This is a genomic window from Kitasatospora sp. DSM 101779 (genome assembly GCF_025655475.1).
Classification (GTDB): Bacteria; Actinomycetota; Actinomycetes; order Streptomycetales; family Streptomycetaceae; genus Kitasatospora.
In genome coordinates this window covers 7,069,513-7,124,814 of sequence record NZ_JAHTIK010000001.1, presented here as the reverse complement: position 1 = coordinate 7,124,814, position 55,302 = coordinate 7,069,513, and the positions used below count along the sequence as shown (strand labels likewise).

The following is a 55,302-nucleotide window of genomic DNA, read 5'->3' as shown; positions in this document are numbered from 1 at the left end:
GGACGTACTGGACGCGGTAGCCCACGTGGCCGGCGGGCGTCGTGCCGGGGATGTCGAGCACCATGCGGTCCCAGCACGGATGCTGGCCGGTGCGGATGTTGGTCAGCGGGTGCTGCCCGGTGGCGGGGTTCGCTGCCTTCGGCAGGCTGCCCCAACCGGTCGGGCATGTGGTCACCGTCGCCGCAGGTGTTGTCGCGGATGCCGCGGCCGGTACCACCACGGCACCGGTGCCGGCGAGAACGAGTGCCATCGGGATCGTGATCCACCGTCGCATGATGCGCCTCCTCGGGCCGCGCCTGGATCCCTCACCCGAAGAGACGTGGGCCGCGGCCGGGCAGTTGCAGCACCCGGCCCCGAGTTCCGGGGGCGGGCGGCGCGACCGGCAGAATGGGACGCATGTCGAAGCGCCGCCGCCACCCCCGATTCTCCCCCGCCGACCCCTGCCCGTGCGGCCTGGGCGGGCCCTACGGCGGCTGCTGCGGACGGCTACACCGCGGCGAGGCGGCGGCGGGCACCGCGGAGCAGCTGATGCGCTCGCGCTACAGCGCCTTCGCCGTCCAGGACGGGCTCTACCTGCTGCGCACCTGGCACCCGGACACCAGGCCGCCCCGGATCGGGTTCGACCCGGGGCTGCACTGGACGGGGCTGGAGGTCCTGGGGACGACGGAGGGCGGGCCGTTCCACACCGCCGGGACGGTGCGGTTCCGGGCGCACTTCACGGACGGCGGCGAGCCGGGGGCCATGGAGGAGCACAGCACCTTCGTCCGGCTGGACGGCGCCTGGGTGTACGTGGCGGCGCTCCCGGAGGACTGATCACCGCTGCTTCGTCCTGGACGGGCCGGATCAGTCGTGGAAGGCGGCGACCAGGTCGTCCAGCGGGTCGTCGTCCACGATCGGGACGGTGCGGTCCAGGCCGCTGGTGAAGGCGGAGGCGGCCGCGACGTGCGCCCGGGCGACCTCCAGGGTCTCGGCGGCCCGTGCCAGCTCTTCGGAGACCCGGGCCTGCCGGGCGGCCGAGGTGTCCCCCTCGCCGTCGGGCAGCGCCACCTTGATCTCCCCCGCGGGGATCGCGGCGAGCCCGGCGGCGGCCTGCGCCAGCGCCTGCGGCAGGTGGAAGAGGATCGCGTGCAGCGCCGTCACCACGTCGTGCACGCTGGTCGGGTCGGGGAAGGCCCCGATTCCCACGGCGGTCCGGTGGTTGAGGACGCGGATCTCCTCGCCCACGGCATTGGCGATCTCGTACGGGGTCCGGGCCGGGCCCGGTGCGCGGTCAGGGCTCATAGCGGCCATGGTCACCTCGATGCGGTGCGGGCACGCACGGCGGGGCCGCGCCGGGCCCCGACGACCACCCGTTGTGCGTAGCGGCCGGGCCGGTCGGCCCGGCGGGGCACACGGCTCAGTCGTTGTGGCGGCCGCGCGGCTCGGGCCGGAACACCGGCAGCCGGCCGGAGACCTGTGGGAAGACCGGGGGCCGCCCGTCGCCGACGATCATCTGGTGGGCGGCGGCCCAGCTGTCGGCGATCGCCACGGGCTGCCAGGTGCGGCCGTCCCACTCGACGACCAGGCGGGGTGCGTCCCGGTGGTGCGGGTGGCCCGCGCCGCCGGCCGGCTCACCGATCGGGAACACGTCCCGGGTGCCGACCGCGTGCCGCAGGTCGGCGGGGCGGGCACAGCGGTCGGACAGGGGCTCACTCTCGTCGGGCACGAACACCGCGGGCGTCCTTTCGGCGGTTGGACCACCGGTGCGGCGGTCCTCCCGTCAGGCTAACCTGCCGTGCCGGACCGGGCACGTTGTGCAACGACCGGCCGGTGTGCGGGGCCACCGCGGTGCCGGGGTTTCGGCGCGGGTCGGGACGGCGTCTAGGCTCGGGGTATGGCGGAGGACGAGGGCCCGGTACGGGTGGACAGCTGGATCTGGTCGGTCCGGCTGCTGAAGACGCGTTCGATGGCCTCGGCGGCCTGCCGGGCCGGACACGTGCGGGTGAACGACGAACGGGCCAAGCCCGCGCAGACGGTGAAGCCCGGGGACGAGGTCCGGCTGCGGTACGACGGCCGGGAGCGGGTCGTCGTGGTCTCCCGGCTGATCCGCAAGCGGGTCGGCGCCGAGATCGCGGCGCAGTGCTACGTCGACCACTCGCCGCCCCCGCCGCCGCGCGAGTTCGCCGCGCCGACGGCCCTGCGCGACCGCGGCACCGGCCGACCGACCAAGCGCGACCGCCGGGAGATCGAGCGTCTGCGCGGTTCCTGATGCCCGGGCCCTCTCTTCCGGATCCTGCCGGGCGCGATCCGAAAGAGAGGGCCCAGCCGTTGACGTGCACCCGGCACCTGTCGCAGGCTTCCCCTCACATCGCCGAATGTGAGCGGGCGTCAGGAGCGTGGCCGTCGCCCGGGAGGGAGGGGCGTGCCGTGAGGCTGACGCTGTTCGGATACTGGTGCTCGCCCGAGAGCCCGGACCTGCCCGACCCCGCGGCGCTGGTGGACCCGGACTGGGAGATGTGGGAACGCTCCGAGGTCGCCGACTACTTGGAGCAGGGACACGTCGCACGCCAGTTCCTCGGCGTCTCCCGGTGCCGCATCTGCGGCGAGGTCAACGGATCCGCCGAGTTCACCGACGGCGAGTACCTGTGGCCCTCCGGCCTCGCGCACTACGTGCGCGAGCACGCCGTCCGGCTGCCGGAGCGGATCACCGCGCACATCCTGCGCCGCACCGCGGAATGGGAGCAGGTCGAGGTCGACGGCTCCTGGTGGCACGAACGGGCCTACCGCCCGACCCCGCAGGATGGCCCGCTGGCCGCGGCCGGGCCCGGCGGACGCCGGACGTGAGGAGTGCGGGCCGCTGGGCGGCGTGAGCGTTCAGGGCTGCTCACGCCGCGCCCCAGCGGTTCCGCGGCCGCACCCGTGCGTGGGCACGGCCGATCGGGGGCCCGGCCGCGGCCGGGTCGGGGGCGTGGCCCGGCAGGTCAGTCCCGGGCCGCGGGCGCCGGGGCGAGGCCGGTGCAGGTGCGCAGCCGGTCGCGGCGCTGCTGGGCGGCGGTCGCGGCGGCACCGGACTGCGGCACCGGGACACCGCGCTTGTCGATGTGCGCGGGGGTGAACCGTTCGCCGACGGTGCGGCCGTCCCCGCTCAGGGTGAGGGTGGTGACGCCGGTCTCGTCGGAGTCGGTGTAGTTCGAGGTGCCGTACCAGAGGAAGTTGCCGAAGCCGTACGCCACGTAGGTGTCGCCGAGCATGCCGGAGCCCAGCATGGTGTGGGCGTGGGTGCCGACCACCGCGGTGGCGCCCGCCGCGGAGAGCTTGCGGGCGAGGTCGGTCTGGGCGCCGGTCGGACAGGTGTGCCCCTCCTCGCCCCAGTGCAGGTAGACCAGGACGACCGGGGCCTGGCGCTTGGCCTCGCCGACGGCCCGGACGAGCGCGGCCGGGTCGAGGGCGGAGGCGATCCCGGCCTTGGCCGAACCGGCCCGCCACTTCTGGTTGGTGAGGTCCTGGACCTGGCTGGCGGCGAGCACCGCGACCTTCACGCCCTTGACGGTCGTCACGTACGGGGCGTACGCCTCCTGCGCGTTGCGGCCGAAGCCGACCACCGGGATCGGCGAGGAGGCCTTGGCGGCGAGCGTGTCGGCGAGGCCGTCGGCACCGAAGTCGACGGCGTGGTTGTTGGCCAACGAGACCACGTCCACCCCGGCGTCGCGCAGCGTCTGCAGCGCCTTGGGGCTGGTGCGGAAGGTGTAGGTCTTGGGCTCGGGCGCGCCGCGGCCGGTGATCGCCGTCTCCAGGTTGAGCACCGCCAGGTCGGCGGCCGCGAGCGTGCGGGAGATCGGGCCGAGTGCGGTGTCGGGGCCGCCGGCGAGGCGGGCCTCCGTCCGGCCCTCGAAGTGCACGTCCCCGGCGAAGGCGACGGTGATGGTGCCGCCCGCCGCAGCGGAGTCGGAGGGGGCGGCCGGGTCGGACGGGGCGCCGGACGCGGCAGGGCCGGCAGAGCCCGAGGCGGCGGGCGCGGCCGCCGTGGCTCCGGCGGGGGTGACGCGGTCGGCGGCCGGGCCGGACGGACTGCCGCAGGACGTCAGGCAGGCCAGGCCCAGCACGAGCACAGCAGCAGGCGCGGCACGGCGCACGACAATCCCCCCGGTCATCGAACTGTACGCGCCAACTCTACGACATGATCCGCACAACCATCCGCATGATCCCCATAACTCGCGCACAAATGTGGAGGACTTGATTCCACATGAGCCTGACAGTGGATCAGGACGACCGGCGCACGACCAGCTCCGGCTCGGAGATTACCGAGGTGGCGCCCCGGCCGGGGCGGGCCAGCACGTCCAGCAGGATGCGGTCCATCTCGGCCGCCATCTCCTCCACCGGCTGCCGGACGGTGGTGAGCGGCGGCCGACCGGCGGTGGCCGCACCGCTGTCGTCGGAGCCGACCACCGCGACGTCCTCCGGCACCCGCAGGCCGTGGTCGCGCAGCACCGCCACGGCGCCCTGCGCCATCAGGTCGTTGGCGGCGAACACCCCGTCGAGGTCCGGGTGTTCGACGAGCAGGCGGGCCATCGCCCGCTCGCCGCCGGCCTGGGTGAAGTCGGCCTCGGCGTGCGGCAGGTAGGGCATGCCGTGGCGGGCCATCGCCTCGTGGAAGCCGTCCGGCCGGTCGCGGGCGGCGCGCACGGCGGGCGGGCCGGCGATGGTGACCACCCGGCGGCGGCCGCGGCGTGCAGGTGGTCGGCGGCGAGACGGGCCCCACCTCGGACGGGCCGATCGGCGTCCGCGGCGAGCACTGGAACGAGACCGACACCGCGCTCGCCCTGCCCTCCCCCACCGCGATGGGCGCCAGCTGGGACGAGCAACTCGTCGAGGAGCTCGGCGCGGTGCTGGCCGCCGAGGCCCGCCGCAAGGGCGTCGACATGCGGCTCGCACCGACCCTCAACCTGCACCGTTCCCCGTACGCCGGCCGGAACTTCGAGTGCTTCGCCGAGGACCCGCTGCTCACCGGCCGGATCAGAGCCGCGTACATCCGCGGGGCGCAGGGCGGCGGGGTCTCCGCGACGGCCAGGCACTACATCGGCAACGAGTCCGAGACGGAGCGGCTCACCCTGGATGCCGCGATCGACGCACCGGCCGGCGGGTCTCGCGCGAGGTGGTGCAGGTGTACCTGGCGCGGCCCGGCAGTGCGGCGGAGCGGCCGGTGCGCCGGCTGGCCGGGTTCGCGGCCGTCCGGGCCGAGCCCGGGCGGCGGGCGGCGGCCCGGATCGAGGTCGCACCGCGGGCACTGGCCCACTGGCCGGTGGAGGAGCGGCGCTGGCCGGCCGAAAGGGGCGTGTTCACGGTGCTGGTCGGGCCGTCCTGCGGCGAGGTGCCGATGGCCGCGGCCGTCGAGGTGGTCCGGGCTCCAGCGCCGGACCCGGGCGCGGCGGCCCGTTGAGTGCTCCGGCGGTGACCGGTGGGCGGACGGGGGGCCCGGCCGCCGGTCACCGCCGGTTAGGCTGACCGCCGATCGGAGAGCGTTTGCCGTGGCGACCGCCGCGTGTGCCCCACGGCCCGTGCCCGCGCCTCCCGAGCCGTGCCGCCGACCCAGGGAGCAGCCGTATGGAGCCCGCCGCCGACCGTCCGATCCGTTGGGGCGTCCTCGCGACCGGCGGTATCGCCGCCTCGTTCACGGAGGACCTGCTGCAGGTGGAGGGCGCCGAGCTGCTGGCGGTGGCCTCCCGCTCCGAGCAGGGCGCCCGCGGCTTCGCCGGCCGCTTCGGCGTGCCCCGCGCGTACGGCGGCTGGCGGGAGCTGGCGGCCGACCCGGACGTGGAGGTGGTGTACGTGGCGACCCCGCACGCCCACCACCACAGCGCGACGGCCCTGCTGCTGGACGCCGGCAAGGCGGTGCTCTGCGAGAAGCCGTTCACGCTGAGCGCTCCGCAGACGGAGGAGCTGGTCGCCACCGCGCGCAAGCGCGGGCTCTTCCTGATGGAAGCGATGTGGACCTACCTGGACCCGACGGTCCGCCGGATCACCGAGCTCGTCGCGGACGGTGCGATCGGCGAGATCCGGTCGGTGCACGCGGACTTCGCCTTCCCGGCCGAGTTCGACCCGGCGCACCGGCTGTGGGACCCGGCCCTCGGCGGCGGCGCACTGCTCGACCTCGGCGTCTACCCGGTGGCCTTCGCCCAGCTGCTGCTCGGCGCGCCCGAGTCGGTGCACGCCTGGGCGCAGCTCACCCCGCAGGGCGTGGACGCCAACACCGCGATCGTGCTCGGCCACGCGAGCGGGGCCACCGCGCTGCTGGGCTGCTCGCTCACGGCGCAGAGCGGGCAGCGGGCGACCGTCCAGGGCTCGGCCGGCCGGATCGAGATCGAGCGCGACTTCTTCCACCCGGACGGCTTCGTGCTGCACCGGGACGGCCGCGAGCCCGAGGAGTTCCGGGCGGCGCCGCGGCAGGGCCACGGGTACGGGTGGGAGGCGGCGGAGGTCGTCCGCTGCCTGCGGGCCGGGCTGACCGAGTCGCCCTTGGTGCCACTGGACGGTTCGATCGCGGTGATGCGTACATTGGACGCGGTCCGGGACCGGATCGGGGTGCGTTACCCCGGCGAGTGAGCCCCGGCCAGGAGGGGGCTGCTGTGGAACTGCTGCCGACCGCGGAGTTCGTCCGGACGCTTCCGCACGGCACGGTGTTCGCCGCCGCCCATCTCACCGACGCGGACGGGAATCCGCTGATGCTGCGCTCGGTCTACGACCCCGAGCTGTGGCAGTTGCCCGGCGGGAACCTGGACTTCGGCGAGGACCCGTGGGGCTGTGCGCGGCGCGAGACCTGGGAGGAGACCGGGCTGGTACTGCCCGAGGAGCCGGGCCGGCTGCTCACGGTGATGTTCGCGCCGCCGGTCGGCGAGCTGCCGTTCAAGATCGGTTTCGTCTTCGACGGCGGGGCGCTGGATGCCGACCGGCTCGCGGCCGTCCGCACCGACCCGGCCGAGCACACCGGCTTCAAAGTGCTGCCGATGGCGGACTGGGCGGCCGAACTCACCCCGCGGCGGATGCGCTTCCTGGAGTCGGTGGACCGGGCCCGGCGCACCGGGCAGGCGGACTACCTCTACCTGGGGCCGACGGGCGGCCCGAAGTGAGGCTGCCGATCCAGGTGCACCGGGCGCGGGGCGGTGGCCGGGAGTACCGGGTGATCCGGCCGCGCGGGGCGGTGGAGCGAGCGGTGCTGGTCGACGACGACCACGTCCTGAACGGCTGGTTCGACCGCGGGGCGGCGCGGACGATCGGCGGGTTGTGGCTGCTGGCGGCGCGCTCGCCGCGGTCGCTCGTCCACGTGCCGATCCGGGGCAACGAGCTGCCGTGGGCGCCGCCCGCACCGTGCGGTGAACGGCTGGACCTGGTGCTGCTCCACCACTCGCTGCAGTTCCCGCCCTCGCGGTGGAAGGAGCTGCGGGCACGCCTCGGCGCCGGTGCGCCCGGAACGGCGCACCTGCCGGAGGCGGAGAGGACCGCGGCAGGGGCGGCGACGGGCGCCGCGCCGGAGCAGCGCCACTACCGGGAGTTCCGCGACCGCTTCCACCAGCAGGTCGCGGCCGGCACGCTGTTCATGACCGGCAGCGCCCGGGCCTTCCGCGAGACCGCGGACCGGTTCCTCGACGTGGCCCGCAACGGCCCCGCCCATCCACAGGCGCACCCCGCGTACCGGCACTACTGCGTCGAGATCCACTACCTGGAGGGGATCCTCGCCGACGGCCGCGGCCTGCACCTGGAGTACTGCGAGAACTGGGCGGCCTGACCGGCCGTCGGCGGCCCGGAAAGCGCGGGCGCGGGCGGACACCCAATGGGCAGGATGGGCCGATCATCCCTTCGGACGCCGCTCGTGACTCCCTGGAGGGCCTGGCCCTCGGTGACGCCTTCGGAGAGCGGTGGTTCCCGCTGTTCCGGCCGGCGCGGTTCGCGTTCGACTCGATCCGGGCCCGTCGTGCGCCCGAGGAGTCGCCCTGGCACTGGACGGACGACACCGCGGGACGGTTGGAGGCCTGGCTGCACATCGGGCACCGCACACTGCTGCTGCCGGAGCAGCACGGACTGACGATCCACCACCAGGGCCGTCTGGGCGGTGCTCCGACGGGGGCGGAGTCGCTGTTCGTCCGGGCGCTGCACGGTGCGGCGGTTGGAGCCCGGGCAGGGCGGCGGGTCCGGGGCGGGGGCCGCGAGACGGACTGGCGGCTGGAGTGGGACGGGGTGGAGCCGGCTGCGAGTGCGGCGGAGCGGTTGCGGGCGGCGGTGCGGCGGGATCCGGCTGCGGGGTGGCGGCTGTCGTCGGCGGCGGTCGAACTGCGGCTGTCGCCGCGGACGCTGCAGCGCGAACTGACGCGCGGCGGGAGCACCTTCCAGGCGGAGCTGCTGGGCGTCCGGCTGGAGGCGGCCGGGCAGTTGGTCCGCCGGACGGCCCTGCCGCTGGCCCAGGTCGCGGCCATGGCGGGCTTCGCCGACCACGCCCATCTGACCCATCGCTTCACCGCCCGTTACGGCTGTGCCCCGTCCGCCCTCCGCCTCGGACCGGAGCCGGACCTGACGGCCTTCGGGTGAGCGCCTGCCGGTCGCGGACGAGCAGGCGTTGGCGCGCCGGGCCCAGCGGGCCGCCTGCTGTCCCGGGCGGCCGTCCCGAGGGGATCCGGTGGCGCTGACGGCGGCCGTCAGCTCGACGGCGCCGTACGCGGCGGTCCGCGGGGGTGCTCTCTTGGCCGGTCACCCGCCAGGCCGGTCACGGCTGCCTGTTCAGCTCGGCGCGCCGCCGGGCCGTTCCGCTCGGAGCATGGAGAACATCACCTGATCGTGCCACCGGCCGCCGCGCCACTGCGCGGAGCGCAGCACGCCTTCCCTGACGAAGCCCGCCTTCTCCAACGCGCGCTGCTCGGCGAGGTTGGCGCAGTCCGTCCAGGCCTGGAGCCGTTCGGCCCTGGTGTGGTCGAAGAGGTACTCGGCCAGCAGTCGCTGGGCCCGGGTGCCTGTGCCGCGGCCGTGTGCGGCGGGCACCAGTCCGATCGCCAGGGTCCAGCAGGTGGAGGTGGCGGGCCGCCCCCACGCACTGGCGAACCACTCGACCCGGCCCACCGTGAGGCCCGCCTCGGCGACGCAGAGCATGCCGCCGTCGGGGCCGAGCAGGCCGGTCTCCGCCAACTGCCGGCGCAGGCCGGCCGGTGAAGCGTAGCCGAACCACTGGTACTCACCGGTCCCCTCCGGACCGCTGAACTCGCGCTCGAACAGGTCGAGATCGTCGGCGGTCACCGGGCGCAGGGTGATCTCGTCGGACATGGAACGGCTCCTGATCCTCTCGACCACGGGGGTTCGCCCCCGGGTGGCCGGCACGGGCAACGGCCCGGACTCTTCCATACGCCGGTCCGAGCGTCTCGTGACCATCCCTCACAAGTCGTTCCGTGGGCGGTCTTTACGGGACCTGTCCTGGACATGTAAAACAACGTATTCCGGCGGCACCCCTTCGCCGTGACCCTCTCTCAGGTTCAGCGCCAACGCTCCCCGGGCGCCGTGCACACCCCTCGCGGTGCCCGTACCTCCCCACACACCGAGGAGCACGATGCGCATTCCCCGCAGCACCGCCGTGGCCACCGCCGTCACCGTCGTGGCGGGTGCGCTGGTGTCCGCCGTCTCGCCGACCGCGGGTGCGGCCGACCGTCCGACACCGGCGCCGCAAGCGGCCGCGGTGGCGAGGGCCGAGGCCGCGATGACCGCGCACGCCGCCCAACTCGGCGTCACCGACCGCCAGTCCAGCTCTGTCCGGGACGTCGTCACGGATGCCGACGGCAGCCGGCACGTCCGGTTCGACCGCAGCTACGCCGGTCTGCCGGTGCTCGGCGGCGACCTGGTCGTACACTTGGGTCCGGACGGTTCCTACCGCGGTGCGGACCGGGCCGCGACCTCCGACCTGGCGGTGCCGTCGACCACTCCGTCCGTCCCGCAGGAGGCCGCCGCCTCGCAGGCGAACGCCGAGCTGGTCCGCGCCGTGCCCGGCCGGACGACCGTCCAGCAGGGCGCTCAGCCGCAGTTGGTGGTGGACGCCCGCTCCGGGAAGCCGCGGCTGGCCTGGCAGACCACCGCCTCGGGCACCGACTACCTGGGCAACCCGGTGGCGCGGACGGTGCTGACCGACGCCCGGACGGGTGCCCGGATCGACGCCTGGGACGGCCTGGAGACGGCAGCCGGGGACGGCGCCTCGCTGTACAGCGGGACGGTGCCGCTGGAGACCACCGCCTCCGGCGGCAGCTTCCAGCTGAAGGACCCGACCCGCGGCAACACCTTCACCGGCGACGCGGCCAACAAGACCGACCTGTGCTTCGGTTCGATCTGCTTCAGCCGGGCGCCCGCCACGCTGTTCACCGACGCGGACAACCACTGGGGCACCGGCACGAACGCCGACCGGGCCACCGCCGCCGTCGACGCGCAGTACGGCACCAACACGACCTGGGACTACTACAAGAACGTGCACGGCCGCTCCGGCATCGCCGGCGACGGCAAGGGCTCGTACAACCGGGTCCACTACGGCAACAGCTACAACAACGCCTTCTGGCAGGACACCTGCTTCTGCATGACGTACGGCGACGGCGACGGCTCGACCTTCGGGCCGCTGGTGTCGCTGGACGTGGCCGGGCACGAGATGTCGCACGGCGTGACCTCGCGCAGTGCGAAGCTCAACTACTCGGGTGAGTCCGGCGGTCTGAACGAGGCGACCTCGGACATCATGGGCACGCTGGTCGAGTGGTACGCGGCCAACCCGGCCGACCCGGGCGACTACCTGATCGGCGAGGAGATCGTGCAGTCCGGCTTCGGCAAGCCCGCGCTGCGCTTCATGGACCAGCCCTCCAAGGACACCAAGTCGGCGGACTGCTGGAGTTCGGGCGTCGGCAATCTCGACGTGCACTACTCCTCGGGCGTCGCCAACCACTTCGCGTACCTGCTGGCCGAAGGCAGCGGCGCCAAGGTGGTCAACGGGGTGTCCTACAACAGCCCGACCTGCAACGGCTCGACGGTCGGCGGGATCGGCCGGGACGCGCTGGGCAAGATCTGGTACCGGGCGCTGACCGTCTACATGACCTCCACCACCAACTACTCCGGCGCCCGGACGGCCACCCTCAAGGCCGCGACCGACCTGTACGGCGCGGGCAGCACCGAGTACGCGGCCGTCGCCGCCGCCTGGTCGGCGGTCAACGTGAGCTGACCCTCCGAGCAGCTCCGCGCCCCGCTCTCCCGGTTCGCCGGGCGGGCGGGGCGCGGCGCGTTGCCGGAGGAGAGACGCTCAGGCGCGGCCGAGGGCGCGGTCGACCCGGATCTCGATCACCACGCGGTCCGGGTTCACCCGCGGCGGGCGGTAGCGCTCGGTGTAGCGGGCAACCCCTTCGGCCACCCTCTCCGGGTCCTGGCTGACCGTCGCCACACCCTCCAGCGTCGCCCAGCGGGCCCGGTCGACCTGGCAGAGCGCCACCCGGGCGCCGTCCGGCCCGGCCTCGACCACGTTGCGGACCTTGCGGCTCGTCCGGCTGCTGATCACCCGGGCGGTGAGCGTCTCCGGGTCGAAGGTGGCACCGACCGGCACCACGTGCGGCGTGCCGTCCGGTCGCAGCGTGGTGAAGGTGCACAGCTGGTACTCGCGCCAGAAGGCGAGGTAGGCGTCGTCGAGCGCGCGCAGGTCATGGGCCATGACCTGCATGTTACGGACCCGGGACATCCCCGCTGCCTGCCGGGGAGCCTCCGGCGGTAGCGTGCTGGGCTGCAGTAGCGTGATCAGCCAGAGGAGACGGAGTGCCGGTGGCAGGGTTGGCCGAACAGACGGCGGGTGGGGCGATCTTGGGACAGGCGGTACCGGGCTTCGCGCCGTGGCCCCCGCAGGTGGACGGCAAGCAGCGCGGCAGGGCGCTGCGCGAGCGGGCTCCGCGGGCGGCGCACGCCCGCTTCGAGGTGTCGGCCGACCGGCCGACCGTGGCCGAGGCGGTGGACGAGGCCAACGTCGGGCGTCTGGCGCACCTGGTGCCGATAAGAGTGGGGCGGATGGCGGCCTCGCCGTTCGCCTTCCTGCGCGGTTCGGCCGGGCTGATGGCCCACGATCTGGCGGACACCCCGGTGTCGGGCGTGGTCGCGCAGCTCTGCGGTGACGCGCACGCGGCGAATTTCGGCCTCTACGGCGACGCCCGCGGCCGGCTGGTGATCGACATCAACGACTTCGACGAGACCGCGCCCGGTCCGTGGGAATGGGACCTGAAGCGGCTCGCGGCGAGCCTGGTGCTGGCCGGCCGCCAGGCGGGCGCCTCGGAGGACGTCTGCCGGCAGGCGGCGTTCCACGCCTCGTCCTCGTACCGCAAGACGGTGCGCAAGCTGACGAAGCTGCCCGCGCTGGACGCCTGGAACGCGATCGCCGACGAGCACCTCGTCGCCTTCGCCGAGGCGCACGACCTGGCCGGGGTGCTGGAATCGGTGGCGGAGAAGGCGCTGCGCAACACCAGTGCCCGCTTCGCCGCGAAGTCGACGGTCCGTCAGGAGGACGGCGGCTGGCGGTTCACCCCCGCGCCGCCGGTGCTCAGCCGGGTGCCGGAGGCCGAGACCGCCGCGGTGGCGGGCTCGCTGGCGGCCTACCTGTCGACCGTGGCGCCGGAGATGCAGCCGCTGCTGAGCCGGTACAGCGTCCAGGACGTGGCGTTCCGGATCGTCGGCACCGGCAGTGTCGGCACCCGGGCGTACGTGGTGCTGCTGGTCGACCAGCGCGAGCAGCCGCTGGTGCTGCAGGTGAAGGAGGCACGGCCCTCGGTGCTGCTGCCGCACCTGGCCCGGGCCGGCTTCGCGGTCTCCGGCATGCCGGTCCACGAGGGCCAGCGGGTGGTGCTCGGCCAGCGCCGCATCCAGGTGGTCAGCGACGTGCTGATGGGCTGGACGACCGTCGACGGACTCCCCTACCAGGTGCGGCAGTTCCGCAACCGCAAGGGCAGCGTCGACCCGGCGGCACTGCGCCCCGACCAGCTGGACGACTACGGCCGGCTGACCGGCGCGCTGCTCGCCCGGGCGCACACCCACACCGCGGACGCCGCGGTCCTCGCCGGGTACTGCGGCAAGAGCGAGGAACTGGACGTGGCGATGGCGGGCTTCGCCGTCGCCTACGCGGACCGCAGCGAGGCCGACCACGCCGAGCTGCTGACCGCCGTCCGGTCCGGCCGGCTGCCCGCGGAGACCGGCATCTGAGACACCGTCGGCCATCGGCGGACTCCGGTCCTCCGATGGCCGATTCGTGTCCTTCCGGCGCGTCCGTCGTACCCGTACGGTCGGGTGTCGGGACGGGTGCCGCGGCCGCGGCGCCCGCACGCCCGCCGACCGCACACCTGCACGAGTGAACGCCCGGACCCACGCGTCCGCCTGCGGTGCGCGCAGACGGACGCCCGGGCGCCGACGCCTGGAGGACCGGATGACCACCGCGCACCCCGCGGCCCCCGACATGCCCGCCCTCGTCCCGCTGCACTGCCTGCGCCACGCCGAACCCGGCCCGCCCCGGCTGGCCGCCCTGCCCACCGGCACGCCCGTCTGGGTGGTGACCCGGCACGCCGACGTCCGCAGGCTGCTCGCCGACCCGCGCTTCGACCGGGCCTCGCTGTTCTCCCCCGACGCCCCCGCCACCACCCTGGTGCCGAACCTGCTGGACGACCCGCAGGCCATGCTCAACCTCGACGGCGAGGAGCACCAGCGGCTGCGCCGCACCGTGCAGCGCGCCTTCACCCCGCGGTCGATCGCCCGCTGGCGCCCCTGGGTGGGCTCGGTGGTGGAGGACCTGCTGGACGGCCTGGAGGCGGCCGGCTCCCCCGCCGACGTGGTCGGCGCGTTCAGCCGTTCGCTACCGATCGCGGTGATCAGCCGGCTGATGGGCCTGGACGGCCTGGACCACGAGCGGCTCGGCCGCTGGAGCGACCACGCGCTGTCGGCCACCGCGTACACCGCGGAGGAGATCCAGCAGGCCATGCAGGAGTTCGGCCGGTTCGGGCAGCAGCTCGTCGACGAGCGGCGCAAGGACCCGGGCGAGGACCTGGTGAGCAGCCTGGTCGAGGCCGCCGACCGCACCGAGGGCGTCACCGAGGCCCAACTGGTCTCCCTGGTCTGCGGCCTGGTCGTGGCAGGGCACGAGACCACCATGACCTCGCTCGGCAACGCCCTGGTCTACCTGCTCTCCGACGGCGCCGACGGCTGGGCCCGGATCGGCGGCAGCGAGGCGGACGCGGCCGCGGCGGCCGAGCAGCTGCTGCGCGCGGTGCCGCTCGGCGACCAGGAGACGGCGCCCGGCCTGCTGCGCCGCGCGGTCGAGGACGTGGAGATCGGCGGGGTGCTGATCCCGGCCGGCAGTGTGGTCGCCGCGGACGCCCGCACGGCCAACCACGACCCGGCGGTCTACCCCGACGGCATCCCGCTGTTCGATCCGCTCGACACGCCCAGCCTGACCTTCGGCGCCGGCCCGCACCACTGCCTCGGTGCCTGGCTCGCCCGGATGGAGCTGGAACTCGCCCTGCACGGGCTGGCCCGCCGCTTCCCGGCCCTGCGCCTGGTCGATGCGCCGGACGCGATCGAGTGGCGGCGCGGCCTGCTCACCCGCAGCCCGCTGCGGCTGACGGTCGCCTGGTGAGCGCCGGGGCGGGGGACGGAACCGCGGGCGGTCTCGAGGTGCGGGTGGACCGGATCCGCTGCGTCGGCACCGGGCTGTGCGCGGCGGCGGCCCCGGCGGACGTCCTGCTCGGTCCGGACGGCCGGGCGGTGCCCCGGCACGCCCGGGCCGAGGCCTCCGAGCGGCTGACCGAGGCCGCCGAGATGTGCCCGACCGAGGCACTGACGGTGCACCTCGCGGCAACCGGCGAACTGGTCGCGCCGCTCGACTGAACGGGCGGAGGCAGGTGAGCGGTACTGCCGGGCCCCGGCACGTCCGGGCCCCGGCGGGCCGTCAGTTCGGTACCGGCTGCGGCGCCTCGACCACCGCACCGGCGACCGCCGCAGCCGGTCCGCCGGCGCGGCGGTCCACCGCCCAGGAGACCGTGGCGATCGCACAACCGGCCAGCGCGAGCGCCGCGCCGACCAGGGTGGGCGAGGTCCAGCCCCAGCCCACGCTCAACGCCAGGCCGCCGAGCCAGGCGCCCTGGGCGTTGCCGAGGTTGAAGGCGCCCTGCACGGTGGCGGAGGCGAGCGTGGGCGCGTTCCTGGCCTTCTGCAGCACCAGGGTCTGCACGGTCGGCACCACCGCGAACCCGAAGACGCCGATCAGCACCACCGTGACGGCCGCCGACCACCGGGCGTGCGCGGTCACCGCGAAGACGCCCAGGGCCAGCGCCATCAGCAGGAAGGCCGCGCAGATGCTCGGCCGCAGCGCCCGGTCCGCGGCCCACCCGCCGAGCGCGTTGCCGATGGTGAAGCCGACCCCGAACAGGGCGAGCACCAGGGTCACCGAGCCGTCCCCGAAGCCCGCGACCTCGGTCAGCAGCGGGGTGATATAGCTGTAGCAGGCGAACAGGCCGGCGCAGCCGACGACGACGGTGGCCAGGGCGAGCCAGAGCTGCCCGCTGCGGAAGGCGGAGAGCTCGTGTCGCAGGCCGGCCTGCGGGTGGCTGGGCAACGGCGGGACGAAACGGGCGATCGCGGCGGCGCCGAGCCCGCCGATCGCCACGACCACGAGCATCGCGGCCCGCCAGCCGAGCTGCTGGCCGAGCAGGGTGGCGGCGGGCACGCCGAGGATGTTGGCGACCGTGAGGCCGGAGAACATCACGGAGACCGCGCGGGCCCGCAGGTGCGGGGCGGCGAGTTCGGCGGCGGCGACCGCGCCGGCACCGAAGAAGGCGCCGTGCGGCAGGCCGGTGATCAGCCGGGCGGCCGCGAGGAAGGCGAAGTTCGGGGCGATCGCGCAGAGCAGGTTGCCGACCGTGAACAGGCCCGTCAGGCCGACCAGCACGGCCTTGCGCGGCAGCCGGGCGCACAGGGCGGTGAGCAGCGGCGCACCGATCACCACGCCGAGCGCGTACAGCGAGACCAGCCAGCCGGCCCGCGGGATCGAGACGTGCAGTCCGTCGGCGATCTGCGGCAGCAGCCCCATCGCGGCGAACTCGGTGGTGCCGATGGCGAAGGCGGTGACGGCGAGGGCGACGAGCGCCGGGCCCCCTCGCGGGGATCTCGTCCGATCGGCGGGCGGCGCTGGGCGCATGAGGGGCTCCGTGGTCCGCCACCGGGCGGCGGCTTCGCTGGATCGGTGGGCGGTCGCCGCTGACCGCCGGGGGACGGCACCGATCCGCAGGTGAGAGCGGCTACCCGGGAGGATTTCCGCCGGTCCGGCCGGGATCGGGCGTGTTCGTGCCGCATGCTAGCGCCCGGGCCGGGGCCGGCCGCCGCCGGGGTGCGGCGGGCCCGGGCCCTCTCGCTCGGACCTTGCCTGGCCCGGTGGCCGTCGGGGCGTCAGGCCGCGGTGGCGAGGGTCCGGATGCGGCGGAGTTCGGTGACGATGTCGTTGAGGGTCAGGCAGTCGGGCGGCAGGTCGGCGAGGGCCGGGCGGCGGCCGGGTGCGGCAGTGCGGCCGTCGAGGGCGTCGGCGACGGCGTCCAGGGCGTCGGCGACCTGCCGGGCCGCGGGGGCGGCCGGCCGGGCGGCGCCGTGTTCCAGCCGCACGGCGCAGGCGGTGGCCGCGTCGACGATCCGTTCCGCACCGGTGGTGACGCGCAGCCAGTCCGGGCCGCGGCCGGTGTGCAGTTCGGCAGCGGCGGTCTCGGCGGCCGTCCGCGCCTCGGCGAGTGCCTGGTAGGCGGCGCGGCGCAGTTCGGCCCGCTGCTCAGCGGGCTGCTCGTGCCGCTGCTCGGCGGGGTGCCCGGCAGGGTCGGCCGGCCCGGCGGCCAGGACGTGCTGCAGGTATCGGCGGGTGTGCCGGAGCGCGTGCGCGGAGCGGTGGCCGACCCGCGCCTGGGTGTCGGCGAGTCTCGGCAGGTGGCCGACGAGCAGCACCAGCAGGCAGGCGACGGCGGTGTCGGCCAGCCGGGAGGCCGCGGCCTGCCGGTCGCCGCCGACCGAGACGAAGGTCAGCACGGTCACCGTGACCACGGCCGTCTGCAGGGCGAAGTGCCGAACGGCGAGCGGCACCAGCGCGCCGCCGAGGGCCACCGCCGCGGCCGGCCACCACCGGCCGGTGAGCAGGCCGGCGAGCGGAACGAAGGCCAGCACCCCGGCGGCGGTGCCGACGAACCGGCTCACCACTCGCGAGAACAGCGGCCCGAGGTCGGGCTTCACCAGGAAGGCCGCGGTCGCCGGCAGCCAGTACCAGTGGCCGGTGTGCAGCAGCAGGGCGACGGCGGTGCTGACGCTCACGCACGCGGCCACCCGCAGCCCGTACTCGCGGCCCGCGGGGCCGGCCGGATGCACCAGCGGGCGGCGGGCCGGATGCGGGGGTGCCGCGGGGGCGGCCGTGCCGAAGGCGACGCCGGCCTCCAGGACGGCGCGGTCGAAGGCGCTGCGCGCCGGGGTGTCGGAGACCGGTGCGGGCAGCGCGCCGGGGGCGGTGTCGCCGCGGACGGCCTCCGCCAGGCGGCGCGGCCCGTCGGCGATCCTGGCCGGCAGCGGCTCGCCCTCCCACAGCAGGGCGACACTGGCCTCGCAGAGCGCCGCGGCCGTGCCGAGCCGGGCGGCGAGCCGCAGGTCGGCCGCGGGGCGGCCCGGCAGCGGCAGCCGGATCAGTGCCCGCAGCCGCAGGGCTTCGTCCGCCCGGTCGAGGGCGGCGGTCAGCGCGCGGCGGGCCGGTTCGGCGGCGGGTGTGCCGACCGCCTCCAGTGCGTCGGCGAGCGCGTCGTACACACCGGCGACGGCGGCCCGCTCGTCGTGCAGTCGGCGGCCGGGCCGGCGCACCGTCAGGCGGAGCAGCAGCAGCCAGCCGGCCCCGGCCAGGAACGCCGAGGCGCCGAGCCAGGCGGGGACGGTGAGCTGCATGCCGCCGCCGACCGCGGTCAGCACCAGCAGTTGCAGGCCGGCCAGCGACCAGACCGGGCCGGCCACGCTGACCGCGCCCGACACCAGCCCCACCAGGGCGAGCACCGGCAGCACCCGGGTGCCGGCCCCGGCGCTCTGCCCGACCAGCAGCCCGAGTGCGCCGGCGAGGGCGGGGACGGCCATGTGCAGCACCCCGCTGCGCCAGGTGCCCGGACGGTCGTTGATGCTCGCGAACATCGCCCCGAGCCCGGCCAGCACTCCGGCCTGCGGCTGCCCGGCGGCCAGGCACACCGCCAGCACCGGGCCCATGCCCAGCGCGCCCCGCGCGACCGCCGCCCACGGCACCGGTCCGCGCTGCCAGCGCAGCGGGTGGAGCAGCCAGCCGGGTGCGGCCGCGGGGTGCGGCTGGGGGCGGCGCACGGTCCTCCTCGGGGTACGGGGGGTGGGCCTGTGACGGGTGTGCCACCAGCCTAGTCGGGCCGTTTGTCGGGGCCGCTGCGACCGGGTTACAGCCGAGTGTCGGGCCGGATCGAAATGCTTCCCCCACCCGGTGAAAAAGTTCTTGACCGCCCATCACCCCCACCACTACATTCCCCCCAACCCAATCGGTACGGAAACAGGGACAACTGACGTGGACTGGTACTTGGCTGTGCTCAAGAATTACGCGGGTTTCGGCGGCCGGGCACGCCGCAAGGAATACTGGATGTTCGCCCTGGTCAACTTCGCGATCTACGTCGTCCTGGCGATCGTCGGCAACCTGCTGGACACCTCGCTGCTCACCGCGCTCTACGGCCTCGCGGTGCTGGTCCCCAGCCTCGCCGTGACCGTCCGCCGCCTGCACGACACCGGCCGCCCCGGCTGGTGGCTGCTGATCGGACTCATCCCGCTGATCGGCGCGATCGTCCTCATCGTCTTCGCCGCGACCGAGGGCCAGTCCGAGGCCAACTCCTACGGCCCGAACCCCAAGCTCAGCCCGGCCGTGGCCTGATCCCACCACCTGCACCGACGAACGGGCCGGGGCAGCCGTATCGGCTGCCCCGGCCTTTTGCCTTTCCCGGCGGCGTTTCATTCCCGTTCGCCCGGCACCGCCCGGGTGAATTTGGGATCACGTCCCGGACAATTTCCGAGAACGGATCGAATCGACCGGCCGGAATTCCGCGGTCCGGCGGCGGCCTTGCGCGGGGCCGCCCCTGACGGAACGTCGGCCTCCCCGGCCCCCGCACGCGGCGCGGCGGCACCGCGGTCGCCGTCCGGGATCGGGTATACCTGGCAGGCGTGATCCGTAGACGTGTGATGGTGGCCGGGGTGGTGCAGGGCGTCTTCTTCCGCGACACCTGCCGGCAGCAGGCCGTCGCGGCCGGTGTCTCCGGCTGGGTGCGGAACCTGCCGGACGGGCGGGTCGAGGCCGTCTTCGAGGGCGAGCCGTCGGCGGTCGAGCGCCTGGTGGAGTGGTGCGGGCGCGGCCCGAGCCGCGCGGTGGTCGAGGAGCGCCGGATCTCCGAGGAACCTCCGGAGGGCCTGACCGGCTTCGAGGTCCGCCCGACCACCTGGTGAGGGCACCCCGCCCCGGCGGAGCTGCCCGGCCGTCAGGCACACGGCGGGGCTCGGACGTCTCCGCGTAAGCCCTTCGCTAGGCGGCCCGGGTTCCCGAGAGGCGCCGGCCCGCGGCGGCGGCCGTGGCGAGGGCGGCGAGTGCCCCGGGGGCGCCCTCCTGGCCGCGGATGCCGGGGAAGGCGTTGACGTCGACGATCAGCGGCCCGTCGGGAGTGTCGAGGATGTCGACCCCGTACACCTGGAGCCCGAAGACCTCGCCCGCGGTGCGGACCAGCTCCGGCCAGCCGTCCGGCACTGCGGCGACCGGCAGTTCCTCCCGTGCGACGGCGGCCGGCGCGGCGAGTTCGGAGCGGCGGCGCTCGGCGAAGAGCCGGCCGTCGACGGCCCAGAGCTTGTGGTCCCAGCCGTCGTTGCGGGCCAGCGGCTGGACGACCACCGGTTCCCCGGGCCACAGTTCGGCGAGCCGGCGGGCCGTGGCGGTGTCGCGGACGGCCGCGACCAGGTCGCCCCGGCGGCTGTGCAGGCTCTTCACCACCACCGGTTCGTCGACGGCCCGTTCCGCCAGGTCGGCGAGGTCGACCGTCCTGGTCGGTGCGAAGGGCAGGCCGGCCGCCAGGGCCAGGTCGGCCATCCGCTGCCGGTCCTGGCAGAACGCCGTGGCGGCTACCGGGTTCAGCACCGGTACGCCGCGCTCCTCCAGGCGGCCGGCGAGGGCGAGCGCCTGCGGGGTGCGGGCCTTGAGCAGGCAGACGTCCGGCCGGCCGGCCCGCTCCGGGCCGTCCGGGTGCTGGCTGTCGACCGTGTGTCCCTCGGCGCGCAGCAGGGCCGCGGTGGCGGCCAGCAGCGGATGCTCCGGGTCGGCGGTGAGCAGCCTGACGTGCGCGCGGGCGCTCACGCGGCGCCGCCGACCGCGGCGGGCACGGTGCCGGCGACGCCCTGCGGCGGAACGGCTGCCACCGACGGCCAGGAGGAGCCGGTGCGGGCCAGCCGGAGCACGGCGCGGGAGACCCGGGCGACGGCCTGCGGCACGGCCCGGAAGCTCGGGAAGTCGTTGACGTCGACCACGACCGGGCCGTCCGGGCCGAGCAGGATGTCGACGCCGTACAGGTCCAGGCCGAAGACCTCGCCGACCTGGGCGGCGACCGCGGCGACCTCCGGGGCGAGCGCCACCGGCCGTTCGCGGTGCGGGTGGTGCGGGTGCAGCGGGGAGGTCCGCTCGGTGGCGAACAGTTCGCCGCCCGCGCTGTAGACCTTGAGGTCCACGCCGGTGTTCGGCACGTACGGCTGGGCGATCAGCAGACCCTCGCCGCCGAGTTCGGCGCCGAACCGGGCGAGCTCCTCGGGGCGCTCCACCAGGTGGACGGCGCGGCCGGAGCTGCCGTCGGCGGGCTTCACCACCAGCGGGTAGTGGGTGTCGGGTATCTTGCCGAAGTCCTCCCAGCGGGCGGCCGCCCAGGTGGTGGGGACGGGCAGTCCGCGGTGCGCGGCGATGACGGCGGCCTGCGCCTTGTCGCGGACGGGCCGGATCGAGCGGGCGTCGTTGACGGTGGTGAGGCCGACCGCGGCGGCGGACTCCAGCAGGCCGAGGCCGGGCCCGCCGGACACGGTCTTGAGCACCCAGGCGTCGTGGTCTCCGGCGCGCACCAGCTCGCCGAGGTCGAGCAGCGAGCTGCCGGGGCGGACGACGTCGACCCGGTGGCCCCACGCGGTCAGCTGCCGCACCACGTCGAGCGGCATGCCGTCGTTCCGGTAGTGCTCCTCGACCAGGAAGCAGAACCTCATCCGCAACTCCCCTCCCCCCGGTCGGGCACCGTCGGCCCGGCCACAGCGCTCCAGGATGCCACGAACCATCCGGGCAAGATCGCCCAAGTCGGCCGCGAACGGCTACAAGCGGGTCACAGCCGACGGCCGGTGCGTGCGCGGAGCGTCCCCGCCGGAGAGGTCGCGCGGTGGCCGGCCGCCGGTGCCTCGGTGCGCCCGACGGGGTGTCACCGGGCGGGCCGGGCACGGGATCCGGGCCGGCCGGGGTCCGGATGTCACCGGGATGTCCCGAAGCCGTTCCAGCAGACCACAGCCGGGTCACCGCGCGGAACGGCACCCCGCAGCGCCGGATGATCCCATTACCCTCTCTTGGTGAGGCCTTGTCCCGTTCCGGGTAAGGCACGGGTACCGGAAGGAGGGGGCGGTGCGCGAAACCGTCAGTACCGGGCCCGTGGCGGGGGCCGGGACCGAAGCATGTACGGCTCGGACGGCGGCGGGCGTGCTGCACCCCGCGGGCCTGCACGACCTGCGCGGCCGCCCGGTGCCGGGCGCGCTGCGCTACCCGGCCGCGGACGTGGTCGTCGTCTCCGGCCTGCCGGGCAGTGGCAAGTCCACGCTGATCGGGCGCTGTTCGCGCGCACCGGTGGTCGACTCCCAGCACTCGCGCGAGCAGTACGAGGGGCGGCTGCCGTCGCTGCCGTACGCGTTCTACCGGCCGCTGGTGCGGCTGCACCACTACCGCGGGCTGCACCGGGCGCTGCGGTCCGGCGGCCCGCTGGTGGTCCACGACTGCGGCACGCTGCCCTGGGTTCGGTGGTGGATCGCCCGCACCGCGGCCGCGCAGGGCCGCCGGCTGCACCTGCTACTGCTGGACGCCAGCCCCGAGGAGGCCGCGCAGGGCCAGCGCGAACGCGGCCGCAGGGTCTCGGCGTACGCCTTCGCCCGGCACCGCTGGGCCACCGACCGGCTGCACTCCCGGCTCGCGGCCGCCGACGGACCGCTCGCCGGCTGCGCCTCCACCGTGCTCCTCGACCAGTCGGGCGCCCTGCGGCTGCACGACATCGACTTCGCCTAGCGGGCGTGGCCTCACAGGGGCCGTCGGATGGTGAATCAGGGGCGCGTCGGGGCACCTCCCGGCCGAAGGCCGGGGGACATGTGTGCTCCGAGAGTGGTGCCCCTGAGGAAACCGGCTCACCCCCGGCCCGCGCAGTGGCCCGCATCCGCATTGCGCGGTTCCGCCCCCGGCCTTCGGCCGGGAGGTGCCCCCAGCGCCCGAGCACCGAGCACCGAGCACCGAGAACCGAGCACCGAGCACCGAGCACCGAGCACCTTCGGAACGGCTCACGGGGACAGCAGGATACGGCTGGGCAGGGGCGTTCACCCCTCGGGCCGGGCGGGGGGCGCCCAGCGGGGTGAGGGGTCGCGCGCGTCGCGTCGCGCGCCGGTGCGTGCTGGTTACTGTGCAGCCATGCCCACCCCCTCCTCCCGGCGCAGACCCCGACTGCGCCGGCTCGCCGACCGGCTCGGCGCGCAGTACCGGACCGCCTTCGAGCCGCAGTACGACCCCGCCCGCCGCTGCTGGACACTGCGCTGGTACGACGGCCCCACCCCGGCCACCGTGCAGTCGGCCCTGCTCCGGCTGGGCCCGGACTCCGAGGGCGTGCTCGTCCGACGCGACGTGACCACCCGGGCCCTCGCGCTGGCTGCCCTCCGGGAGACTCGGGCCGGCGCCATGCACCGCTGGGTCGGCAGCTGGGGCCAGCGCTACCACCTGGCCCAACTGCTCGCCGACCAGGAGCACCCGGACCGGACGGCCGGCCCGCGCGAGGCCGCGATGCTGGACCGGCTGCTGGCCGCCGCCACCCCCGGCAGCGGCCCGTGGGCGGTACCGGACGAGTCCCGCGCCTTCGAACTGATCGCCCGGGACGGCATCGCCTGGCTGCTGCCCAGCGACCGGCTGGCCGGGCCGGGCGACACCGACGGCCTCGCGCTGACCCCGCTCGAGTACCTGACCTCCCGCTACGCCGCCGGGGTGCACCGCGCGGCCTGGGAGACGGCGCTCACCACCATGCCGCTGCGAGCCGCGGTCACCTCCGCCGAGGCCGACCCGGAGCCCACCGCGGACGCCGCCCGGGCCGCGCTCACGCTGCTGCCCGCCCTGCGGGCCCAGCTCAACCGCGACCTCGACCGGGCGCAGGCCCGGCTGACCGGGGTCCTGCAGCCGCAGGCCTGAGGCGCCGCCCGCGCTCGGCGGCCGGTCAGAGCCCCGCGTCGCGGGCGAGCAGCGCGGCCTGCACCCGGTTGTCGCACTCCAGCTTGGCCAGGATCCGGCTGACGTAGGTCTTCACGGTGGCCTCGCTCATGTGCAGCCGGGCGCCGGCGTCGGCGTTGGACAGGCCCTCGCCGAGCAGGTCGACCACGGCGCGCTCGCGCTCGGTGAGCACGGCCAGCCGGCGGCGGGCCGCCTCGCCGCGGGCGGCGGCCGGGCCGGCCGCCAGGCTGTCGACGATGTGCCGGGTGGCGGCGGGCGAGAGGAAGGCGTTGCCGCCGGCGGCCGCCCGGACGGCCTGGATGAGCTCACCGGGGGCCGTGTCCTTCAGCAGGAACCCGGCGCCGCCGGAGGAGATCGCCCGCAGCACGTTCTCCCGCTCGCCGAAGGTGGTGAGCACGATCGCCCGCGCGCCGGGGGCGGCCCTCGGCAGCTCCGCCAGCGCGGTCAGGCCGTCCATCACCGGCATCTGGATGTCGAGCAGCACCACGTCCACCGCGTGGGCGCGGGCGAGTCCCAGCGCCTCGCGGCCGTCGGCGGCCTCGGCCACCACGTCGATGTCGTCGGCGGAGGTGAGGATCATCCGGATGCCGGCCCGGATGAGCGGCTCGTCGTCGGCGACGAGGACCTTGATCACGTCTGGGGTCTCCTGGGAGGTGTCACGGTCGGTCACCTGGCAGCGTAGTGCTGCTTCTCGACGAATCGGCCGTCGCGGAAGCAGAGCCGCAGGACGGTCTCCGTCTCCAGGGCGTCCGTGTCCTCGCCGGAGATGAACCAGGAGCAGGACGCGCCGGCCGGCACCGGCGGTCCCTGGTGCCGGTAGTCGTTGGTCATCTGCCGGCTGCCGGCCGGCAGCTGCCGGCGCACCTCCTGCTCGGAGCTGCCGACGGCCAGCGCGTCGAAGGTCTGCCTCGGCAGCGTGGCGTTGTCGATCATGTGGAAGAAGGTCACGACGGCCCAGGCCAGCGCGCCGAGCGAGGCCAGCAGGACGAGTCCGGCGCCGATCGCGCAGCCCAGGGCCGGGCTGCGGCGCGGCGTCGGGTCGGGCGGCACCGGCAGGCCGAGCCCCAGGTCGTCCGGCAGTCCGGCGTCCGCACCGTCCGGCCGCCCCGCACCGTCGTACGGGAGCACACCGGCCAGCCGGAAGCCGCCGTCCGCCGCGGTGCCGGCGTGCACCATGCCGCCGAGCAGCCGGGCCCGCTCGTGCAGACCCGTCAGGCCCTGACCGCCGCGGACGGCCCCGTCGGCGCCGGCCGGCGGCGGGCCGTTGTGCACCTCCACCACCAGGGCGTCGGGTTCGTAGCGCAGCGAGACGGTGATCCTCGCCCCGGGCGCGTGCTTGTGGGCGTTGGTCAGCCCCTCCTGGACGATCCGGTACGCCGCGTGGCCCGAGGCGGCCGGCAGCGGCCGGGGTTCGCCGGCCCGTGCCAGCACCACCGCGGCGCCCGCCGCCCGGGAGGCCTCGACCAGCTGCTCGACCGCCTCGACGCCGCCCGCCTCGGGCAGGGTGTCGTCCCGGAGCAGCCCGACCACCTCGCGCAGCTCGCGCATCGCGCCGGTGGCGGCCTGCCGGAGCACGCCGACCGCCTCGCGCTGCGGCCCGGTGAGGCTGCGGTCCACCTCCAGCGCGCCGGTGTGCACGGCGATCAGGGCGAGCTGGTGGCCGAGGCTGTCGTGCATGTCCTGGGCGATCCGGTGACGCTCGCGCAGCCGCGCCTGATGGGCGATCATCGCGCGCTCGCGCAGCAGTTGGGCGTTGCGCTCCTGCAGGGCGGTGAGCAGCGCGCGGCGCTGGGCGCGGTAGCGGCCGACCACGGCGGGCAGCACGGCGAGCAGCAGGAAGCCGACCGAGGAGACGACCAGGTTGGCGCGGACGGGCAGGCCGTCGGTGTTGAGGGTCAGCGAGAGGCCGACGACCGCGTTGAAGGCGAGGCAGAAGACGGCCGTCAGCACCGGCGGACGGGCGATCCGGTAGCCGGCGGACCAGCCGGCCAGCACCAGCACCGGCAGGAAGCCGCCGTACCCGCCGACGGCCGCGCCGGTGAGCACCAGCACGGGCCCGGGCAGGCCGCGGCGCAGCAGGCAGAGCGCGGCCGCCGCGAGGCCGGCGGCGAGCGCCGCGCCGGGGCCGGAGTCGGCGAGCTGGATCAGCCCGCCGAGCCCGCCGGCGAACAGCGCGGCAAGGCTCTCCTGCACCACGCGCCGGGCGCCCCAGGGGCCGGGCAGGGCCCGGCGGGCCAGCGCCCGCGGCGCGAAGTCCGCCCTGGTGGGGGCGGTCGGGAGGAGCCCGGCCGGGAGGGCGCCCGCCGGGCGGAGAGCGGTCGGCTTGGTGGTCACGCGCAGAGGCTAGCGGTCCCTCACCCGGGCTCCGCGACCATCCTCCGTCGCGATCGGCCGCGACCAAAGTCGGGGAACCGGCGGCTCCGCCCGGCCGTCGGACGGTGCGCCTGCGTGCGGGCTACTCCCGCCGGACGAGCAGCAGGGCGATGTCGTCCAGGCGCTGCGCCGTGCGCCGGGCCCGGCCGACCAGCCGGTCGGCGAGGCCGTCGAGGGTGCGGGCGCCGCCGGACCGGCCGTCGCCGTCCGGTTCGCCGCCGCGGGCGGCGGACGCGGCGGGCACGACGGGGCCGGCGTGGGCGAGCGAGCTGCGGAGTTCGTCGATGCCCTGGTCGATGGCGGTGGACGGGCTCTCCACCAGGCCGTCGGTGTACAGCGCGAGGACCGAGCCGACCGGCAGGTGCAGCCGGGTGGTGGGGTAGTACGAGGAACGGTCGACGCCGAGCAGCGGCCCGCCCTCCAGGTCGACCAGGTCGGTGCGCCCGTCGGGGCGGCGGAGCAGCGGCGGCGGGTGGCCGGCCCGGACGCCGTGCCCTCGGCCGTCGGACGGGTCGAGGTGGATCAGGCAGCAGCTGGCGAGCAGCCCCGGGTCGAGGTCGACCATCAGGTGGTTGGTGCGCACCAGGACCTCGGCGGGCGGGCTGCCGCCGGAGGCGAAGGCGCGGACGGCGCTGCGCAACTGCCCCATGGTCGCGGCGGCACCGACGTTGTGTCCCTCGACGTCGCCGATGACCAGGCAGAGGCCGTGCGGGGTGGTGATGACGTCGTACCAGTCGCCGCCGATCTCCATGCCGCGGGTGCCGGGCAGGTAGCGGGCGGTGATGGCGATGCCGGGCACGGTGGGCAGCCGGTGCGGGAGCAGGGCCTGCTGGAGGCCGCGGGCGAGCTCGAACTCGGCGTCGTACAGCCGGGCCCGCTCCAGGGCCTGGGCGATCAGGCCGCCGAGGGCGGTCAGCTGGACGCGGTCCTCGGGAGTGAACGTCCTCGCCTGTTCGAAGCCGAGGATGAGGCTGCCGATGGGGTGGCCGGAGGCGATCAGCGGCAGGAAGGCCCAGGCGCGCATCTCGTCCTGCGGGATGCCGGGGTAGGCGTCGAGGAGTTCTCGGGAGGACTGGAAGAAGAGCGGGGTGCCGGCGATCAGGGTCTCGGTGCCGGGCAGCCGGGCGCCGAGCGGGGTGGCCTCGAAGCGGTCGAGGAAGCCCTCCGGGTAGCCGCTCTGGGAGACCAGGTGCATCCGGCCGTTCTGGGCGAGGTAGAGGGCGAGCTCCTGGCCGCCGTAGCCGGGCAGGATCTGCTCCAGGACGGTGTTGCAGACCTCCTGGACGGAGACCGCCTCGGTGAGGGCGCTGGCCAGCTGCAGCAGGTGGTAGGTCGCGCCGAGGCTCGCGGGGGCGGCGGGCGGGGCCTCCGGCAGGACGGCGGTGTGCGGGTCCGCCGGTTCGGCGGCGGCGACCACCCGGCCGGTGACGCCGTGCGCGTCGGGGTAGAGCGAGAAGGCGAGCCAGTGGTCGGGGGGCCGGCAGGCGAGGAAGGCGGTCGGGCGCCGGGAGAGCATCGCGGCGCGGTAGCGGTCCTCGTAGGCGGGGTCGCCGAGCCAGGGCAGCACCCGCCAGGGGTGCCGGCCGAGGAGTTCGTCCCGCCGGGCCTGCAGGAACATCTCGGCGGTGCGGTTGACGTAGACGACCATGCCCTCGGCGTCGAGGGCGAAGACGCCGTCGCGCAGCCGCTCCACGGCGGCGACCGCGGCGGAGCCGGCCGAGTCGTCGAGGACGACGACGACCAGGTGGGTGCCGTCGGCGACCGGGCGGCCGCGGAGGTCGAGGGTGCGATGGCCGCCGCGCGGGTCGCGGACCCGGACCTGCCGGTCGAAGGGCCGGCCGTCGGCCGCAGCCCGCCGGGCGGCCTCGCGCAGCAGCGGCATGTCCTCGGGCGAGAGCCGTTCGACCAGGGTGGCGAGGCGGCCGTCGAAGGAGCCGGGGGCGAGGCCGAGGATGGCTTCGAGCTCCTGGTCGACGGCGATGGCGCGGCCGGGGATGTCCCAGTCGAAGACGCCGACCCGGGTGGCCGGCCCGGAGGGTGGCGGGAGCTGGACGACGGTGGGCTCGTCGGTGGCGGCCAGTTCGCCGTAGGGCGCGAGCGAGGCGGCGATCCGGTTGGCGGAGGAGCGCAGTTGGCGGCGGGCCCCGCCGGGCAGTCCGGCCTCGGTGCTGGGCCACAGCACGCACAGCACACCGAGGGTGCCCGCGCGGGTGGCGATCGGTGCGGCGGCGAAGGAGAAGGCGTAGGGCAGGCCGACCGCGAGGCGGGGGAAGCGCCGCATGGTCTCGTCGGGGTCGGCGAGGACGATGGTGCGGCCGGAGCGGAAGGCCTCGGCGGGGGGCAGCGGGGCCGGCACGGCGATCCGCCGGAAGGCGCTGAGCAGTGGCAGCGGGACACCGACGACGGTGCTGAGCACCAGCGAGCGGTGGTCGGGGGACGGCAGGTAGACCAGCCCTCCGTAGCCGGACGTGAGGTCGACGGCCCTGGTCAGGCCTTCGGCGAGGAGTTTCTCGACGGCGTCGCGGTCGGCGGCGCCGGGCGGTGCGCCCGGCGGGGCGAACCGATCGAACGGTGGCGGCTGGGCGTCGGCCGGCGGCGGCGGGGTGTCGGGGCCGTCCTCCACGGGCGGCCCCGGGGCCGCCGTCCCCGGGGCCGAACGCCGGGCCGACGTGTCCTGGCCGGTCGGCGGCGGGTCGGGGTCGGCGGTGGCCGGGGGGCTGGTCGGGGCATCGCTCTCCGCGGGGGCGTCCGGGTGCTCGGCAGCCGCCCCCGGTTCGCCGTCAGCCGGCACGCCCAGGCGCATTCTTTCTCTCTAGTCCCGGACCTCCGAGGGTGTCAAACGGAGGCAAAGTCTCGGCGCCGGCCGGAGCCGGGCCCGGCCCGCGCGGTGAGCGGCCGCTCCCCGCGCGGGCGGGGCGACAGGCAGGCGGATCAGCCCGCGGGGACGGTGTCGGTGAACGCGGTGCCGGCCGCGCGGTAGCCGGCGACCTTGGCCGCGACCTGCGCCGGGGTGAGCACCTGGTCCTTCACGAAGTACACGTAGTCGACCTGCTCGTCGTAGGAGCGCGGGGTGCTCCCGGTCTGGCCGTTGAGGTCGATCAGCCAGTGGTTGAAGTCGATCCACTGCGGTGTCTCGGGCAGGTACGGCTCGCCGTGCGCCGCGAACACCCGTCCGTCGATGTAGTAGGTGATGGCCGTGCCGTCGATGGTGATCTGGAGGTCGTGCCAGCCGTCGAAGGAGGTGCGGCTCTCGGTGTGGGTGTTGACGGCGTTCCACGGGTCCGGGTTGTAGGTCTCCCAGGACGTGGTGTACATGATGTTGCCCTGCTCGCCCCAGCCGCCGTTGGGCAGGTACTCGAAGTCCTGCTCGCTGTAGTCCGGGTCCATCGGCCGGTCGAGCGGGGTGAAGGCGAAGAACGTCTGGTTGACGTGGTCGCCGTCGGGGCCGCCGCTCGGGGTGTCGTCGAACTTCACCCGGGCCGCGTAGGTGCCGTTCTTGAACTTGCGGGCGGTGGTCTGGATCTCCGTCTCCCGGGTGCCGGACGCGGTGCCGTCGGTGGTGAGGCGCAGGTTCATCACCGAGTTGGCGAAGGTGACGTCGGCCGGCGACCAGGTCGCGCCGGGCACGCCCGGGCCGCCCTGCCCGGACTTCACCGTCCAGCCGTGCTGCTGCAACGCCGGGTCGCTGCTGGAGCCGTAGCCGAAGTCGTCGAAGAGCGCGGGCGCGTTCGGGTCGGTCGGCGGGGGCGTGGTGGGCGGCGTGGTCGGGGGCGTGGTCGGGGTGTTGCCGTCCGGGGCGGTGCCCCAGACGAGGGCGCCGGAGCGCTGCAGGGTGACCTTGTCCCAGTTCGCGTAGCCGGTGCGGGCGGCACTGAAGGAGTAGTCGTCGGACTGGGTGAGGGTCTGCCAGTCCGACCGGTAGAAGCGCAGCTGCATGTCGCCGGTGTTCTGCCCGGGGGCGAGCGAGCCGGCGCCGGCGGTGAAGCCGATCTCCAGGTAGCGGTCGGCGGTCGCGGTCGGGTTCGCGAGGGTGCCGAAGGTGCCGGTGATGTTGCCGCAGCCCCTGACCGCCCAGGAGCAGGCGAACCGGTAGACGGTCGTCGGGCCGTCGGACGTGAAGTAGTAGCGCAGCTTGAGCTCGCTCAGCGGCACGGTGGTGGAGCCGGTGTTGACCACCTCCAGCCAGGGTTCGGCCTGGTCGGCGGTGGCACCGGTGGCGCTGGTGCGGTACTGGACGCTCAGCGCGTCGGTCGCGGCCGAGGCCGGCGGGGTGACCAGCGCGGCGCCGGCCAGGCCGGCGGCGACGCAGACGGCCGTCGCGGTGCGCAGGCGGCGCGGGACGCGGGGCTTTCCTGACACGGTGTTCCCTCTCTCCGGTGGGGCGGTGCGGGACACGGGTGACGCCGGCGGCGGGCACCCGGGCGGTGCGGGGAGCGAGCGGGGTGGTGCGGATCAGGGGCGGACGGGGTGGGCCGTGCCGCGAACGGGGCGGCGCAGGACCGCGTGGTCAGAAGTCCGCCGGCAGGCCCAGGGCCGCCAGTCGGGGGCGGTGGCCGGCGAGGGCGTGCTCGAAGGCGGGCCAGTCGGCGTCCGGGTTCCAGGCCCGCTCGGCGAGGGCGCAGAGCCGCGGGTAGAGCCGGCGGTCGGCCTCCGCGGCGTCGGGCACGAACTCGGTCCACAGCTGCGCCTGGGCGCCGAGGACCCGGGCCCGGGCCTCCTCCGGCCAGTGCCCGGGGGCCGGGTCGAGCCCGTGGACGGCCCGCAGGTCGACCACCGCGCCGTCCTGGCCGAGCGGTTCGTCGGGGCGGTCGGAGGCGGGGTGGTCGAGGTAGGTGGCACGGTACGGGGCCATCACGATGTCGTGGCCGCGGCGGGCGGCGTCGAGGCCGTGGTCGGCGTCCCGCCAGGGCATCACGGTGAACCCGGGCGGCAGTCCGGGGCTGCTGCTGTCCTCGGCCCAGCAGACCGGCCGCCGGCCGTGCTCCAGCAGGTGGGTGCCGATCCGGCCGAGGAACCAGCCGTGCAGTTCCTTCGGCGAGGCGAGGCCGAGCTCCGCGGCGCGCCGCCGGGCGGCCGGGGCGGCCTCCCACTCGGCCGTGGGGCACTCGTCGCCGCCGAGGTGCACGTACGGCGAGGGGAAGACGTCCATGACCTCGTCCAGCACGTCGGTGCAGAAGTCCAGCGCCTCGTCGTGCACCCCGAGGACGTTCTCGCAGACACCCCACTCCGTCCAGACGTCGAGCCGCCGTTCGGGGGCGTTGCCGAGCCGCGGGTAGGCGGCGAGCGCGGCCCGGGCGTGGCCGGGCATCTCGATCTCGGGGACGACGGTGACCCCGCGCTCGGCCGCGTACCGGACGAGGCCGCGCAGTTCGGCCTTGGTGTACGCGCCGCCGTGCGGGCGGTCGTCGAAGCGTCCGCTGCCGGCCCGTCCGGTCATCGTGCGCGAGCGGACGGAGCCGATCGCGGTGAGCCGCGGGTAGGCGTAGACCGGCATCCGCCAGCCCTGGTCGTCCGTCAGGTGCAGGTGCAGCACGTTCAGTCCGTGCAGGGCGAGCAGGTCCACGGTGCGGTGCAGGTGGGCGACGGGCAGGAAGTGCCGGGCGACGTCGAGCATCAGACCGCGCCAGGGGTACCGGGGGCGGTCGGTGACGGTCAGGCAGGGCAGCCGCCAGTCGACGTCCGGCGCCGGGCGGTCCAGCAGCGCCTCGGCGGGAAGCAGTTGGCGCAGCCGCTGGACGGCGTGCAGCAGTCCGGCGGTGGCGGCGGCGGTCAGCCGGACGGCCTCGGGGGTGACCGAGAGGCGGTAGCCCTCCGGGCCGAGCTCGGCGGTGAGCGCGGGGTCGACGGCGAGCAGCACGGCGCCGTCGGGTGAGGGTGGCAGCGGCAGACCGGTGGCCGGGCGGAGCAGGGTGCGCAGCAGGTCGGCGGCGGCCGCGGCCGGGCCGGCGGCGTGCACGGCCGTCTCGTGGCCGAAGGTGAACCGGCCGGGCGCGGCACGGAGCCGGCGGGGCGTCGGAATGATCACGGCGGGGCCACCTCGAGAGGACGGAGAACTTACCACTTGTGGACTGGAGCACCACTGGTAAGAAAAGTGGCATAGACCAGTTGTCCCGTCAAGGGGCGCCTCCGGAAGAGTCCTGACACCCCGCCCAGGGACGGGAGTTGATTGTCTGGCAGGCATGACCTCCACCGTGTTCGAGACCGACACGCCCGACCCGATCGCCTACCTCGACCGGGTGGCCGCCACCGAGCTGGGCCGGTCCTACAAGAAGCGCATGCTCGACGAGCTCGACGTCCGGCCCGGCAGCACGGTGCTGGACCTCGGCTGCGGCCCCGGCACCGACCTCGACGCACTGGCCGGGGCGGCCGGCCCGACGGGACGGGTGGTCGGCCTCGACCACGACCGGGCCGCCGTCGGCACCGCGACCGCACGCACGGCCGGGCGGCCCACCGTCGAGGTCCGGCTCGGCGACCTCCACGACCTGCCACTGCCGGACGGCGCCGCGGACCGCGCCCGCACCGACCGGGTCCTGCAGCACGTCGCCGACCCGGGCCGGGCGCTCGCGGAGATCCGCCGGGTGCTGCGGCCCGGCGGACGGCTCGTCATGGGCGAGCCGGACTGGGGCACCCTGACCGTCGACCACCCGGACTCCGCGCTGACGCAGGCCTACACCGGGTACGTCACCGAGCAGGCGGTGCGCAACGCCCGCATCGGCAGCCGGCTCCCGCGGCTCGCCGCGGAGGCCGGGTTCGCGGTGCCCGCGGTCCTCCCGATCACACCCGTCTTCCGGGACGCCCGCGCCGCCGACCGCGTCCTCGGACTGGAACGCTGCACCCGCCGCGCCGTCACCGCCGGACACCTCACCCCGGACGGCGCCGACCGCCTGCTCTCCCACCTCGCGAACGGGCCCTTCTTCGCATCGGTGACCTTCTACATCGTGGTGGCCGAGAGCTGACCCGGGGCGGGCCACCCGGTGGCGCACTCCACACTGGTAAGGTACTGGTCAGTTTCGGGACGAGGAGAGCTGGCATGGCAGGCGAGAGACCGGGGGCCGCGGGGAAGCGGACGCGGGTGCGCGACCATCTGCGGGATCTGATGGAGGCCCGCCGGCCCGGCGAGCCGATCCCGTCCGAGCGGGCGCTGTGCGAGGAGCTCGGGGTGTCCCGGCCGACCCTGCGTGCGGCGGTGGACGAGCTGGTGGCGACCGGGCTGCTGGTCCGCGAGCACGGGCGCGGCATGTTCGTGGCGCCGGAGAAGGTCGTCCAGGAGATGGCGATGGCCTCCGAGGGCAGTGCCTTCAGCGTGCCGCGGGCCGCCGGCAGCTGGGCCGGGCGGGTGCTGGAGTTCGAGACCGTGCCGGCCGGGGCGCGGCTCGGCCGGCGCCTGCGGATCTCCCCCGCGGCGGAGCTGACCCGGATCGCCCGGCTGCGACTGGTCGACGGCGAACCCATGGCCATCGAGCACCTGCACATCCCGGCCGCGCTGGTGCCGGGGCTGGCCCCCGCCGACATGGAGGCGGGCGACTTCTACGACCTGCTGCGCGAGCGGCACGGCGTCCGGGTGCGGGAGGCGGTGCAGTCGATCGAGCCGACCGTCACCAATGAGGCGGAGTCCCGGCTGCTGGGGGTGCCGGTGCTGTCGCCGGCGCTGCTGTTCGAGCGGCTGACCAGTGACGCGGGCGGCCGGCCGGTGGAGTACGTGCACTCGGTGTACCGCGGGGACCGGTACCGGATCGTCTCCCGGATCGCCTTCGACGACGGCCCTCCCGGCCGTGCGGCGGACGGCGGGAGCGGCGGCGGCACGCACCATCCGGGCATCCCGCCCGGGGATCTGCCCGGGCGGCCCGGCGGGCGGAGCACTACCACGGGTGATGTCCAGCCCCCGGTCTGACACCCCGCCGCTGGGCCGTCCGTGCGTCGTGCGGCGGCGGACGGTTGACGGTCGTGCGTCTCGGGGATCATCCGCCGGTATGAAGATCGGCTCATCGGGTTGTCGTCCTCGGGTCGGCTCTGCGTTCTGGGCCGGGCTGGCGGTCGTCCTGACGGCCTGTTCGACGGCGCCCTCCCGGAGCACCGCTCCCCCGGCCGCCGCGGCGCCGGCCGCCCTGCCGCCGCTCGCCGCCGTCGAGACACGCGAACGCCACGCGCCCCTGGGCATCGACCCGGTGCTGGCCGCCCGGCAGTCCGCGGAGCGCCAGGCCCACGACAGGGCCGCACGCTGGGGGCTCGACCGGCCGCCGGCCGTCGCCCCGGCCCCGCCCGAGCAGCGGCCCGCGCTCGCCGCCGGCCAATCCGGCGTCGTCCTGCGGCCCGGCCTGCCGCCGGTCGTCCAGCGCGTCCCCACCGAGGACCGGGTGGTCTTCCTGACCATCGACGACGGCGCCGAGAAGGACCCGGAGTTCGCCCGGATGACCGCCGAACTCGGCATCCCCTACAGCACCTTCCTCACCGGCTACCTGGCCCGCCCCGACTGGGGCTACTTCCGCGGCCTGCTCGCGAACGGGCGCGCCGCCACGGGGAACCACACCCTCAACCACCGCGACATGCGCAAGCTCACCCCCGCCGAGCAGCGCACCGAGATCTGCGGCCAGCAGGACGAACTCGAACGCGAGACCGGCTCCAGGCCGCCGCTGTTCCGCCCGCCCTACGGCGAGTACACCGACGACACCCTGCGGGCCGCGCAGCAGTGCGGCATCCGCGCCGTCGCGCTGTGGAACGAGGAGGCCTTCCCCGACCGCATGGAGTACCGCTACGCGGACCGGGTCCTGCATCCGGGCGACATCATCCTCACCCACTTCCGCGGGCGGGCCGAGTGGGGCGGGACGATGACGGACGTGCTGCGCCGGGTGCTGCGCACGGTGAACGAGCAGGGCTTCGCCCTGGCACTGCTCGACGACTACCTCTGAGCCGCCCGGCCCGGGCCTCCGGGGCGGAGCCGGGCCGACCGAGGGGCGAGAACACCGTCCCAGCATGCGGAAACGCTGGCAGCGTCCGCGGCCGCCGTGATCGACTGTGCGCTCCCGCACGGAAGGAGCACCGCCATGCTGCCATCCCTCGACGGCCTGGTCTTCTCGCCCACCGGCCGCGCCGAGCACGGCGAGGTCGACGCCGCCACCAGCTTCGCCTACCGCGAGCAGGACGGCCGGGTCTGGGCCTCCTACCAGGGCGGCGACATCGTGCACGGGCACCTCGTCGGCACCCGCTCGGGCGACACCCTCGAGTTCCGGTACGTGCAGCTCAACCGTGCCGGGGAGACCAGCAGCGGACACTGCGTCAGCGCTCTGTCCCGGCTGAGCGACGGACGCCTGCGGCTCGACGAGTCCTGGCGCTGGGAGTCCCGCCCGGGCGCCGGCACGAGCGCGGTCGAGGAGGTCCTGCCGGCCGTCGGCTGAACCGACAGCACCGGCCGCCCGTACGCCGCACCCACGAACCGATCCGAGGAGCCCGCCGTGTCCCCCGCCGCCCCACTGCACCTCGTCCTGCCCGGCTACCAGAACTCCGGCCCCGCGCACTGGCAGAGCCGGTGGGAGGCCGCCGACCCCGGCTTCGTCCGGGTCGAGCAGGCTGACTGGGACGCGCCGCGGCGCACCGACTGGGTGGCCGCCCTGGACACCGCGGTCGCCGCGGCCGACCGCCCGGTCGTCCTGGTCGCGCACAGCCTCGGCTGCATCACCGTCGCCCACTGGGCCGCCGGCCTGACCGGGCCCGGCCGGGTGGTCGGCGCCCTGCTCGTCGCCCCCGCCGACGTGGACACCGCCGAGGTGCCGGAACTCCTGAACTTCCGGCCCGTGCCGCTGCGCCCGCTGCCCTTCCCGACCACCGTGGTCGCCAGCACCGACGACCCGTGGTGCACCGCCGAGCGGGCCGCCGCCTTCGCCGACGCCTGGGGCGCGAAGCTGGTGGGCGTCGGGGCGCTCGGCCACATCAACAGCGACTCCGGCCTCGGCGACTGGCCGGAGGGCCGGCATCTGCTCGCGGACCTCACCGGCACCGCCCGGCCGTAGCGCCCGGGAGGCAACCGGTTCAGGCGTAGTACGAGGCCACCGCCGGCTGGCCGGTCCAGTTCGGGCCGGCCGCCGGGTCGGCGCCGAGGTAGCGGAAGCCCGGGAAGGCCGCGGGCAGGCGGCGCCCGCCGTGCAGGGTGAGCAGTCGGCGGCGCGGGTCGTACCCGAAGCCGGCGGCCCGCAGGGCGGCCAGGACCGGCCGGGCGGCGCTGCGGCCGTCCGGCCGGCGGACCGACGCCGGGTCGAAGGTGGCCGCGAGCAGGCCGTCCTCGGTGAGGGCACCGGCCCAGCGGGCCAGCAACCCGAGCTTGTCCCCGAGGTAGGGGAGACCGTGCACGCAGGTGACGAGGTCGTACGGCCGTTCCGGCTGCCACGCGGCGACCGAGGCGGTCAGCAGCCGCAGCCCGGGTACGGCCGGCACCGGACCGAGCGGGCCGACGAGGTCGACGCCGGTCAGTGCGGTGCCCTCCGCGACCGAGCCGGCGGCCGCGAGCAGGGCCCGTCCCTCGCCGCTGCACAGGTCCAGCCAGGCGCCCGGCCGCTCGCGCAGCCGTCCGGCCGGATCGAAGCCGAGCTCCCGGGCGTAGCTGTTCACGCCGGTGAGGGTCCGGTCCCGGTTCATGGTGCTGTTCGCCACCACGGGCGAGGCGGCGAGTTCCACGTCCCCGACGAGATCGGCCATGCCGGTCACCCTACGGCCGGCGGCAGCCCCGCCTCCCGCCGGGGCGGCCCGCGCAGGGACGCGTGGGGAGCCTCCCGGCCGAAGTCGGAGGGAGCACTGCTCCATCGGGGGCGGGAGCACGAACACAGGGGCCGAGTCGTGATCTGTACGGTGACCGCATCCGGATTGCGCAGGTTCCCGCGCCCCTTGTGGTGCACGCTGACCTCCGCGGACACGCCCCGGGGCCCGCACCGAGACCCGTACCAAGCCAAGACCCGCACCGAGCAAGGAGAGTGACCCGTGACCGCGACCCCCGCCGTGGCCTATGTGACCAGCCAGGACGCCCCGGACCAGGAGGTGGGTCCGGCGCTGGCCGCGTTCGCTGCGCAGGGGCTGGCCGCGGAGCCGGTGGTGTGGGACGACCCGGCGGTCGCCTGGGAGCGGTTCGAGGTGGCGGTGATCCGCAGTGCCTGGGACTACACCGGGCGGCGGGCCGAGTTCCTGGCCTGGGCGCGACGCACGGCCGGGCTGACCCGGGTGTGCAACCCGGTGCCGGTGCTGGAGCGGAACACCGACAAGACCTACCTGCGGGAGCTCGCCCGGGCCGGGGTGCCGGTGGTGCCCACCGCCTGGGTCGCACCGGGCGAGCGGCTGGCCGAGGGGACGGCGCCCTGGCCGGAGCTGGTGGTGAAGCCCACCGTGTCCTCCGGCGCGCGGGACACCGTGCGGACCACCGACCGGGCGGCCGCGGTGGCGCACGCCGGCCTGCTGACCGCGGCCGGGCGGACGGCCATGGTGCAGCCGTACCTGCCGGCGGTGGACGGGGAGGGCGAGACCTCGCTGGTCTTCATCGGCGGAGCGTTCAGCCACGCGGTGCGGCGGGGGCCGATGCTGTCCGGCCCGGCGGGCCGGTTCGCGGACGAGCCCCGGCGGCCCGACGCCGACCAGTTGGCCGTCGCCGAGCAGGTGCTCGCGGCCGTGCCGGAGCGCGCGGAGCTGCTGTACGCGCGGGTGGACCTGGTGCGCGGGCCGGACGGCACGCCGCTGCTGATCGAGCTGGAGCTCACCGAGCCGCGGCTGTTCCTGCAGTACGAGGACGAGGCCCCGGCACGGCTGGCGGTCGCGGTACGGGCGCTCGCCGGCTGACACCGGAGTGCGGGCCGGCCCGCCCGCCCGTCGTCCGCCCGGTTGTCGGTGGCCCGTGCCAGGCTGGCCGCAGCGATCCGCAGCGACGAGGGGACGGACGGGGATGGACGGGCTGGCCGAGGGCGGCTTCACGGTGGACAGCTGGGAGCCGGAGGTGCTGGACGAGCGGCCGGGCGCGACGCTCGCCCGGGTGACGCTGACCAAGACCTTCCGGGGCGGGCTGGCCGGCACCAGCACCGTGCACATGACCAGTGCGGCGGACGGCGCGGGGCAGCCCGCGGCGTACACCGCCTTCGAGCGGTACACCGGCGAGCTGAACGGCCGCAAGGGCGGTTTCGTGCTGCAGCATTGCGCGCCCGGCAGCCGCGGCGAGCGACTGGTGATCACGGTGGTGCCGGGCACCGGCACGGAGGAGCTGGCCGGGATCACCGGCGGGTTCGAGATCCGGATCGACGACGCCGGCGTGCACACCTACACCTTCCGCTACGCCCTGGCCTGATCCGGGTGCGGCGACGGCCCGCTTCCCGGGTGCGGGGAGCGGGCCGTGCGGGGGTGCGGGGTGCCGGGTCCGGGATCGCCGGTCCGGGCCGCGGGGCCTTGAATCGGGCGGCGGGCCTTACTTGGACAGGCCGGCCTTGACGGAGCAGACGGGCCAGGCGCCCGGACCCTGCGCGGCGAGGACCTTCTCCGCGACGGCGATCTGCTGCGCCTTGCTGGCCTGGTGGGCGTTGGCCGCGTAGGCGTGGCCGCCGAACGCCGCCCAGGTACCGGAGGTGAACTGCAGACCGCCGTAGAAGCCGTTGCCCGAGTTGATGGCCCAGTTGCCCGAGGACTCGCACTGGGCGACCTTGTCCCAGGTCGAGGCCGGGGCGGCCGAGGCCGACGTCGCCGTCACGAGGCCGGCCACCGGCAGGACGGCCAGCGCGCCGCCCATGACGGCCATCCGCACGCGCCTGCCGCGCTTGGGGGCGGTGGCGGTGGCAGCGGTGGTCTCGTTACGGAAAAGCATGCGGTTCCCTTCAAGCGTCCCGGGACGACACCCGGGCACGGGTCAGCAGACCCGATCGGCCTGCGGTTCATGGGGTGAGCGGGCATCCGAACCCTCCGGGCCCTGGGGCCCCGGCGGTGTGCCGCGCTGGATTCGAAGTTACGGACCACCCGCACCCGACACAAGGTTCGGCAACGAACCAGCAGGTCAGGCCCCGGTTACCACCGGTATCCCACCGAACCCGACCCCCATTTCACGGGCCCCACCCCCACCACCCACCCGCCGATGTGACCCCCACCACCGCAAACCGTCCGTGAAGCGGACCACACGGTCGACGCCCTGTGAACCGGTCGGCCACGGAGCGCCGACCACCGGGGCCCGGCGGACGGCCGCTGGTGTGGCGGCGGCCACACCGGCCCCGCGGAGGGTCTCCGTCAGCCCGCCGGCCAGGCGAGCCGGACGGCGAAGCAGAGCACCAGGCCGTAGCCGAGCGCGTACGTCACGCGCCGGGTCCGGACGGTGAGCCGGGTGCCCGCGAGGGCGCCGGCGGCGGCCAGCAGCTGCTGCCAGACCAGCGAGGCCGCGAACACGGCGACGGCGAACACCACGGCCACGGCAGCCCCGGCGGCCGCCGCACCCCGGGCCGCGGTCAGCGCGGTGAAGTAGAGCGCGGTGGTCGGGTTGACCAGGGTGAGCAGCGCGAAGCGGACGAAGGAGCGGCGGGCCGGGCCGGGCTCCGCGGCCGCGGCCGGCGCCCCCGGGACGCCGCCGCGCAGCGAGAGCAGTCCGCGGACGGCGATCGCGGCCAGCACTGCGGCGGCCACCGCCCGCACCCAGGCCTCGCCGCCGCCGCCGATCAGGCCGACCAGCCGCGGGCCGACGAGCACCGCGACTGCGGCGTACACGAAGTCCACCAGCGCCACCGCGGTCGCGGCGGCGGCTCCCTGGCGCAGGCCGCGGCCGCCCTCCTGCAGCAGCAGTACGCCCACTGCGCCGAGGGGCATCGCCACGCCCAGACCCGCCGCGGCGCCCGCCGCAGCCGTGCTCACCAGGGAATCCACCATCGCGCCAGGGTGACGGACACCCCCTGTTCCGCGCGAGCGACTTTTCCGCGGGCCGCGCCGGGCGGTCGACGGGCCGCCCGCAGCGGTGGGAGGCCGTACGGGCGGTGGGCTACTGTCCCTGCGCACGGGCGTCCGGAAGGCCGAACGGAAATCCGGTGCGATTTTCCGTTATCCGGAGTGCGGTGGACGATCTCCCACTACGACAGCAGCACAGCACGGGGCCGCAGCACGGCCCGACCGAGAAGGTGGACCACGCCATGGACAGTGACCGCGCAGCACTGCTGGTCGTGCAGGCCCGGGCCGGCGACCAGTACGCCACGGACGAGCTGATCAGCGGGCACCTGCCTCTGCTCTACAACATCGTCGGCCGGGCGCTCGGCGGGCACTCCGACACCGACGACGTCGTCCAGGAGACCCTGCTGCGGGCCATGGACGGCCTGCACGGCCTGCGCGACCCGGCCGGATTCCGCTCCTGGCTGGTCGCGATCGCGATGAACCAGATCCGCCGCCGGCACCACGAGCGCATGCAGACCGCCTACGGCGCGGACGGCCTGGGCGACGCCTACGACGTCGCCGACCCGGGCGCGGACTTCGTGGACCTCACCATCGTCCGGCTCGGCCTCTCCGGGCAGCGCCGCGAGGTCGCCGAGGCGACCCGCTGGCTCGACGAGGCGGACCGCGAGCTGCTGGCCCTGTGGTGGCTGGAGGCGGCCGGCGAGCTGACCCGCGCCGAACTGGCCGGCGCGCTGGAGCTGCCGCCGCAGCACGCCGCGGTGCGGGTGCAGCGGATGAAGGGCCAGCTGGAGACCGCCCGGGTGGTCGTCCGGGCGCTGGCGGTGGCCGACCGGTGCGGCCCGCTCTCCGAGCTGACCGCCCGCTGGGACGGCGTGCCGAGCGCGCTGTGGCGCAAGCGGATCGCCCGGCACGCCCGCGAGTGCGCGATCTGCTCCCGTCACTGGAGCGGGCTCTTCCCCGCCGAGGGGCTGCTGGCCGGCCTGGCCATGGTGCCGGTCTCGGCGGGCGACCTCGGCGCGCTGGGCGCCTACCTCTCCCCCGCACCGGCCGCGCCCGCTCCGGCGCCGACCCACGACCCGGTGTCGCACGGCAGGTCGGTACCGCGCTCGCACCGGCGGGGCAGCGGCGGCCGCGGCGCGCACCGCGGGGCCAGCAGCGCCCGGCCGCGGATGCCGCTCGCGGTCGGCGGGACGGTCGCGGTGACGGCCGCCACCGCGGCGATCGTCGCCGTGGCGCTGCCCGGCACCACCCCCCGGGTGACCGCGGAGCCGCCGGCCATACCGGCCCAGGTGCGGGCGGAGGTCTTCAGCCAGCAGCCGTCCCCCGCCGCCTCCTCGGCGAGCCCCTCGCCCAGCCCGAGCGCGTCGCCGACCCCGACGCCCTCGCCCAGCCCGACACCGAGCCGCACCCCGAGCCCGAAGCCGACCCCGACGGCCACCCGCAGCAAGAGCCCGAGCCCCGACCCGAGCACGCTCAGCATCAAGCAGCAGGTCGTCCAGCTCGTCAACCAGGAGCGCAGCAAGGTCGGCTGCACCCCGGTGAAGTCCGACGACAAGCTGGAGCTCGCGGCGCAGCGGCACTCGGACGACATGGCGGCGCGGAACTTCTTCGACCACACCAACCCGGACGGGCAGGGCCCGCAGCCGCGGATCGACGCGGCCGGCTACAAGTGGAGCAGCTGGGGCGAGAACATCGCCCGCGGCCAGCGCGACGCGGCGGACGTGATGAAGAGCTGGATGGACAGCCCCGGGCACAAGGCCAACATCCTGAACTGCGGCTTCACCGACCTGGGGGTCGGCGTGCACCTGGGCGCGGGCGGCCCGTGGTGGACGCAGGACTTCGGCTCGGCGCCCTGACCGGCGCCGCGGGGCCCGCGCGCGGCCGTGCACAATGGACGGGCCCCGGAGAGGCCGGGGGCCGACACCGGGAGCTGCCGTGAGCGAGGCCGTCCGCGACGAGAAGAGCAAGCGCAGGGCGATGCTGATCCGCGCCTCGATCTACATCGCGGGCACGCACCTGTTCGCGGGCTTCGTGATCCTGCTGTTCACCCTGGGCGGGCGGCACTGAGCGCATGCCCGGCGGCCCGGTCCCCCGTCGCGCGGGGCCGGGCCGCCGGCGTTCGGTGCGGGTGTCAGCCGACGGCGGCGAAGCCGTTCGCCCAGAGGGAGTTGACCTTGCGCTTCTCGGTGGAGTTCGGGTAGGGGTTGGTGCAGGAGGTGCCGGGGCCGCCGCCGGACATCAGCTCGCTGCACGGGCCGGAGTAGTGGTCGGGCAGGCCGAGCACGTGGCCGGTCTCGTGCGCGGTGACCCGCAGCGAGCTGTACTGCCGGTTCTGCGCGTAGTCGAGGAAGATGTAGCCGCTGCCGTGGCCGTCGGTGCTGGCGTAGGAGCCGCGCGAGTCGTTGCCCTCGTAGTAGCGGAAGTCCGCGTTGCTCCCGGAGCGCAGCTGGACGTTGCTCACCGAGCTGTTCCAGATCTGGGCGCTCTGCGAGATGACGCTCGCGAAGGACGGCGCCCGGCTGGCGTCGTAGGTGACGACGACGGCCTTCAGGTAGGGGTGGGCGGCCTGCTTGGCCAGTGCCGACTTCATCACGGCCTGGTAGAACGCCTTGTTGCCGGCCTCCTCGGCGGACGTGCCGGCGTGGCCCGCGGAGGAGGTGTAGCCCTGGGCGCCCTGCTGGACGGGGGCCGCGGCGGCGGGAACCGCGGCGGCGCCGGCCGCGAGGACCAGTCCGAGGGCAGCGGCGAGCACGGTCATGGAGCGATTCATGTGGGGGACTCCATTCGCGGGTCCCGGGGGCCGTGGGGAGGCCCGTCGGGACACGGTGACGGTTTGTTGCACCGAGCTTGCGCCAGCGGCGGCGGACCGGCGGAGATGCCAACCGGCGATAGCCCGGAGCAATACCCTCTGCCCGTGGGCGCTTTGACGTTCCGTGAGCACTCCTTGACATGCACTTGGCGGAAAGCCGCCGCCTGGTTATGCTCCCGTCGTGGAGCTCGACGTCCGACACCTGCGGGTGCTGTGCGCGATCGCGGACACCGGCAGCGTCCGGAAGGCCGCCCGCCGGCTCGGCATGACCCAGCCGTCGCTCACCACCCAGCTGCACCGCATCGAACGGACCATCGGCGGACGGCTGTTCACCCGCGAGCAGACCGGCAGCCGCCCCACCGCCCTCGGCCACTCGGTGCTCTCCCGGGCCAGACCCGTCATCAGCGAGATGGACGCCCTGGTCGCCGCCGCCCGCGAGGAGGCCGCCGGACCGGGCCGGCGGCCGCTGCGGATCGGCAGCGTCGGCAGCCGCGCGGTCGCCGCCTGGCTGCGCCGCGTCCACGACCGGCTCCCGGACACCGACACCACCATCCACATCGACATCTCGGCGATCGCCCTGCTGCAGATGGTCGCCGCGGAACAGCTCGACATCGCCTTCGTGCACGAGAGCGAGGGCTTCCCGCTCCGGGTGCCGCCCGGCACCGAGCAGCGCGTGCTGCTGGCCCGCGAACCGCAGTTCGTCGCCCTCGCCGAGGGCCACCCCGCGGCGGCCCGGCCGGTCGTCAGGCTCGCCGACCTCGCCGAGGACACCTGGATGGTCGACCCGACGGCCGACCACGAGTACGCCGCGCTGCGCCGGGTCTTCGCCGGGGCCGGCCTCGACCCGCGGGTCGTCCAGGTCCGGGACAACGCCACCGCCGCGGAGCTCGTCGCCTCCGGCGAGGCCGTCCGCCCCTGCCAGCCCACCTCACCGCCCGGCCCCGGCACGGTGCTGCGGCCGGTGCACGGGGACCCGTTCGCCGTCCGGCTGTTGCTCACCTGGCGGCCCGGCGCGGTCGGCGGCCAGGTGCTCGACGACCTGTACACCGACCTCCGCCGGGCCTACCTCGACCTGGCCAGCGTCAATCCCGCCTACCGCGCGTGGCTCCGCCGCCACAACCGCTCCCTGCGCCAGCTCCTCGCCCCTGCGGGTGCCTGAGACGCACGGCCGGGGCAACCGGGCAGTCCGCGCCCCGTTCGGATACCTCGTCAGCGGTCCTGCTCGCGCTTCGGCCCGGTGCCCTTGATCCCGGTCGGAGTTCCGCCCGGGTCGAACGCGTGGTGGAGGGTGAAGGCGTGCGGCGCGGAGCCGTGGTCGTGGAGGTGTTCCAGCCTGGCGACCCCCTCCTGCCAGGTGGGTATCACGCCGTCGGAGACCCACCAGAACACGTAACCCGGGTGTGCGGTCCGCTCGAACCAGTCGTGACGCCTGTTCAGCGCCTCACGGTGCAGACCGGTGTAGACGGCGTCCACGGCGGGGCGCAGGTCGGTCCAGAGCGAGAGGGTCGTGGCCAGGGCGGTGGTTTCCGCCGTACGGCCCTTGCCGTACCAGGTCGGCACGGCGAACTCTCCCCACGCGCCCCAGTCCGCCTCGAAGAGTGCGCCCCGCTCGGCGTCCGCCGCTTCAGCACGAGCGAGGTACCCGGGGTGCTGGCTGATCCTCCGGTAGACGGCCTCGCCGATGTCGTAGAACTCGTCCGTGAGAGGTGCGGGATCGGCGAGAGGTGACTTCAGGACGCCGAATGTGTACAGCGCGAGATGGGGCATGCGTCTCTCCCTGGTCGGGGGGTGCCTGGGGGTGGACCCGGCTCGGCGGCTCGGGCACGGGGCGAGGATTCATGGGGCGTGACCCACTCGTCCCGTCGCGGGTGGCTCGGCCCGGATGAACTCCGGTGCGACCGTGGGCGATCGCCGAGGACCAGGTGAAGGTAGCCGCTTCCGCGGGCCATGTCGAAGTTGCGTTCTCCCCGTCCCCGTGGCCTCCTGCTCCGGTCATGTGCGGAGGCCGGGGCGGTGACGGTCGGGGCAGGCTGCGTGGTGCCGGCGACCCGCAGGGCGCCGGTCTGCCCCGAGTCCGTGTCCCTACGGGGGTGGGCCGTAGCCGCCGCCGCCCGGTGTCTCGATCACCAGGACGTCGCCGGGCGCGACCTCGGCGGAGTCGCAGCCGGCCAGGTGCTCGACCGTGCCGTCGGCGCGCTCGATCCGGTTGGCGCCGAGTGCGCCGGGGGCGCCGCCCGCCAGGCCGTACGGCGGGACGCGGCGGTGGCCGGTGAGCAGGCTGACGGTCATCGGCTCGCGAAAGCGCAGCCGGCGCACCGCGCCGTCGCCGCCGCGCCACCGCCCGGCGCCGCCGCTGCCCGGCCGCACGGCGTACTCCTCCAGCAGCACCGGCAGTCGCCACTCCAGCACTTCGGGGTCGGTGAGGCGGGAGTTGGTCATATGGGTCTGCACGACCGGGGCGCCGTCGAAGCCCTCTCCCGCGCCGGAGCCGGAGCCCAGGGTCTCGTAGTACTGGTGGCGGCGGTTGCCGAAGCTGACGTTGTTCATCGTGCCGGAGCCCTCCGCCTGCACGCCCAGCGCCGCGTACAGCGCCCCGACCAGGCCCTGCGAGGTCTCGACGTTGCCGGCGACGACGGCCGCCGGCGGCTCGGGCGCCAGCATCGAGCCGGGCGGCACCACGATCCGCAGCGGCCGCAGACAGCCGTCGTTGAGCGGGATGTCGTCGGCCACCAGGGTGCGGAAGACGTAGAGCACCGCCGCGGTGACCACCGCCGAGGGGGCGTTGAGGTTGCCGGGCAGCTGCGGCGAGCTGCCGGTGAAGTCCACCGTGGCGGTGCGCCGCTGCCGGTCCACCGCGACCCGGACGGCGATCACGGCGCCCGCGTCGGTCTCGTAGCGGCAGCTGCCCTCGGCGAGCCGGTCGATCACCCGGCGGACGGCCTCGGCCGCGTTGTCCTGGACGTGCCGCATGTACGCCTGCACCACGTCGAGGCCGAAGTGCTCGATCATCGCGCCGACCTCGTCGACGCCCTTGCGGTTGGCGGCGATCTGCGCCCGCAGGTCGGCGAGGTTGGCGTCCGGGTTGCGGGACGGGTAGCGGGCGGAGGTGAGCAGCCTGCGGGTCTCGGCCTCACGGAGCCGGCCGTCCTCGACCAGCAGCCAGTCGTCGAAGAGCACGCCCTCCTCCTCGATCCGGCGGCTGGCGGCCGGCATGGACCCGGGCGTCATGCCGCCGATCTCGGCGTGGTGGCCGCGGGAGGCGACGAAGAACAGGATCCGCTCGCCCGCGCGGTCGAAGACCGGGGTCACCACGGTGATGTCGGGCAGGTGGGTGCCGCCGTGGTACGGGTCGTTGACCGCGTAGGCGTCACCCGGCCGCACCGTACCGGCGCGACGGCGCAGCACCTCCTTGACGGTGGTGCCCATCGAGCCGAGGTGGACGGGGATGTGCGGGGCGTTGGCGACCAGGTTGCCCTCCGGGTCGAAGAGGGCACAGGAGAAGTCCAGCCGTTCCTTGATGTTGACCGACTGCGCGGTGGATTCCAGCCGGGCGCCCATCTGTTGGGCGATCGCCATGAAGAGGTTGTTGAAGACCTCCAGCAGCACCGGATCGGCCGCGGCGGTGGCGTCGGCCCCGGCGGGCGGGGCGGTGCGTTCCAGCAGCAGGTGGCCGAGCGGGTCGCGGGTCGCCCGCCAGCCCTCGTCGACCACCGTGGTGGAGCCGTCCTCGGTGAGGACGGCCGGCCCGGTGACGCCCTGCCCGGGCCGCAGTTCCTCCCGGCGGAGCAGTGCGGCCCGCCGTCGGCGGCCGGCCGACCAGAGCGTGACGTGCTCCGGTCCGGACCCGACGGCGGCGGACCCGTCCGGGGGTGCGCCGAGCGGGGCGAGGTCGGGCTGCTCGGTGAGTCCGGTGGCCTCGACGGCGAGCGACTCCACCACGATCGGACGGTCCATCAGGAAGGAGTACACCGACCGGTGCTCGGTCTCGAAGGCTGCGGTCATGGCCGGAGCGGCCGCGAGCTCGACGGGGACGGCGGTGTCGGTGCCGTCGTAGCGCAGGTGCGCCCGGCACGTGGTGCGGATGCGCTCCTCCGGGATGCCCTGGGCGTGGAGCTCTGCCCGGGCGGCGGTCGCCAACTCCTCGGCGAGCGCGTCGATCCGGGGCATCGCGGCGGCCTCCAGCCGGGTTTCGACCGACTGCTCGCGCAGGACGGCGGTGTCGGCCAGGCCGATGCCGAGGGCGGACAGCATCCCGGCCAGCGGCGGGACGACCACGGTGCGGATGCCCAGTGCGTCGGCGACCGCGCAGGCGTGCTGGCCGCCGGCCCCGCCGAAGACGGTCAGCGCGTACCGGGTGACGTCGTGCCCCTGCTGGACGGAGACCCGCTTCACCGCGTTGGCGATGTTGGCGACGGCGATCCGCAGGAATCCCTCGGCGACCTCCTCCGGGCCGCGCTCGTCGCCGGTACGGGCCCGGATGTCGGCCGCGAGCGCGGCGAACCGCTGCCGGACGGTGGCGAGGTCGAGCGGCTCGTCGCCCCCGGGGCCGAACACCCTCGGGAAGCGGTCGGGTTGGATCCGGCCCAGCATCAGGTTGGCGTCCGTGACGGTGAGCGGGCCGCCGCCGCGGTAGCAGGTCGGCCCGGGCACGGCGCCGGCCGAGTCCGGGCCGACCCGGTAGCGGCTGCCGTCGAAGTGCAGCACCGAGCCGCCGCCGGCCGCCACGGTGTGGATCGCCAGCATCGGCGCACGCAGCCGCACCCCGGCCACCTGGGTGGTGAACACCCGCTCGTACGCGCCCGCGTAGTGCGAGACGTCGGTCGAGGTGCCGCCCATGTCGAAGCCGATCACCCGGTCGTGGCCGACGAGTTCGGACATCCGGGCCATGCCGACGATGCCGCCGGCCGGGCCGGAGAGGACGGCGTCCTTGCCGCGGAAGTGCCCGGCCTCGGCCAGCCCGCCGTTGGACTGCATGAACATCAGCCGCACCCCGTGCAGCGCGTCCGCGACCTGCTCGACGTAGCGGCGCAGCACCGGCGACAGGTAGGCGTCCACCACGGTGGTGTCGCCGCGCGGCACCAGCTTCATCAGCGGGCTGACCTCGCTGGACAGCGACACCTGGGCGAAGCCCGCGCCGCGGGCCGCCTCGCCGATCAGCTGCTCGTGGCCGGGGTGCAGATGGCTGTGCAGGCAGGCCACCGCAACCGAGCGGATTCCGTCCCGGTGCGCGGCGCGCAGGGCCTCGCCGAGCGCGTCGAGGTCGGGCGGGCGCAGCACGGTGCCGTCGGCGGCGATCCGCTCGTCCGCCTCGATCACCCGCTCGTGGAGCTGCTCGGGAAGGACGATCTCGCGGGCGAAGATGTGCGGGCGGTTCTGGTAGCCGATCCGCAGGGCGTCGCCGAAACCGCGGGTCACCACCAGGGCGGTGCGCTCGCCGGTGCGCTCCAGCAGGGCGTTGGTGGCGACCGTGGTGCCCATCCGGACGGCGTCGATCGGCACGTCCGCGAGCGGGTCGTCCGGGCCGAGTCCGAGCAGGGTGCGGATGCCGGAGACCGCCGGGTCGCGGTGGGTGCGGTCCTCGGAGAGCACCTTGCAGGTGGTGATCCGGCCGTCCGGGCGCCGGGCGACGACATCGGTGAAGGTGCCGCCGCGGTCCACCCAGAACTGCCAGCCCGGTGCTGCCACGGCCGCCTCCCAGCGGGGAACCCCGCGTACGTCCAGTCTCCGGCCGGGCCTGCGGGCACCGCAAACAGGGGCACGGCGGTCACCCGGGGACGCCGCGGCGCGGGGATACTGGAGGTGGACACGGGCAGGTCGGGAGTGGCGATGGCGGCCGTGGTGCTGGGCGTGTGCCGCGAGGGTCTTCCGGGCGAGCGGCGGGTGGCGCTCGTGCCGCGCGCGGTGCCGGGTGTCCGCGAGCTCGGGGTGGACGTCCTGGTCGAGGCCGGTGCCGGGGCGGCCGCCGGATTCCCGGACTCCTCCTACGCGGCGGCGGGTGCACAGATCGTCGCCGGCGGGGAACTCGCCGCCCGGGCGGACGTCCTGGCCGCCGTCCGGCGGCCGACCGCGGAGACCGTCGCCCGGCTGCACCGGGGCCAGGTGCTGATCTGTCTGCTCCGCCCGCACCGGGCGCCGCACCTGGTGCGCCGGTGGGCGGACGCCGGACTGACCCTGATCGGCACCGACCCGGCCACCCGGCCCGGCCTGCCTCCGGGGCGGCTGGACGCGGGCGCCGGGCAGGCCGCGCTGGCCGGCTACAAGGCCGTCCTGCTCGCTGCGGACCGGCTCGGCCGGGAGTTCGCCGGCGGCGTCGCCGAACCCGCCCTCGTCCTGGTGCTCGGCGCGGGCCCGGCCGGGCTGCGGGCGATCGACACGGCACGCCGGCTCGGCGCCACCGTCCACGCGTACGACACCGGGCGGGCGGTCCAGGCGGCGATCGCCGCGCACGGCGGATTCGTGCTGCCGCTCGGCTCGTGGGACGTCCGGCGCCGGGCCGCCGTACTGTCCCGCTTCGACGTGGTGATCAGCAGCACCGACGCCGCACCGACGGCCGTGGACACGGCGGCCGTCCGTTCGCTGCGGCCCGGCTCGGTGGTGGTGGACCTGGTCTGCGACGCCGACGGGCGGTCGGTCGAACCGGCCGTGCCGGGTGCCGAGCGGACGGTCGGCGGTGTGCTGGTGGTCGGCGCGGGCGAGCTCGCCGCGGCGGTGCCGACGACGGCCTCCACCGCCTACGCGCAGGTCCTGGCGGCGCTGCTCGCCGTCCTCGTGCCGGACGGTCTGCTGACCGTCGACCCGGCGGACCCGGAACTCGCCGGTGCGGTCGTCGCCCACGCCGGCACCGTCCTCGACCCCCGCACGGCGGGGCTGCTGCGGGAGGCGACGGCCGCCGCCGGGCTGCCCTAGCGCGGGGCGTGTCACCGGCCGCCCGGGGCTGCGGAGCCGCGGCACGCTCGAACGGCGCGACGCTCGAACCGCAGCACCCTCGAAACGCGGGACGCTCGAACGGCGGGACGCTCAAACGCAGCACGCTCGAACGGCGGGACGCTCAAACGCAGCACGCTCGAACGGCGGGACGCTCAGCGGCCGGCGAAGAGCGCGGCGTGGCGCGCGGCGGAGAGGGCGTGGTGGGCGCAGCCGTCGTAGTGGCCGGAGAGCAGGACGGCGTCGACGGTGTCGGCCCGTGCCGGCGGCGGGTCGGCGTCGAGCAGCCGGGCGTACAGCACGGACTGGTGGCGGGCCATTTCGGTGCGGTCGCCGTGCAGGTCGGCGAGGTGGTCGCTGCGGGGGTCGGGCAGGCTCCGGGCCGCGGTCGCGAGCATGGCGAGGCCGAGGGCGGCCATCGTCTCCAACGGGCGGCGCAGGTCCGCCGGGAGGGGGCCGCGGGTGCCGCGGGCGGCGGCGGTCTCGGTGATGCGGCGGGCGAGTTCGCCGAGCTGCTGGACGTCCGCGCCGAGGTGCACCCGGGCCAGCAGGGCCAGGGTGCCGGCCGGTTCGGGGGCGGAGCGGGCGAGCAGCGCGGCGGCGTCCTGCTCGACGGCGTCCCGGAGCGGCTGCAGGGCGCGTTCGGCGGCGATCACGGCGTCGTCCACCGCGGCGCCGGAGGTGGTGCCCAGGGCTGCCGCGGAGGCGCACCGCAGGGCCTCGGCGGCGAGTCCGAGCAGGGCGGCCGGCCGCTCGGTGGCGGGCCGGTCGGTGTGCTGCGCCATGGTGCTCTCCCTCCGCGGCGCTCTCCCGCCGCCCCTTCCATCCTGGTCCGCCGCGGCGGACCGCGCAGCCCCCCGGGGATCGCGCGGTCGGCGGGTGCCGGGATCAGTGCGGGCCGTACCCGTCGACGAGCGCGCGCACGCCCTGCGCGTACGCGTGGGAACGGGCGACGACGGCGATATGGGAGCCGTCCGCGAAGACGAGGTCGACGCGTTCGGGCTGCCGGGAGCGGACGGTGCCGGTGCGGGCCAGCTCCGGACGCGGGAAGGAGGCCATCAGTTCGCCGTGGTCGTGGTCGACCAGCAGCACCCGCCGGTCGGTGACGGCGAGCAGGGTGCGGCCGTGCCGGAACCGGCGGTGGGTGCTCGGCCCCGTCCGGACGGCGATCACGAAGCGGCCGGCCCGGCTGCCCCAGCCGCCGGAGAACGGCCGCCCGTGGAAGGCCCGCCGCAGGCCGCGGACGGTGGACTCGCCGACCGCCTCGACGAAGCCCTCGAGGTCGAGGAGTTGCAGCGGCAGCAGCAGGACGGCCGGCAGGCAGCCGCGCCGGCGCGCGGCCGGTGCCTGCGGCGGGCGGACGGCCGTCCGGTGACGCCTGGGCAGCCCGCGGCGGACGTAGCGGTCGAGGCCGACATCGGCGACGCCGTACAGCTGTTCGCCCGGCTGCAGCCGGGGCAGCGGCAGTTGCGCCCAGCGGTGCAGGCGCTCGCGGTAGGCCTGGTCGGAGGCGTGGTTCGCGGGGGCCATCAGCCGAAGGCCTCCTCGATCCGGCTCTTCGGCACCCGGTAGGCGGGGGCCGCTGGGCGGCCGTCCACGTCCCGGGCGATCGCGTCGATGTTGGTGTCGCTGTTGAAGGCGTCTCCGATCGGCGCGGTGGGCGAACCGGTGAGGCCGGTGGCGCCCTGCAGCAGGGGCTCGGCGACCGCGCCCTGGAACCCCTTGAGCGCGGTGGAGGTCAGGAACCGCTCCGGCGACTTGTACGGGTTGGCCCAGGTGCCGGGGTTGAACGCCGACTTGCCGCCCTTGCGCATCCGGCCGACCGCCTTGCGGGCCGCGTTGGCGCGCTTGAGGGCGGCGCCCGCCTTCTCGGCCTCGCGCATCTCCTTGATGAGCCGGCGCAGGGTGCGCAGCTTGCGGGCGAGGCTGACCGAGACCTTCTCCACCCGGGCGAGGAAGACCAGCATCTCGGCCTCGACCACGAGGGCGTCGACGACGGTCGCGAGGCCCAGGGTCAGGATGTCGGCGACCAGGCCGGCGGCCAGGGTGACGGCGATCCATTCGATCGCCTCGCGGATGATCTCGACCACCAGGTCCTCGGCGAGGCGGCACTCCGCGGCGGCCTGGCTGAGGATCTGCGCGGTCTGCGCCATGTCCTCGGCGGTGGCGTCGACCGCCTCGACGGCCTGGCCCATGTGGCGGCCGAACGCGGCGGAGGCCTGCCCGTGCCAGTCGTCGGCGAGCGCCTCGCCGCCACGGCGCAACTCCTCGGCGACCTCCCGGGTGGCCCGCGCCTGGTCCTGCCACGTCCGGGCGGCGGCGGTGAGGGCGTCGGCGTCACCGGTGACCTTCTCCAGCCATCCCATCAGGCCGGACTTCTCCAGGGCCCAGCGGACGGCGTCGTCCAGCCCCTCGTCGATGGCGCCCTGTGCGGGGTTGTGGATCTCGGGGAGCGGCAGCAGCGGCTCCTTCATCCAGTCGCGGGTCCACTTGTAGGCGCCCGCGACCTCGGCGGCGGTGGTCATCGGACACCACCGGCGACGCCGCGGCCGACCTCGTCCTCGCTGTCGCGGTAGTCGGCCGCACAGGCCTCCAGGCCCCCGCTCACGTGGTCCAGGACCTCCATGAGGTCGGCCAGGTTGTCCTGCTCGGCCTGTGCGTGCTCGTGGTGGCCGTCGCGGAGCTCCTCCGAGTCGGGCAGGTGGCCGAACGCTCCGGCCGGCACCTCCACCCCGGCGAGCGTGTCCCGCACGGCTGCCAGCCGCGCGTTCTGCTGTTCCACCAGTGCCGCGTACCGCTGCAGTGCGTCCGGACGCACCCGGAAATCCGGCTCACTCATTCAGTTCCCAGGACCCTCTGACCGTCGTTCCTCCGCGGCGCGAGGAGCGCACCGCGGATTTGTTCGAGAGGACCTTACTGGGGGCCCGGCGCGGCCGATTCCCAGGGCCGGTGCCCGGCCGGAGCGGGAATTCCGCCCGAATCCGGCGCATCGTCAGACCGGTTTCCACTAAAGCGATGTGGCATTCCGTCAGATCCGGCGTTCGATGCGTTCACCGTTCGCCTGCGGATCCGTCACATTCCCTGCGCGGAACCCGGCGCGGCGGGCAGGTCGAGGATCTCGTCGACCGGGCGGCGCGGGGTGGTGGCACCCGGCGGGCCGTAGCCGAAGCGCAGCACCAGCTGGACGTGGCCCGGGCCCTGCTCGGGGTCCCGGAGCAGCCCCCGGGTGTCCGGCCACTCGACGGCCTGGTGGAGGACGGAGACGCGCAGCCCGTGCAGGGTGGCGAGCAGCCAGACGCGTTCCATCGCCTGGCCGGCCCGCAGCCAGTCGGTCTCGCGGTCGCCGTGGGTGGTCAGGGTGGCCAGCTGCGGCAGGGCCTCGAACCGCCGGGTGGGAGGTGGGGCGAGGGTGGCGGGCGCGGGCGGGCGGCCGGTGAAGCTGCGCATCGGCACCCGGGCGTCGTGGTCCTGCGGGCCGAGTGCCGTGGCCGGGATGCCGTCCACGGCCGGCGTCTCGGGCCGCAGCCAGGTGCGGGTCTCAGCCTGACGCGCCACGTCGGCGGCGATCCGCGCCTCCGCCTCCGCGGTCAGGTCGAGCACCCGCCGCACTTCGGCCTCCTCCAGCGCGGTCATGACCGTGCCCTCGGCGCGGGCGGCGGCGAGGAGCTCGCCGAGCACCGCTTCGGGCACGTCCCGGTTGGCGAACGGTTCGCGGCTGGAGTGGCGGAGGAACACCGCCGGGTAGAGGTCGCGGCCGAACGGCTCCGGCCCCTCGTCCCGTCCCTCGGCGAGGTCGAGCTCGGCGATCGGCTGCCGGCCGAGGTGGCCGGGCTGCAGCCGCAGCACGGGGGCGCGGCCGAGGTGGACGGCGGCGACCCGCAGGTTGAACAGCGCGGCGCCGATCGAGATGTGCAGCGCCCGCCCGTCGGGGTCGGTGATCGGGACGGCCCGCCGGTAGTCCGCGTACACCTCCAGGCGGCGCAGATCGGCGCTCGGCCGGAACCGCCACGGCTGGCTGTTGTGCAGGGAGGGTGCGGCGCCGCCGGCGGTGGCCAGGGCGCGGAGCTCGTCAGGGGTGAGGGCCGGGCTGATCATGATGGATCACTCCTTGCCGCGGGTGCCGTCGGTGCTTCGAGCGTGCGCCGCACCGGCGGGCACCCGGTAGGGCCCAACGACCCATCGCGCCCGGCCGGGGGTCCCCGGCGCCCGGACGGCCCGGACGGTGCCGCTCGGGGCTGCGTTCCGGCCGGAGCTGCTGCTCACGGTGCACTGCTCAGGGACGTGCCTTCTGTGCCGCGCCGGGCCGGGGTACGCCGTCGACCGACAGGCAGATGCCGAAGACCCGCTCGTACCCCGTCCAGCCGTTCACCCGGCCGCGGTTGTTGCTGATCTGCACCCGCCGGCGGGGCGGTTCCAGGGCGGACACCAGGTGCAGGTACACCGTCCCGGCGACCCGGACCAGCACGATGTCGCCGATCTGCAGCTTCGACGGATCGACCGGGGCCACGACCACCGGCTGCCGGCTGCGGATCAGCGGCACCATCGACGAACCGCTCGGCCGGAACTCCACCGTCTCCCCGCCGGCGACCCGGCCCGCCACCCCGTCCAGCACTCCCATGCGCCCGATCGTGACAGAGCCCCCGGGGCGGGCCCACCGATTATTCCGCCGCGACTATTCCGCCGCCGGGAGCCGGACGAAGCCCTCGGTCCACTCGTCCCGGTCGAGCGTGTACCCGACGATCTGGAAGCAGTCCGGCTCCTCGGCGAAGCCCGGCAGCGGGCGGGCCCGGCGGATCCGCTCCTCGGCCAGGGCCTGCGTCGAGTAGACGCCGAGCAGCTTGGCGTCGTCGCCGTCCTGTTCGTCGAGGAACGGGGTGTCGCCGTCGAGGTGCAGGGTGGCACCGTCCTCGCCGGCCTCGTTGTGGTGGGCGATGTGCCAGAGCAGATGGACCTTCATCGCGGCAGGTTAGCGGGCGGGCGGGGGCGGTTCGGCGCAGCGGTCCGGTGGATGCGAGGATGTCCGGGTTGTGATTCTCTGTCAGTTCCGCCTCCTGCGTGTCGCGGTCTTCGCCACGGTGTGCGTGGCGCTGGCCGCGCTGGGGCACGCCGCCGTCTCCGGGCAGCCGGTCCCGGTGTCGGTGCTCGGCGCCGCGGCGGGCGGGACGGCGGCAGGGACGTGGCTGCTGGCCGGACGGCGGCGCGGCATCGCGGCGATCGCCGGCTGGATGACGGCGGCCCAGGCCGCCCTGCACCTGTTCTTCGAACAGACGGCGGCGCGGCCCGTCGCGCCGCCCTCCGCCGACCTCCTCCGGCTGCTGCTGTGCGTGCACGGCGAAGCCCCGGACGGGGTGGATCCGGTGGAGCTGGCGCGGGCCGCCGGGCTCGACCCGGCCGCGCTCGGTGCTGCGGCCGGGCACGCCCACGGCCTGCACGGCCGTCCGGCCGGTGGCGGTACGGCGTTGCTGCACGGCATGTCGCCGGGCATGGCCGCCGCGCACCTGGCGGCGGCACTCGCCTGTTCGCTGCTGCTGTGGCGCGGCGAGGCGGCACTGGCCGCCGTGGTGGCGGCCGTCCGGACGCTGGCCGAGGTGTTCGCGCCGCTGGTGCTGCTGCTGCTGGCGCCGTTCCGGCACGAGCCGCCGCGGACGGTCCGCCCGGTGGTGCGTCCGGCGCGTCGGCCGCGGCAGCCCGCCCTGGCGCACGCGGTGGGCCGGCGAGGTCCGCCGCGCCTCGTCCCGGCCGTCCGAACAGCCCGCTAGCCGCCGGAGGACCGGCG

Annotated in this window: 55 protein-coding genes and 2 pseudogenes (1 of these 57 only partly in view); 28 read left to right on the top strand and 29 right to left on the bottom strand. The window is 75.4% G+C overall.

The genetic code is table 11. The features are described from left to right. On the bottom strand, positions 1-274 hold the 5' portion of the coding sequence (locus KSNIM_RS32335) for a hypothetical protein (RefSeq protein WP_263106696.1). 311 nt of this gene lie to the left of the window's left edge; the window shows 274 of its 585 coding nt (coding positions 1-274); the start codon lies at positions 272-274; the stop codon falls past the left edge of the window. 113 nt (positions 275-387) lie between these two features. Between KSNIM_RS32335 and KSNIM_RS32330 the strand changes: the two genes are divergently transcribed. Next, complete coding sequence (locus KSNIM_RS32330; RefSeq protein WP_263106695.1) at positions 388-813, top strand: YchJ family protein; 426 nt, start codon at positions 388-390, stop codon at positions 811-813. A gap of 30 nt (positions 814-843) precedes the next feature. Here the strand turns inward: KSNIM_RS32330 and KSNIM_RS32325 are convergent, their stop codons facing one another. Further along, positions 844-1,281, bottom strand: a complete 438-nt coding sequence (locus KSNIM_RS32325) for a hypothetical protein (protein WP_263106693.1) — start codon at positions 1,279-1,281, stop codon at positions 844-846. Positions 1,282-1,396: 115 nt separating this feature from the next. Next, positions 1,397-1,711 (bottom strand): DUF6087 family protein, encoded by a 315-nt coding sequence (locus tag KSNIM_RS32320; protein ID WP_263106691.1) that lies wholly within the window; start codon positions 1,709-1,711, stop codon positions 1,397-1,399. 162 nt (positions 1,712-1,873) lie between these two features. Between KSNIM_RS32320 and KSNIM_RS32315 the strand changes: the two genes are divergently transcribed. Then, positions 1,874-2,248 carry an RNA-binding S4 domain-containing protein gene (locus tag KSNIM_RS32315; protein ID WP_263106690.1) on the top strand — a complete coding sequence of 125 codons (375 nt, stop codon included), beginning with the start codon at positions 1,874-1,876 and terminating at the stop codon, positions 2,246-2,248. 158 nt (positions 2,249-2,406) lie between these two features. Continuing rightward, a complete protein-coding gene (locus tag KSNIM_RS32310; RefSeq protein WP_263106689.1) occupies positions 2,407-2,823 on the top strand; it encodes a hypothetical protein in 417 nt (138 codons plus the stop codon). Between the two features lie 137 nt (positions 2,824-2,960). Here KSNIM_RS32310 and KSNIM_RS32305 read toward each other — a convergent pair whose 3' ends face one another. Together KSNIM_RS32305 and KSNIM_RS32300 are read right to left on the bottom strand one after the other, a co-directional pair. Next, positions 2,961-4,130 (bottom strand): CapA family protein, encoded by a 1,170-nt coding sequence (locus KSNIM_RS32305; protein ID WP_263106688.1) that lies wholly within the window; start codon positions 4,128-4,130, stop codon positions 2,961-2,963. Between the two features lie 109 nt (positions 4,131-4,239). Beyond that, positions 4,240-4,784 (bottom strand): annotated as a pseudogene (locus KSNIM_RS32300) (LacI family DNA-binding transcriptional regulator); the annotation flags it as partial. On the opposite strand from KSNIM_RS32300, the pseudogene KSNIM_RS32295 reads away from it, so the two are divergent. From KSNIM_RS32295 to KSNIM_RS32265, 5 genes and pseudogenes are all read left to right on the top strand, one after another. Continuing rightward, positions 4,740-5,278: pseudogene (locus KSNIM_RS32295) on the top strand (glycoside hydrolase family 3 N-terminal domain-containing protein); the annotation flags it as partial. The pseudogenes KSNIM_RS32300 and KSNIM_RS32295 sit on opposite strands and share 45 nt — an antisense overlap. Positions 5,279-5,580: 302 nt before the next feature. Next, positions 5,581-6,579: a Gfo/Idh/MocA family protein gene (locus tag KSNIM_RS32285; RefSeq protein ID WP_263106686.1), complete on the top strand. Its 999-nt coding sequence runs from the start codon at positions 5,581-5,583 to the stop codon at positions 6,577-6,579. 23 nt (positions 6,580-6,602) lie between these two features. After that, entirely contained in the window at positions 6,603-7,103 is a 501-nt protein-coding gene (locus tag KSNIM_RS32280) for an NUDIX domain-containing protein (protein ID WP_263108206.1), read from the top strand. Further along, positions 7,100-7,759 carry a hypothetical protein gene (locus tag KSNIM_RS32275; RefSeq protein ID WP_263106685.1) on the top strand — a complete coding sequence of 220 codons (660 nt, stop codon included), beginning with the start codon at positions 7,100-7,102 and terminating at the stop codon, positions 7,757-7,759. The genes KSNIM_RS32280 and KSNIM_RS32275 overlap by 4 nt, the downstream gene beginning before the upstream one ends. A gap of 236 nt (positions 7,760-7,995) precedes the next feature. Beyond that, a complete protein-coding gene (locus KSNIM_RS32265; RefSeq protein WP_263108205.1) occupies positions 7,996-8,556 on the top strand; it encodes a helix-turn-helix transcriptional regulator in 561 nt (186 codons plus the stop codon). Positions 8,557-8,745: 189 nt separating this feature from the next. Here KSNIM_RS32265 and KSNIM_RS32260 read toward each other — a convergent pair whose 3' ends face one another. Then, on the bottom strand, positions 8,746-9,282 hold the full coding sequence (locus tag KSNIM_RS32260) for a GNAT family N-acetyltransferase (protein ID WP_263106684.1): 537 nt from the start codon (positions 9,280-9,282) through the stop codon (positions 8,746-8,748). Positions 9,283-9,562: 280 nt separating this feature from the next. On the opposite strand from KSNIM_RS32260, the gene KSNIM_RS32255 reads away from it, so the two are divergent. Further along, on the top strand, positions 9,563-11,200 hold the full coding sequence (locus KSNIM_RS32255; protein ID WP_263106683.1) for a M4 family metallopeptidase: 1,638 nt from the start codon (positions 9,563-9,565) through the stop codon (positions 11,198-11,200). A 78-nt stretch (positions 11,201-11,278) separates the two neighbouring features. On the opposite strand, the gene KSNIM_RS32250 is transcribed toward KSNIM_RS32255, so the two are convergent. Next, entirely contained in the window at positions 11,279-11,680 is a 402-nt protein-coding gene (locus KSNIM_RS32250; RefSeq protein ID WP_030275573.1) for a pyridoxamine 5'-phosphate oxidase family protein, read from the bottom strand. Between the two features lie 143 nt (positions 11,681-11,823). On the opposite strand from KSNIM_RS32250, the gene KSNIM_RS32245 reads away from it, so the two are divergent. From KSNIM_RS32245 to KSNIM_RS32235, 3 genes are all read left to right on the top strand, one after another. Beyond that, positions 11,824-13,209, top strand: coding sequence for a DUF2252 domain-containing protein (locus KSNIM_RS32245; protein ID WP_411543898.1), 1,386 nt, complete (start codon positions 11,824-11,826; stop codon positions 13,207-13,209). A 220-nt stretch (positions 13,210-13,429) separates the two neighbouring features. Further along, positions 13,430-14,632, top strand: a complete 1,203-nt coding sequence (locus KSNIM_RS32240) for a cytochrome P450 (RefSeq protein WP_263106681.1) — start codon at positions 13,430-13,432, stop codon at positions 14,630-14,632. Continuing rightward, a complete protein-coding gene (locus tag KSNIM_RS32235; RefSeq protein ID WP_263106680.1) occupies positions 14,629-14,883 on the top strand; it encodes a ferredoxin in 255 nt (84 codons plus the stop codon). Before KSNIM_RS32240 ends, KSNIM_RS32235 begins: the two co-directional genes overlap by 4 nt. Positions 14,884-14,944: 61 nt before the next feature. Here KSNIM_RS32235 and KSNIM_RS32230 read toward each other — a convergent pair whose 3' ends face one another. Both KSNIM_RS32230 and KSNIM_RS32225 read right to left on the bottom strand, forming a co-directional pair. After that, positions 14,945-16,192: an MFS transporter gene (locus tag KSNIM_RS32230; protein ID WP_263106679.1), complete on the bottom strand. Its 1,248-nt coding sequence runs from the start codon at positions 16,190-16,192 to the stop codon at positions 14,945-14,947. Positions 16,193-16,440: 248 nt separating this feature from the next. After that, the gene (locus KSNIM_RS32225; protein WP_263106678.1) at positions 16,441-18,375 is read right to left on the bottom strand and encodes an FUSC family protein; all 1,935 of its coding nucleotides are present in this window, start codon (positions 18,373-18,375) and stop codon (positions 16,441-16,443) included. Between the two features lie 211 nt (positions 18,376-18,586). Here KSNIM_RS32225 and KSNIM_RS32220 point away from each other — a divergent pair, with 211 nt between their 5' ends. Together KSNIM_RS32220 and KSNIM_RS32215 are read left to right on the top strand one after the other, a co-directional pair. Next, the gene (locus KSNIM_RS32220; protein WP_263106677.1) at positions 18,587-18,943 is read left to right on the top strand and encodes a DUF805 domain-containing protein; all 357 of its coding nucleotides are present in this window, start codon (positions 18,587-18,589) and stop codon (positions 18,941-18,943) included. A gap of 287 nt (positions 18,944-19,230) precedes the next feature. Beyond that, a complete protein-coding gene (locus tag KSNIM_RS32215; protein ID WP_263106676.1) occupies positions 19,231-19,509 on the top strand; it encodes an acylphosphatase in 279 nt (92 codons plus the stop codon). Between the two features lie 76 nt (positions 19,510-19,585). Here KSNIM_RS32215 and KSNIM_RS32210 read toward each other — a convergent pair whose 3' ends face one another. Together KSNIM_RS32210 and KSNIM_RS32205 are read right to left on the bottom strand one after the other, a co-directional pair. Further along, positions 19,586-20,404, bottom strand: coding sequence for a RimK family alpha-L-glutamate ligase (locus KSNIM_RS32210; RefSeq protein WP_263106675.1), 819 nt, complete (start codon positions 20,402-20,404; stop codon positions 19,586-19,588). Then, positions 20,401-21,291 carry a RimK family alpha-L-glutamate ligase gene (locus KSNIM_RS32205; RefSeq protein ID WP_263106674.1) on the bottom strand — a complete coding sequence of 297 codons (891 nt, stop codon included), beginning with the start codon at positions 21,289-21,291 and terminating at the stop codon, positions 20,401-20,403. Before KSNIM_RS32205 ends, KSNIM_RS32210 begins: the two co-directional genes overlap by 4 nt. Before the next feature lie 478 nt (positions 21,292-21,769). On the opposite strand from KSNIM_RS32205, the gene KSNIM_RS32200 reads away from it, so the two are divergent. Beyond that, complete coding sequence (locus tag KSNIM_RS32200) at positions 21,770-22,345, top strand: AAA family ATPase (RefSeq protein WP_317634081.1); 576 nt, start codon at positions 21,770-21,772, stop codon at positions 22,343-22,345. A gap of 393 nt (positions 22,346-22,738) precedes the next feature. Then, positions 22,739-23,503 (top strand): hypothetical protein, encoded by a 765-nt coding sequence (locus KSNIM_RS32195; protein WP_263106673.1) that lies wholly within the window; start codon positions 22,739-22,741, stop codon positions 23,501-23,503. A gap of 25 nt (positions 23,504-23,528) precedes the next feature. Here the strand turns inward: KSNIM_RS32195 and KSNIM_RS32190 are convergent, their stop codons facing one another. From KSNIM_RS32190 to KSNIM_RS32170, 5 genes are all read right to left on the bottom strand, one after another. Continuing rightward, a complete protein-coding gene (locus tag KSNIM_RS32190; RefSeq protein ID WP_263108203.1) occupies positions 23,529-24,176 on the bottom strand; it encodes a response regulator transcription factor in 648 nt (215 codons plus the stop codon). 32 nt (positions 24,177-24,208) lie between these two features. Beyond that, the gene (locus tag KSNIM_RS32185) at positions 24,209-25,876 is read right to left on the bottom strand and encodes a sensor histidine kinase (protein ID WP_263106672.1); all 1,668 of its coding nucleotides are present in this window, start codon (positions 25,874-25,876) and stop codon (positions 24,209-24,211) included. Positions 25,877-25,997: 121 nt separating this feature from the next. Then, positions 25,998-28,718 (bottom strand): SpoIIE family protein phosphatase, encoded by a 2,721-nt coding sequence (locus KSNIM_RS32180; RefSeq protein WP_263106671.1) that lies wholly within the window; start codon positions 28,716-28,718, stop codon positions 25,998-26,000. Positions 28,719-28,846: 128 nt separating this feature from the next. Beyond that, the gene (locus KSNIM_RS32175) at positions 28,847-30,274 is read right to left on the bottom strand and encodes a cellulose binding domain-containing protein (protein WP_263106670.1); all 1,428 of its coding nucleotides are present in this window, start codon (positions 30,272-30,274) and stop codon (positions 28,847-28,849) included. Between the two features lie 148 nt (positions 30,275-30,422). After that, positions 30,423-31,940 carry a beta-N-acetylhexosaminidase gene (locus tag KSNIM_RS32170; RefSeq protein WP_263106669.1) on the bottom strand — a complete coding sequence of 506 codons (1,518 nt, stop codon included), beginning with the start codon at positions 31,938-31,940 and terminating at the stop codon, positions 30,423-30,425. Positions 31,941-32,094: 154 nt separating this feature from the next. Between KSNIM_RS32170 and KSNIM_RS32165 the strand changes: the two genes are divergently transcribed. The 5 genes from KSNIM_RS32165 to KSNIM_RS32145 all read left to right on the top strand — a co-directional run bounded on the left by KSNIM_RS32165 (position 32,095) and on the right by KSNIM_RS32145 (position 35,919). Then, positions 32,095-32,871 (top strand): methyltransferase domain-containing protein, encoded by a 777-nt coding sequence (locus KSNIM_RS32165; protein ID WP_263106668.1) that lies wholly within the window; start codon positions 32,095-32,097, stop codon positions 32,869-32,871. 74 nt (positions 32,872-32,945) lie between these two features. Then, positions 32,946-33,806: a GntR family transcriptional regulator gene (locus KSNIM_RS32160; protein ID WP_263106667.1), complete on the top strand. Its 861-nt coding sequence runs from the start codon at positions 32,946-32,948 to the stop codon at positions 33,804-33,806. A gap of 79 nt (positions 33,807-33,885) precedes the next feature. Next, positions 33,886-34,821: a polysaccharide deacetylase family protein gene (locus tag KSNIM_RS32155; RefSeq protein ID WP_263106666.1), complete on the top strand. Its 936-nt coding sequence runs from the start codon at positions 33,886-33,888 to the stop codon at positions 34,819-34,821. 135 nt (positions 34,822-34,956) lie between these two features. Next, positions 34,957-35,307 (top strand): hypothetical protein, encoded by a 351-nt coding sequence (locus KSNIM_RS32150; protein ID WP_263106665.1) that lies wholly within the window; start codon positions 34,957-34,959, stop codon positions 35,305-35,307. Between the two features lie 57 nt (positions 35,308-35,364). Continuing rightward, positions 35,365-35,919: an RBBP9/YdeN family alpha/beta hydrolase gene (locus tag KSNIM_RS32145; protein WP_263106664.1), complete on the top strand. Its 555-nt coding sequence runs from the start codon at positions 35,365-35,367 to the stop codon at positions 35,917-35,919. 19 nt (positions 35,920-35,938) lie between these two features. Here KSNIM_RS32145 and KSNIM_RS32140 read toward each other — a convergent pair whose 3' ends face one another. Further along, positions 35,939-36,601: a class I SAM-dependent methyltransferase gene (locus KSNIM_RS32140; RefSeq protein ID WP_263106663.1), complete on the bottom strand. Its 663-nt coding sequence runs from the start codon at positions 36,599-36,601 to the stop codon at positions 35,939-35,941. A 279-nt stretch (positions 36,602-36,880) separates the two neighbouring features. Here KSNIM_RS32140 and KSNIM_RS32135 point away from each other — a divergent pair, with 279 nt between their 5' ends. Both KSNIM_RS32135 and KSNIM_RS32130 read left to right on the top strand, forming a co-directional pair. Then, a complete protein-coding gene (locus tag KSNIM_RS32135; RefSeq protein ID WP_263106662.1) occupies positions 36,881-37,726 on the top strand; it encodes a RimK family alpha-L-glutamate ligase in 846 nt (281 codons plus the stop codon). A gap of 103 nt (positions 37,727-37,829) precedes the next feature. Beyond that, positions 37,830-38,225 carry a DUF3224 domain-containing protein gene (locus KSNIM_RS32130; protein WP_263106661.1) on the top strand — a complete coding sequence of 132 codons (396 nt, stop codon included), beginning with the start codon at positions 37,830-37,832 and terminating at the stop codon, positions 38,223-38,225. Between the two features lie 117 nt (positions 38,226-38,342). Here KSNIM_RS32130 and KSNIM_RS32125 read toward each other — a convergent pair whose 3' ends face one another. Further along, the gene (locus KSNIM_RS32125; protein ID WP_317634080.1) at positions 38,343-38,735 is read right to left on the bottom strand and encodes a transglycosylase family protein; all 393 of its coding nucleotides are present in this window, start codon (positions 38,733-38,735) and stop codon (positions 38,343-38,345) included. 413 nt (positions 38,736-39,148) lie between these two features. Further along, entirely contained in the window at positions 39,149-39,778 is a 630-nt protein-coding gene (locus KSNIM_RS32120; protein WP_263106660.1) for a lysine transporter LysE, read from the bottom strand. 257 nt (positions 39,779-40,035) lie between these two features. Between KSNIM_RS32120 and KSNIM_RS32115 the strand changes: the two genes are divergently transcribed. Both KSNIM_RS32115 and KSNIM_RS32110 read left to right on the top strand, forming a co-directional pair. After that, the gene (locus KSNIM_RS32115) at positions 40,036-41,649 is read left to right on the top strand and encodes a sigma-70 family RNA polymerase sigma factor (RefSeq protein ID WP_263106659.1); all 1,614 of its coding nucleotides are present in this window, start codon (positions 40,036-40,038) and stop codon (positions 41,647-41,649) included. A 79-nt stretch (positions 41,650-41,728) separates the two neighbouring features. After that, positions 41,729-41,860 (top strand): DUF6126 family protein, encoded by a 132-nt coding sequence (locus KSNIM_RS32110; RefSeq protein ID WP_263106658.1) that lies wholly within the window; start codon positions 41,729-41,731, stop codon positions 41,858-41,860. A gap of 64 nt (positions 41,861-41,924) precedes the next feature. Here KSNIM_RS32110 and snpA read toward each other — a convergent pair whose 3' ends face one another. After that, positions 41,925-42,563 (bottom strand): snapalysin, encoded by a 639-nt coding sequence (gene snpA, locus KSNIM_RS32105; RefSeq protein WP_263106657.1) that lies wholly within the window; start codon positions 42,561-42,563, stop codon positions 41,925-41,927. A gap of 220 nt (positions 42,564-42,783) precedes the next feature. On the opposite strand from snpA, the gene KSNIM_RS32100 reads away from it, so the two are divergent. Beyond that, positions 42,784-43,761 carry a LysR family transcriptional regulator gene (locus KSNIM_RS32100; protein WP_263106656.1) on the top strand — a complete coding sequence of 326 codons (978 nt, stop codon included), beginning with the start codon at positions 42,784-42,786 and terminating at the stop codon, positions 43,759-43,761. A gap of 50 nt (positions 43,762-43,811) precedes the next feature. On the opposite strand, the gene KSNIM_RS32095 is transcribed toward KSNIM_RS32100, so the two are convergent. Then, complete coding sequence (locus KSNIM_RS32095) at positions 43,812-44,369, bottom strand: DUF3291 domain-containing protein (RefSeq protein WP_263106655.1); 558 nt, start codon at positions 44,367-44,369, stop codon at positions 43,812-43,814. A 315-nt stretch (positions 44,370-44,684) separates the two neighbouring features. Next, positions 44,685-48,287, bottom strand: a complete 3,603-nt coding sequence (locus KSNIM_RS32090) for a hydantoinase B/oxoprolinase family protein (RefSeq protein WP_263106654.1) — start codon at positions 48,285-48,287, stop codon at positions 44,685-44,687. A 114-nt stretch (positions 48,288-48,401) separates the two neighbouring features. Here KSNIM_RS32090 and KSNIM_RS32085 point away from each other — a divergent pair, with 114 nt between their 5' ends. Then, a complete protein-coding gene (locus tag KSNIM_RS32085; protein WP_263106653.1) occupies positions 48,402-49,508 on the top strand; it encodes an NAD(P) transhydrogenase subunit alpha in 1,107 nt (368 codons plus the stop codon). A gap of 173 nt (positions 49,509-49,681) precedes the next feature. Here the strand turns inward: KSNIM_RS32085 and KSNIM_RS32080 are convergent, their stop codons facing one another. From KSNIM_RS32080 to KSNIM_RS32050, 7 genes are all read right to left on the bottom strand, one after another. Further along, the gene (locus tag KSNIM_RS32080; RefSeq protein ID WP_263106652.1) at positions 49,682-50,311 is read right to left on the bottom strand and encodes a hypothetical protein; all 630 of its coding nucleotides are present in this window, start codon (positions 50,309-50,311) and stop codon (positions 49,682-49,684) included. Between the two features lie 103 nt (positions 50,312-50,414). Further along, positions 50,415-51,056 (bottom strand): hypothetical protein, encoded by a 642-nt coding sequence (locus tag KSNIM_RS32075; protein ID WP_263106651.1) that lies wholly within the window; start codon positions 51,054-51,056, stop codon positions 50,415-50,417. After that, positions 51,056-52,051: a WXG100 family type VII secretion target gene (locus KSNIM_RS32070; RefSeq protein ID WP_263106650.1), complete on the bottom strand. Its 996-nt coding sequence runs from the start codon at positions 52,049-52,051 to the stop codon at positions 51,056-51,058. The genes KSNIM_RS32075 and KSNIM_RS32070 overlap by 1 nt, the downstream gene beginning before the upstream one ends. Next, entirely contained in the window at positions 52,048-52,365 is a 318-nt protein-coding gene (locus KSNIM_RS32065) for a hypothetical protein (protein ID WP_263106649.1), read from the bottom strand. The genes KSNIM_RS32070 and KSNIM_RS32065 overlap by 4 nt, the downstream gene beginning before the upstream one ends. A 233-nt stretch (positions 52,366-52,598) precedes the next feature. Continuing rightward, positions 52,599-53,621 (bottom strand): Acg family FMN-binding oxidoreductase, encoded by a 1,023-nt coding sequence (locus KSNIM_RS32060; protein ID WP_263106648.1) that lies wholly within the window; start codon positions 53,619-53,621, stop codon positions 52,599-52,601. A gap of 178 nt (positions 53,622-53,799) precedes the next feature. Beyond that, positions 53,800-54,144 carry a S26 family signal peptidase gene (locus KSNIM_RS32055; RefSeq protein WP_263106647.1) on the bottom strand — a complete coding sequence of 115 codons (345 nt, stop codon included), beginning with the start codon at positions 54,142-54,144 and terminating at the stop codon, positions 53,800-53,802. A gap of 54 nt (positions 54,145-54,198) precedes the next feature. Then, the gene (locus KSNIM_RS32050; protein ID WP_263106646.1) at positions 54,199-54,483 is read right to left on the bottom strand and encodes a hypothetical protein; all 285 of its coding nucleotides are present in this window, start codon (positions 54,481-54,483) and stop codon (positions 54,199-54,201) included. Between the two features lie 70 nt (positions 54,484-54,553). On the opposite strand from KSNIM_RS32050, the gene KSNIM_RS32045 reads away from it, so the two are divergent. Next, complete coding sequence (locus tag KSNIM_RS32045; protein WP_263106645.1) at positions 54,554-55,285, top strand: hypothetical protein; 732 nt, start codon at positions 54,554-54,556, stop codon at positions 55,283-55,285. Positions 55,286-55,302: the final 17 nt, after the last annotated feature.

Coding starts and splice junctions, on each gene's coding strand:
- KSNIM_RS32330 (WP_263106695.1), top strand. CDS start 388: ATGGGACGCATGTCGAAGCGCCGCCGCCACCCCCGATTCTCCCCCGCC.
- KSNIM_RS32325 (WP_263106693.1), bottom strand. CDS start 1,281: ATGAGCCCTGACCGCGCACCGGGCCCGGCCCGGACCCCGTACGAGATC.
- KSNIM_RS32315 (WP_263106690.1), top strand. CDS start 1,874: ATGGCGGAGGACGAGGGCCCGGTACGGGTGGACAGCTGGATCTGGTCG.
- KSNIM_RS32305 (WP_263106688.1), bottom strand. CDS start 4,130: ATGACCGGGGGGATTGTCGTGCGCCGTGCCGCGCCTGCTGCTGTGCTC.
- KSNIM_RS32285 (WP_263106686.1), top strand. CDS start 5,581: ATGGAGCCCGCCGCCGACCGTCCGATCCGTTGGGGCGTCCTCGCGACC.
- KSNIM_RS32260 (WP_263106684.1), bottom strand. CDS start 9,282: ATGTCCGACGAGATCACCCTGCGCCCGGTGACCGCCGACGATCTCGAC.
- KSNIM_RS32255 (WP_263106683.1), top strand. CDS start 9,563: ATGCGCATTCCCCGCAGCACCGCCGTGGCCACCGCCGTCACCGTCGTG.
- KSNIM_RS32250 (WP_030275573.1), bottom strand. CDS start 11,680: ATGGCCCATGACCTGCGCGCGCTCGACGACGCCTACCTCGCCTTCTGG.
- KSNIM_RS32240 (WP_263106681.1), top strand. CDS start 13,430: ATGACCACCGCGCACCCCGCGGCCCCCGACATGCCCGCCCTCGTCCCG.
- KSNIM_RS32230 (WP_263106679.1), bottom strand. CDS start 16,192: ATGCGCCCAGCGCCGCCCGCCGATCGGACGAGATCCCCGCGAGGGGGC.
- KSNIM_RS32205 (WP_263106674.1), bottom strand. CDS start 21,291: ATGAGGTTCTGCTTCCTGGTCGAGGAGCACTACCGGAACGACGGCATG.
- KSNIM_RS32195 (WP_263106673.1), top strand. CDS start 22,739: ATGCCCACCCCCTCCTCCCGGCGCAGACCCCGACTGCGCCGGCTCGCC.
- KSNIM_RS32180 (WP_263106671.1), bottom strand. CDS start 28,718: ATGCGCCTGGGCGTGCCGGCTGACGGCGAACCGGGGGCGGCTGCCGAG.
- KSNIM_RS32165 (WP_263106668.1), top strand. CDS start 32,095: ATGACCTCCACCGTGTTCGAGACCGACACGCCCGACCCGATCGCCTAC.
- KSNIM_RS32160 (WP_263106667.1), top strand. CDS start 32,946: ATGGCAGGCGAGAGACCGGGGGCCGCGGGGAAGCGGACGCGGGTGCGC.
- KSNIM_RS32155 (WP_263106666.1), top strand. CDS start 33,886: ATGAAGATCGGCTCATCGGGTTGTCGTCCTCGGGTCGGCTCTGCGTTC.
- KSNIM_RS32150 (WP_263106665.1), top strand. CDS start 34,957: ATGCTGCCATCCCTCGACGGCCTGGTCTTCTCGCCCACCGGCCGCGCC.
- KSNIM_RS32140 (WP_263106663.1), bottom strand. CDS start 36,601: ATGGCCGATCTCGTCGGGGACGTGGAACTCGCCGCCTCGCCCGTGGTG.
- KSNIM_RS32130 (WP_263106661.1), top strand. CDS start 37,830: ATGGACGGGCTGGCCGAGGGCGGCTTCACGGTGGACAGCTGGGAGCCG.
- KSNIM_RS32125 (WP_317634080.1), bottom strand. CDS start 38,735: ATGCTTTTCCGTAACGAGACCACCGCTGCCACCGCCACCGCCCCCAAG.
- KSNIM_RS32120 (WP_263106660.1), bottom strand. CDS start 39,778: ATGGTGGATTCCCTGGTGAGCACGGCTGCGGCGGGCGCCGCGGCGGGT.
- KSNIM_RS32115 (WP_263106659.1), top strand. CDS start 40,036: ATGGACAGTGACCGCGCAGCACTGCTGGTCGTGCAGGCCCGGGCCGGC.
- snpA (WP_263106657.1), bottom strand. CDS start 42,563: ATGAATCGCTCCATGACCGTGCTCGCCGCTGCCCTCGGACTGGTCCTC.
- KSNIM_RS32095 (WP_263106655.1), bottom strand. CDS start 44,369: ATGCCCCATCTCGCGCTGTACACATTCGGCGTCCTGAAGTCACCTCTC.
- KSNIM_RS32080 (WP_263106652.1), bottom strand. CDS start 50,311: ATGGCGCAGCACACCGACCGGCCCGCCACCGAGCGGCCGGCCGCCCTG.
- KSNIM_RS32075 (WP_263106651.1), bottom strand. CDS start 51,056: ATGGCCCCCGCGAACCACGCCTCCGACCAGGCCTACCGCGAGCGCCTG.
- KSNIM_RS32070 (WP_263106650.1), bottom strand. CDS start 52,051: ATGACCACCGCCGCCGAGGTCGCGGGCGCCTACAAGTGGACCCGCGAC.
- KSNIM_RS32065 (WP_263106649.1), bottom strand. CDS start 52,365: ATGAGTGAGCCGGATTTCCGGGTGCGTCCGGACGCACTGCAGCGGTAC.
- KSNIM_RS32060 (WP_263106648.1), bottom strand. CDS start 53,621: ATGATCAGCCCGGCCCTCACCCCTGACGAGCTCCGCGCCCTGGCCACC.
- KSNIM_RS32055 (WP_263106647.1), bottom strand. CDS start 54,144: ATGGGAGTGCTGGACGGGGTGGCGGGCCGGGTCGCCGGCGGGGAGACG.
- KSNIM_RS32050 (WP_263106646.1), bottom strand. CDS start 54,483: ATGAAGGTCCATCTGCTCTGGCACATCGCCCACCACAACGAGGCCGGC.